Annotated in this window: 52 protein-coding genes, 1 other RNA gene and 3 pseudogenes (2 of these 56 only partly in view); 34 read left to right on the plus strand and 22 right to left on the minus strand. The window is 61.0% G+C overall.

The features are described from left to right. Window positions 1–192, minus strand: the 5' portion of a protein-coding gene (locus BZ163_RS21935; protein WP_128872554.1) for a hypothetical protein. The gene continues 105 nt to the left of window position 1, outside the view; 192 of the gene's 297 nt are visible here — the first part of the coding sequence; it begins with the start codon at window positions 190–192; the stop codon falls past the left edge of the window. A 125-nt stretch (window positions 193–317) separates the two neighbouring features. On the opposite strand from BZ163_RS21935, the gene BZ163_RS21940 reads away from it, so the two are divergent. Next, entirely contained in the window at window positions 318–977 is a 660-nt protein-coding gene (locus BZ163_RS21940; RefSeq protein ID WP_128872555.1) for a glutathione S-transferase family protein, read from the plus strand. A gap of 139 nt (window positions 978–1,116) precedes the next feature. On the opposite strand, the gene argH is transcribed toward BZ163_RS21940, so the two are convergent. Beyond that, a complete protein-coding gene (argH, locus tag BZ163_RS21945; protein WP_128872556.1) occupies window positions 1,117–2,511 on the minus strand; it encodes an argininosuccinate lyase in 1,395 nt (464 codons plus the stop codon). A gap of 344 nt (window positions 2,512–2,855) precedes the next feature. On the opposite strand from argH, the pseudogene BZ163_RS36545 reads away from it, so the two are divergent. The 8 genes and pseudogenes from BZ163_RS36545 to rsd all read left to right on the plus strand — a co-directional run. Next, window positions 2,856–2,972, plus strand: a pseudogene (locus BZ163_RS36545) (sensor histidine kinase); the annotation flags it as partial. Further along, the gene (locus BZ163_RS21950) at window positions 2,969–3,715 is read left to right on the plus strand and encodes a LytTR family DNA-binding domain-containing protein (protein WP_128872557.1); all 747 of its coding nucleotides are present in this window, start codon (window positions 2,969–2,971) and stop codon (window positions 3,713–3,715) included. The pseudogene BZ163_RS36545 and the gene BZ163_RS21950, both read left to right, overlap by 4 nt. 142 nt (window positions 3,716–3,857) lie before the next feature. Continuing rightward, the gene (gene hemC, locus BZ163_RS21955) at window positions 3,858–4,799 is read left to right on the plus strand and encodes a hydroxymethylbilane synthase (RefSeq protein ID WP_128872558.1); all 942 of its coding nucleotides are present in this window, start codon (window positions 3,858–3,860) and stop codon (window positions 4,797–4,799) included. Then, window positions 4,796–5,563: a uroporphyrinogen-III synthase gene (locus BZ163_RS21960; RefSeq protein WP_128872559.1), complete on the plus strand. Its 768-nt coding sequence runs from the start codon at window positions 4,796–4,798 to the stop codon at window positions 5,561–5,563. The genes hemC and BZ163_RS21960 overlap by 4 nt, the downstream gene beginning before the upstream one ends. Window positions 5,564–5,579: 16 nt before the next feature. Then, complete coding sequence (locus BZ163_RS21965; RefSeq protein ID WP_128872560.1) at window positions 5,580–6,722, plus strand: uroporphyrinogen-III C-methyltransferase; 1,143 nt, start codon at window positions 5,580–5,582, stop codon at window positions 6,720–6,722. Beyond that, window positions 6,719–7,957 (plus strand): heme biosynthesis protein HemY, encoded by a 1,239-nt coding sequence (locus BZ163_RS21970; protein ID WP_128872561.1) that lies wholly within the window; start codon window positions 6,719–6,721, stop codon window positions 7,955–7,957. Before BZ163_RS21965 ends, BZ163_RS21970 begins: the two co-directional genes overlap by 4 nt. A gap of 368 nt (window positions 7,958–8,325) precedes the next feature. Beyond that, window positions 8,326–8,877, plus strand: coding sequence for a disulfide bond formation protein B (locus BZ163_RS21975; protein WP_128872562.1), 552 nt, complete (start codon window positions 8,326–8,328; stop codon window positions 8,875–8,877). Window positions 8,878–9,055: 178 nt separating this feature from the next. After that, entirely contained in the window at window positions 9,056–9,514 is a 459-nt protein-coding gene (gene rsd / locus BZ163_RS21980) for a sigma D regulator (RefSeq protein WP_128872563.1), read from the plus strand. A gap of 74 nt (window positions 9,515–9,588) precedes the next feature. Here rsd and BZ163_RS21985 read toward each other — a convergent pair whose 3' ends face one another. Then, window positions 9,589–10,254 (minus strand): FKBP-type peptidyl-prolyl cis-trans isomerase, encoded by a 666-nt coding sequence (locus tag BZ163_RS21985; protein ID WP_128872564.1) that lies wholly within the window; start codon window positions 10,252–10,254, stop codon window positions 9,589–9,591. A gap of 192 nt (window positions 10,255–10,446) precedes the next feature. Here BZ163_RS21985 and BZ163_RS35200 point away from each other — a divergent pair. Continuing rightward, window positions 10,447–11,545: pseudogene (locus BZ163_RS35200) on the plus strand (AlgP family protein). Here BZ163_RS35200 and BZ163_RS21995 read toward each other — a convergent pair. Continuing rightward, window positions 11,542–12,006: a TIGR02444 family protein gene (locus tag BZ163_RS21995; RefSeq protein WP_128872565.1), complete on the minus strand. Its 465-nt coding sequence runs from the start codon at window positions 12,004–12,006 to the stop codon at window positions 11,542–11,544. The pseudogene BZ163_RS35200 and the gene BZ163_RS21995 overlap by 4 nt on opposite strands. A gap of 50 nt (window positions 12,007–12,056) precedes the next feature. Between BZ163_RS21995 and BZ163_RS22000 the strand changes: the two genes are divergently transcribed. The 5 genes from BZ163_RS22000 to BZ163_RS22020 all read left to right on the plus strand — a co-directional run bounded on the left by BZ163_RS22000 (window position 12,057) and on the right by BZ163_RS22020 (window position 18,194). Continuing rightward, window positions 12,057–13,967 (plus strand): ATP-binding cassette domain-containing protein, encoded by a 1,911-nt coding sequence (locus BZ163_RS22000; RefSeq protein ID WP_128872566.1) that lies wholly within the window; start codon window positions 12,057–12,059, stop codon window positions 13,965–13,967. Beyond that, window positions 13,967–14,548: a mechanosensitive ion channel family protein gene (locus BZ163_RS22005; protein ID WP_128872567.1), complete on the plus strand. Its 582-nt coding sequence runs from the start codon at window positions 13,967–13,969 to the stop codon at window positions 14,546–14,548. The genes BZ163_RS22000 and BZ163_RS22005 overlap by 1 nt, the downstream gene beginning before the upstream one ends. A 226-nt stretch (window positions 14,549–14,774) precedes the next feature. After that, the gene (locus BZ163_RS22010; protein ID WP_128872568.1) at window positions 14,775–15,407 is read left to right on the plus strand and encodes a LysE family transporter; all 633 of its coding nucleotides are present in this window, start codon (window positions 14,775–14,777) and stop codon (window positions 15,405–15,407) included. A gap of 258 nt (window positions 15,408–15,665) precedes the next feature. Continuing rightward, entirely contained in the window at window positions 15,666–17,564 is a 1,899-nt protein-coding gene (locus BZ163_RS22015; protein ID WP_128872569.1) for a cytochrome c/FTR1 family iron permease, read from the plus strand. Window positions 17,565–17,672: 108 nt separating this feature from the next. Then, window positions 17,673–18,194, plus strand: a complete 522-nt coding sequence (locus tag BZ163_RS22020; RefSeq protein WP_371916827.1) for a YaiI/YqxD family protein — start codon at window positions 17,673–17,675, stop codon at window positions 18,192–18,194. Between the two features lie 223 nt (window positions 18,195–18,417). Here the strand turns inward: BZ163_RS22020 and elbB are convergent, their stop codons facing one another. Beyond that, window positions 18,418–19,086 carry an isoprenoid biosynthesis glyoxalase ElbB gene (elbB, locus tag BZ163_RS22030; RefSeq protein WP_128872571.1) on the minus strand — a complete coding sequence of 223 codons (669 nt, stop codon included), beginning with the start codon at window positions 19,084–19,086 and terminating at the stop codon, window positions 18,418–18,420. Between the two features lie 115 nt (window positions 19,087–19,201). Between elbB and BZ163_RS22035 the strand changes: the two genes are divergently transcribed. Next, window positions 19,202–20,437, plus strand: a complete 1,236-nt coding sequence (locus BZ163_RS22035) for a sterol desaturase family protein (protein WP_128872572.1) — start codon at window positions 19,202–19,204, stop codon at window positions 20,435–20,437. Here the strand turns inward: BZ163_RS22035 and BZ163_RS22040 are convergent. After that, the gene (locus BZ163_RS22040; protein ID WP_128872573.1) at window positions 20,418–21,050 is read right to left on the minus strand and encodes a DedA family protein; all 633 of its coding nucleotides are present in this window, start codon (window positions 21,048–21,050) and stop codon (window positions 20,418–20,420) included. The genes BZ163_RS22035 and BZ163_RS22040 overlap by 20 nt on opposite strands. A gap of 206 nt (window positions 21,051–21,256) precedes the next feature. Here BZ163_RS22040 and hemB point away from each other — a divergent pair, with 206 nt between their 5' ends. Together hemB and ppk1 are read left to right on the plus strand one after the other, a co-directional pair. Beyond that, window positions 21,257–22,270 carry a porphobilinogen synthase gene (gene hemB / locus BZ163_RS22045; protein ID WP_128872574.1) on the plus strand — a complete coding sequence of 338 codons (1,014 nt, stop codon included), beginning with the start codon at window positions 21,257–21,259 and terminating at the stop codon, window positions 22,268–22,270. An 18-nt stretch (window positions 22,271–22,288) separates the two neighbouring features. Next, entirely contained in the window at window positions 22,289–24,511 is a 2,223-nt protein-coding gene (gene ppk1, locus BZ163_RS22050) for a polyphosphate kinase 1 (RefSeq protein ID WP_128872575.1), read from the plus strand. A gap of 168 nt (window positions 24,512–24,679) precedes the next feature. Here ppk1 and ppx read toward each other — a convergent pair whose 3' ends face one another. The 5 genes from ppx to BZ163_RS22075 all read right to left on the minus strand — a co-directional run bounded on the left by ppx (window position 24,680) and on the right by BZ163_RS22075 (window position 29,273). Further along, complete coding sequence (ppx, locus tag BZ163_RS22055; RefSeq protein WP_128872576.1) at window positions 24,680–26,182, minus strand: exopolyphosphatase; 1,503 nt, start codon at window positions 26,180–26,182, stop codon at window positions 24,680–24,682. A gap of 232 nt (window positions 26,183–26,414) precedes the next feature. Next, window positions 26,415–27,152, minus strand: a complete 738-nt coding sequence (locus BZ163_RS22060; protein ID WP_128872577.1) for an amino acid ABC transporter ATP-binding protein — start codon at window positions 27,150–27,152, stop codon at window positions 26,415–26,417. Then, a complete protein-coding gene (locus BZ163_RS22065; RefSeq protein ID WP_128872578.1) occupies window positions 27,139–27,789 on the minus strand; it encodes an amino acid ABC transporter permease in 651 nt (216 codons plus the stop codon). The genes BZ163_RS22060 and BZ163_RS22065 overlap by 14 nt, the downstream gene beginning before the upstream one ends. Next, window positions 27,786–28,466, minus strand: coding sequence for an amino acid ABC transporter permease (locus BZ163_RS22070; protein WP_128872579.1), 681 nt, complete (start codon window positions 28,464–28,466; stop codon window positions 27,786–27,788). Before BZ163_RS22070 ends, BZ163_RS22065 begins: the two co-directional genes overlap by 4 nt. A gap of 21 nt (window positions 28,467–28,487) precedes the next feature. Beyond that, on the minus strand, window positions 28,488–29,273 hold the full coding sequence (locus tag BZ163_RS22075; protein WP_128872580.1) for a transporter substrate-binding domain-containing protein: 786 nt from the start codon (window positions 29,271–29,273) through the stop codon (window positions 28,488–28,490). Window positions 29,274–29,528: 255 nt separating this feature from the next. Here BZ163_RS22075 and BZ163_RS22080 point away from each other — a divergent pair, with 255 nt between their 5' ends. The 5 genes from BZ163_RS22080 to BZ163_RS22100 all read left to right on the plus strand — a co-directional run bounded on the left by BZ163_RS22080 (window position 29,529) and on the right by BZ163_RS22100 (window position 34,771). After that, on the plus strand, window positions 29,529–30,236 hold the full coding sequence (locus BZ163_RS22080; protein WP_128872581.1) for a FadR/GntR family transcriptional regulator: 708 nt from the start codon (window positions 29,529–29,531) through the stop codon (window positions 30,234–30,236). Window positions 30,237–30,359: 123 nt separating this feature from the next. Beyond that, window positions 30,360–30,689: a thioredoxin TrxA gene (trxA, locus tag BZ163_RS22085; protein WP_007899382.1), complete on the plus strand. Its 330-nt coding sequence runs from the start codon at window positions 30,360–30,362 to the stop codon at window positions 30,687–30,689. 248 nt (window positions 30,690–30,937) lie between these two features. Next, window positions 30,938–32,197, plus strand: a complete 1,260-nt coding sequence (gene rho / locus BZ163_RS22090; protein WP_007942421.1) for a transcription termination factor Rho — start codon at window positions 30,938–30,940, stop codon at window positions 32,195–32,197. 139 nt (window positions 32,198–32,336) lie between these two features. Further along, window positions 32,337–33,803 (plus strand): 4-hydroxy-3-polyprenylbenzoate decarboxylase, encoded by a 1,467-nt coding sequence (ubiD, locus tag BZ163_RS22095; RefSeq protein WP_128872582.1) that lies wholly within the window; start codon window positions 32,337–32,339, stop codon window positions 33,801–33,803. After that, entirely contained in the window at window positions 33,803–34,771 is a 969-nt protein-coding gene (locus tag BZ163_RS22100) for a CDP-6-deoxy-delta-3,4-glucoseen reductase (protein ID WP_128872583.1), read from the plus strand. The genes ubiD and BZ163_RS22100 overlap by 1 nt, the downstream gene beginning before the upstream one ends. Window positions 34,772–34,785: 14 nt before the next feature. Here BZ163_RS22100 and BZ163_RS22105 read toward each other — a convergent pair whose 3' ends face one another. Further along, window positions 34,786–35,268 (minus strand): sn-glycerol-3-phosphate transporter, encoded by a 483-nt coding sequence (locus BZ163_RS22105; RefSeq protein ID WP_128872584.1) that lies wholly within the window; start codon window positions 35,266–35,268, stop codon window positions 34,786–34,788. Window positions 35,269–35,607: 339 nt separating this feature from the next. On the opposite strand from BZ163_RS22105, the gene BZ163_RS22110 reads away from it, so the two are divergent. Then, window positions 35,608–36,276 (plus strand): gamma-glutamylcyclotransferase, encoded by a 669-nt coding sequence (locus BZ163_RS22110; RefSeq protein ID WP_128872585.1) that lies wholly within the window; start codon window positions 35,608–35,610, stop codon window positions 36,274–36,276. Here BZ163_RS22110 and glpT read toward each other — a convergent pair. Then, complete coding sequence (gene glpT, locus BZ163_RS22115; protein WP_128872586.1) at window positions 36,252–37,601, minus strand: glycerol-3-phosphate transporter; 1,350 nt, start codon at window positions 37,599–37,601, stop codon at window positions 36,252–36,254. The two genes, BZ163_RS22110 and glpT, sit on opposite strands and share 25 nt — an antisense overlap. A 323-nt stretch (window positions 37,602–37,924) precedes the next feature. Between glpT and BZ163_RS22120 the strand changes: the two genes are divergently transcribed. Beyond that, entirely contained in the window at window positions 37,925–38,539 is a 615-nt protein-coding gene (locus tag BZ163_RS22120; protein ID WP_128872587.1) for an energy transducer TonB, read from the plus strand. Window positions 38,540–38,601: 62 nt separating this feature from the next. Here the strand turns inward: BZ163_RS22120 and BZ163_RS22125 are convergent, their stop codons facing one another. After that, a complete protein-coding gene (locus tag BZ163_RS22125) occupies window positions 38,602–39,579 on the minus strand; it encodes an NADPH:quinone oxidoreductase family protein (RefSeq protein WP_128872588.1) in 978 nt (325 codons plus the stop codon). 150 nt (window positions 39,580–39,729) lie between these two features. Between BZ163_RS22125 and BZ163_RS22130 the strand changes: the two genes are divergently transcribed. Continuing rightward, window positions 39,730–40,137: a flagellar basal body-associated protein FliL gene (locus BZ163_RS22130; protein ID WP_128872589.1), complete on the plus strand. Its 408-nt coding sequence runs from the start codon at window positions 39,730–39,732 to the stop codon at window positions 40,135–40,137. 38 nt (window positions 40,138–40,175) lie between these two features. Here the strand turns inward: BZ163_RS22130 and BZ163_RS22135 are convergent, their stop codons facing one another. From BZ163_RS22135 to BZ163_RS22150, 4 genes are all read right to left on the minus strand, one after another. Then, window positions 40,176–41,294, minus strand: a complete 1,119-nt coding sequence (locus BZ163_RS22135; protein ID WP_128872590.1) for an ABC transporter permease — start codon at window positions 41,292–41,294, stop codon at window positions 40,176–40,178. Then, on the minus strand, window positions 41,294–44,017 hold the full coding sequence (gene rbbA, locus BZ163_RS22140) for a ribosome-associated ATPase/putative transporter RbbA (protein WP_128872591.1): 2,724 nt from the start codon (window positions 44,015–44,017) through the stop codon (window positions 41,294–41,296). Before rbbA ends, BZ163_RS22135 begins: the two co-directional genes overlap by 1 nt. Next, window positions 44,014–44,979: an HlyD family secretion protein gene (locus tag BZ163_RS22145; RefSeq protein ID WP_128872592.1), complete on the minus strand. Its 966-nt coding sequence runs from the start codon at window positions 44,977–44,979 to the stop codon at window positions 44,014–44,016. The genes rbbA and BZ163_RS22145 overlap by 4 nt, the downstream gene beginning before the upstream one ends. A gap of 129 nt (window positions 44,980–45,108) precedes the next feature. Continuing rightward, window positions 45,109–45,558, minus strand: a complete 450-nt coding sequence (locus tag BZ163_RS22150; protein WP_128872593.1) for an EVE domain-containing protein — start codon at window positions 45,556–45,558, stop codon at window positions 45,109–45,111. Window positions 45,559–45,752: 194 nt separating this feature from the next. Between BZ163_RS22150 and BZ163_RS34925 the strand changes: the two genes are divergently transcribed. Next, window positions 45,753–45,917 carry a hypothetical protein gene (locus BZ163_RS34925; RefSeq protein ID WP_168187393.1) on the plus strand — a complete coding sequence of 55 codons (165 nt, stop codon included), beginning with the start codon at window positions 45,753–45,755 and terminating at the stop codon, window positions 45,915–45,917. A gap of 35 nt (window positions 45,918–45,952) precedes the next feature. Here BZ163_RS34925 and BZ163_RS22155 read toward each other — a convergent pair whose 3' ends face one another. The 4 genes from BZ163_RS22155 to BZ163_RS22170 all read right to left on the minus strand — a co-directional run bounded on the left by BZ163_RS22155 (window position 45,953) and on the right by BZ163_RS22170 (window position 47,377). Further along, on the minus strand, window positions 45,953–46,558 hold the full coding sequence (locus BZ163_RS22155; RefSeq protein ID WP_128872594.1) for a 5-formyltetrahydrofolate cyclo-ligase: 606 nt from the start codon (window positions 46,556–46,558) through the stop codon (window positions 45,953–45,955). Window positions 46,559–46,644: 86 nt separating this feature from the next. Then, a non-coding RNA gene (gene ssrS / locus BZ163_RS22160) (6S RNA) lies at window positions 46,645–46,823 on the minus strand. 30 nt (window positions 46,824–46,853) lie between these two features. Further along, the gene (locus tag BZ163_RS22165; protein ID WP_007942435.1) at window positions 46,854–47,171 is read right to left on the minus strand and encodes a cell division protein ZapA; all 318 of its coding nucleotides are present in this window, start codon (window positions 47,169–47,171) and stop codon (window positions 46,854–46,856) included. Next, complete coding sequence (locus tag BZ163_RS22170; protein WP_128872595.1) at window positions 47,168–47,377, minus strand: TIGR02449 family protein; 210 nt, start codon at window positions 47,375–47,377, stop codon at window positions 47,168–47,170. The genes BZ163_RS22165 and BZ163_RS22170 overlap by 4 nt, the downstream gene beginning before the upstream one ends. Window positions 47,378–47,586: 209 nt before the next feature. On the opposite strand from BZ163_RS22170, the gene BZ163_RS22180 reads away from it, so the two are divergent. From BZ163_RS22180 to BZ163_RS22210, 7 genes and pseudogenes are all read left to right on the plus strand, one after another. Beyond that, the gene (locus BZ163_RS22180) at window positions 47,587–48,144 is read left to right on the plus strand and encodes a YecA family protein (protein WP_128872597.1); all 558 of its coding nucleotides are present in this window, start codon (window positions 47,587–47,589) and stop codon (window positions 48,142–48,144) included. Between the two features lie 27 nt (window positions 48,145–48,171). Beyond that, entirely contained in the window at window positions 48,172–49,506 is a 1,335-nt protein-coding gene (gene pepP / locus BZ163_RS22185; RefSeq protein ID WP_128872598.1) for a Xaa-Pro aminopeptidase, read from the plus strand. Then, window positions 49,503–50,690, plus strand: a complete 1,188-nt coding sequence (gene ubiH, locus BZ163_RS22190) for a 2-octaprenyl-6-methoxyphenyl hydroxylase (RefSeq protein ID WP_128872599.1) — start codon at window positions 49,503–49,505, stop codon at window positions 50,688–50,690. Before pepP ends, ubiH begins: the two co-directional genes overlap by 4 nt. Before the next feature lies 1 nt (window position 50,691). Next, window positions 50,692–50,790, plus strand: a pseudogene (locus tag BZ163_RS35205) (tetrameric acyl-CoA thioesterase); the annotation flags it as partial. Window positions 50,791–50,799: 9 nt separating this feature from the next. Next, entirely contained in the window at window positions 50,800–52,017 is a 1,218-nt protein-coding gene (locus BZ163_RS22200) for a 2-octaprenyl-3-methyl-6-methoxy-1,4-benzoquinol hydroxylase (RefSeq protein ID WP_168187394.1), read from the plus strand. 156 nt (window positions 52,018–52,173) lie between these two features. Then, entirely contained in the window at window positions 52,174–53,232 is a 1,059-nt protein-coding gene (locus tag BZ163_RS22205) for an extracellular solute-binding protein (RefSeq protein WP_256579087.1), read from the plus strand. An 86-nt stretch (window positions 53,233–53,318) separates the two neighbouring features. Next, on the plus strand, window positions 53,319–54,817 hold the 5' portion of the coding sequence (locus BZ163_RS22210) for an iron ABC transporter permease (RefSeq protein ID WP_128872601.1). It continues 118 nt past the right edge of the window; only the first 1,499 of its 1,617 coding nucleotides appear in the window; it begins with the start codon at window positions 53,319–53,321; its stop codon lies beyond the right edge, outside the window.

The raw sequence follows: 54,817 nt of genomic DNA on the forward strand, positions 1-54,817 counted from the left end.
CAGGACATGGGCCATCAGGTTGAGGATTTCATCACGCTCGTAACCCACCAGGGTCAGCTTGTTGAAGGTCGCCTTGGCCGCTGGCGGATTGTCGCTTTCGATCTGGTTTTCGATAGCTTCGATCAGGGTGTTTTCGGCGAACTCTTCGTCGTCGATATCGTCTTGGTTATTGTCGGGGTTTTGCTCGCTCATGGCAGGCTCCTCAAGGAAAGACCGCCAGTTTACCTGCATTCAGCGCTGTGATGCTGCTGGCGAGAAGCGCCCAGGCGTTCTATAACTGGCGCTGCCAACCCCTTGCACGGCCTGGAGGCTATGTGATGCTCAAGCTTTATGGATTTTGTGTCAGCAACTACTACAACATGGTCAAGCTGGCGCTGCTGGAGAAGGGACTGCCGTTTGAAGAAGTACTGTTTTTCCCGAGGCCGAGCGCTGAAGCGTTAGCCATCAGCCCGCGCGGGAAGGTGCCGGTGCTGGGCGTGGAACAGGGTTTCGTCAACGAAACCAGTGTGATTCTCGAGTACATCGAGCAACGCCACAAAGGCACGCCATTGCTGCCAGGCGATCCTTTTGAACGGGCGCAGGTACTGGCGCTGGCCAAGGAAATCGAGCTGTACATCGAGTTGCCGGGTCGCGCCTGTTATCCCGAAGCGTTTTTTGGCATGTCGGTGCCGGACGCGATCAAGGACAAGACCAAAGCTGAACTGCTGCTGGGATTTGCGTCCCTGGGCAGGCACGGCAAGTTCGCCCCTTACGTGGCAGGTGACAGCCTGAGCATTGCGGATTTGTATTTCCTGTACAGCGTGCCGCTGGCCTGTGCGGTGGGGAAGAAGCTATTCGATATCGATCTGCTGGCTGAGATGCCGGCGGCCAGGGCATTGCTGGAGCGGCTGGAGCAGAATCCGAACGTGCAGCGGATCGCGGCGGACAAGGATGCGGCGATGCCGGCGTTTATGGCGATGGTTGCGGCCAGGAAGTAGGGTTTTGTAGCGGTTTCAAAAATGCCTTCGCGAGCAAGCCCGCTCCCACAGGAGATCTTCGGTGAACAAAGAATTTGTGCACGATAGAGATCCAATGTGGGAGCGGGCTTGCTCGCGAAGCTTTTAGCGGTTTAGCGGTTTAGCGGCTAGCGAGCAATTGCTGGCCGCGTACCACAGCCTTCTTGACCTGCGCCGGCGCAGTCCCGCCGATATGGTCACGGGCGTTCACCGAGCCTTCCAGGGTCAGCACGGCGAACACGTCCTGATCGATCTGGTCACTGAACTTGCGCAGCTCTTCCAGGCTCATTTCCGCCAGGTCCTTGCCGCTTTCAACGCCGTACTTCACCGCATGGCCAACAATTTCGTGGCAGTCACGGAACGGCAGGCCACGACGCACCAGGTAGTCGGCCAGGTCGGTGGCGGTGGAGAACCCGCGCAGGGCCGCTTCACGCATCATCGCGTGCTTGGGTTTGATCGCCGGGATCATGTCGGCAAAGGCCCGCAGCGAATCGCGCAGCGTGTCGGCGGCGTCGAACAGCGGTTCCTTGTCTTCCTGGTTGTCCTTGTTGTAGGCCAGAGGCTGGCCTTTCATCAGGGTCAGCAGGCCCATCAGCGCGCCGAACACGCGGCCGGTCTTGCCGCGCACCAGCTCGGGTACGTCCGGGTTTTTCTTTTGCGGCATGATCGAGCTGCCGGTGCAGAAACGATCCGGCAGATCGATGAACTGGAACTGGGCGCTGGTCCACAGCACCAGTTCTTCGGAGAACCGCGACAAATGCATCATCGCGATGCTCGCCGCCGAGCAGAACTCGATAGCGAAGTCACGATCGGACACGTTGTCCAGCGAGTTGCCGCCCACGGCGTCGAAGCCCAGCAGTTGCGCGGTATATTCGCGATCGATCGGGTAGGTCGTGCCGGCCAGCGCAGCGCTGCCCAATGGCATGCGGTTGGTGCGCTTGCGGCAGTCGACCAGGCGCTCGTAGTCACGGCTGAGCATTTCGAACCAGGCCAGCATGTGGTGCCCGAAGGTCACCGGCTGCGCGGTTTGCAGGTGAGTGAAACCGGGCATGATGCTCCCGGCTTCACGCTCGGCCTGTTCCAGCAAACCTTGTTGCAGGCGGGTGATTTCGGCGAGGATCAGGTCGATCTCGTCACGCAGCCACAGGCGGATGTCGGTGGCGACCTGGTCGTTGCGGCTGCGGCCGGTGTGCAGCTTTTTACCGGTCACGCCGATGCGGTCGGTCAGGCGCGCCTCGATGTTCATGTGCACGTCTTCGAGGTCGATGCGCCAGTCGAACTGGCCGGCCTCGATTTCACCCTGGATGGTCTTCAGGCCATCGGTGATGCTGTCGCGCTCGGCATCGGTCAGCACGCCGACCTTCGCCAGCATGGTGGCATGGGCGATCGAACCCATGATGTCGTGGCGATACAGGCGCTGGTCGAAGGTGACGGAGGCGGTGAAGCGGGCGACGAAGGCGTCGACGGGTTCACTGAAGCGGCCGCCCCAGGACTGATTGGTCTTGTCAGTGCTCATGAATTCGCTCGTATCGGCTGAAGAAAGATGGCGTTGAAAGCTGTCGCGGATAATAACAGGGTTGCCAATCCTGTCGCTGACACTGGTCGACAGGTTTTTCTTGGAGCGTCAGCCCATACTTGAGGCAAGCCACAGGCAAATTGCGCAACGATATTTTTCAATTGAGCAATATCGTCCCGCCAACCGTCTACAGTTGGACAGTAGGATCAGCGCACTTCCGGGCGCTGCAGCTGCCTATAAAAAGAGGGGTGTTCATATTGTGTATCAGAAAACCCTGTGGCGATGCCTCGCCAGTGCGGGCCCGGGCCGCCAAACGCACGCCAGATAAAAATTTAGCCGTCGGACCGGCGGCACTTTTTGGCCCTCGCGCTAGTCTTAGCGTGGATCGCGGTGACGGACGTCACTTCACCTGTCTACGCTATCCTTGTGCGAGACTCACGCAGGAATCCAGCGCAATATGAATGTCCTGATCGTTGATGACGAACCCCTGGCCCGCGAGCGCCTGAGCCGAATGGTCGGCGAACTCGAGGGATACAGTGTCCTGGAGCCCAGTGCCACGAACGGCGAAGAGGCGTTGGCACTGATCGACAGCCATAAACCGGATATCGTGTTGCTCGATATCCGCATGCCGGGCCTCGATGGCCTGCAAGTGGCTGCACGATTGTGCGAACGCGAAACCCCGCCAGCCGTGGTGTTTTGCACAGGGCCCGATGAATTTGCCGTGGAAGCCTTACAGGCAAGCGCCGTAGGCTATCTGGTGAAACCTGTGCGTACAGAACAGTTACATGAAGCGTTAAAAAAAGCCGAGCGCCCCAATCGCGTCCAGCTCGCCGCCCTGACCCGCCCGGCCGCCGAGAGTGGCAGCGGCCCTCGCAGCCATATCAGCGCCCGTACCCGCAAAGGTATCGAGCTGATCCCGTTGGGTCAGGTGGTCTACTTTATTGCCGATCATAAATACGTGACCTTGCGCCATGAAGGCGGCGAGGTGCTGCTGGATGAGCCACTCAAGGCCCTCGAAGATGAGTTCGGCGACCGTTTCGTGCGCATTCACCGCAATGCGCTGGTCGCCCGCGAGCGAATCGAGCGCCTGCAACGCACGCCCCTGGGACATTTTCAGCTGTTCCTCAAAGGCTTGAACGGTGACGCGCTGATCGTCAGCCGCCGCCATGTGGCGGGCGTTCGCAAAATGATGCAACAGCTTTAATTCGCCGGTTCCAGGCGAACTTCACACCCGATTGCCGGACATCCGGGGCCAGGGAGGGCAAGCATCACCTGATACAAGTCAAAGTGGATTTGGCTGAGCTGTTATTATCCGCCGTATCTATTCAGTACGGATTGATTGATCCATGTCCTCTCGCGAAATCCGCATCGCCACCCGCAAAAGCGCCCTTGCCCTGTGGCAGGCCGAATACGTCAAAGCCCGCCTGGAAGCGGCTCATCCCGGACTGCTCGTGACCTTGGTACCCATGGTCAGTCGTGGCGATAAACTGCTCGACTCGCCGTTGTCGAAAATCGGCGGCAAGGGCCTGTTCGTCAAGGAGCTGGAAACCGCGCTGCTGGAAAACGAAGCCGACATCGCAGTGCACTCCATGAAGGACGTCCCGATGGACTTCCCCGAAGGCCTCGGTCTGTTCTGCATCTGCGAACGCGAAGATCCGCGCGATGCATTCGTCTCCAATACTTACGCGAGCCTGGATGAACTGCCCCAAGGCAGCATCGTCGGCACCTCCAGCCTGCGCCGCCAGGCCCAGTTGCTGACCCGGCGCCCGGACCTGGAAATCCGCTTCCTGCGCGGCAACGTCAACACCCGGCTGGCCAAGCTCGATGCCGGCGAATACGACGCCATCATCCTGGCTGCCGCCGGCCTGATTCGTCTCGGCTTTGAAGAGCGCATCACCTCGGCCATCAGCGTCGACGACAGCCTGCCGGCCGGTGGCCAGGGCGCAGTGGGGATCGAATGCCGCAGCGTCGACAGCGACATCCACGCCCTGCTGGCGCCGCTTCACCATCCGGACACGGCCACCCGCGTCACCGCCGAACGTGCCCTCAACAAACACCTCAATGGCGGCTGCCAGGTGCCGATCGCCTGCTACGCCATCCTTGAAGGCGAGCAGCTCTGGTTGCGTGGCCTGGTGGGCGATCCGAGCGGTGCTCTGCTGCTCAGTGCCCAAGCCCGTGCGCCACGCAGTGATGCCGAAGCCTTGGGCGTGCAAGTGGCCGAAGACTTGCTGAGCCAGGGCGCCAACGACATCCTGAAAGCGGTCTACGGCGAGGCAGGTCACGAGTGACCGGCTGGCGCCTGTTGCTGACGCGTCCCTCGGACGAATCAGCGGCGCTAAGCGATGCTTTGGCGCAAGTGGGGATTTTCAGCAGCAGCTTGCCGCTTTTGGAGATCGAGGCGATTCCTGTCTCTGACACAATGCGTGAAGTGATCCAGGACCTGGAGCGCTATTGCGCGGTGATCGTGGTCAGCAAGCCGGCCGCCAGGATCGCTGTGGACCTGCTCGGCCAGTATGGGGCGCATCCCCCTGGCCTGCAGTGGTTCAGCGTGGGGGCGGCGACCGCGCAGATCTTCGAGGCGCACGGGGTGGACGTCAGCTTCCCGGTCGAGGGCGATGACAGCGAAGCCTTGCTTGAGCTTCCCCGGCTGCGCGAGGCTATCGCACGGACCGATCCGCGGGTGCTGATCATGCGCGGGGAGGGTGGGCGCGAACTGCTGGCTGAGCGTTTGCGCGAGCTAGGTGCTAGTGTCGAGTACCTGGAGTTGTACCGGCGAAAACTGCCGCACTATCCGCCGGCGACACTGCCGGAGCGGATTCGGGCGGAACGCTTGAACGGGCTGGTGGTCAGCAGTGGACAGGGTTTTGAGCACCTGCGGCAGTTGGCCGGCGATGCCTGGCCGCCGTTGGCGCGGTTGCCGTTGTTTGTTCCAAGCCCCAGGGTGGCCGAGCTGGCACGTGCCGCCGGGGCCGAAAAAGTTGTGGATTGTCGTGGCGCCAGTGCCGCGGCTTTGCTGACGGCGTTACGGGAGCATCCCGAACCCGTTTTCTAATGCAAAGGATGGATACGTGAGCGAAACAGCCTTGCCTAAAGATGATGTCCAGCCCGTGTTCGATGCACCGGTTGAAACGCCTCCACCTGCCCAAGAACAGCGCCGAGGCAACGGGCTGGCCATTGTCGCGCTGCTGCTGGGCGCCGCCGGTGTTGCCGTGGGGGGCTGGGGCGTCTGGCAGGTGCGTCACCTGCAAGCCAATAACCAGCAGCAACTGAATCAGGTGCAAGCGTTGAACGATCAGGCGCAGAGCCTGAAGCTCAATGAGCAACGCCTGACTGCGCGCCTCGAACAAATGCCCGCCGCCGACGAGCTTGAAGCCCGCAGTCGGCTGGTGGTCCAACTCCAGGGCGATCAGCAACGCCTGAACCAGCGACTGGAAACTGTCCTCGGCGCCAGCCGCAAGGATTGGCGCCTGGCCGAAGCCGAGCATTTGTTGCGTCTGGCCAGCCTGCGTCTTTCCGCGTTGCAGGACATCAGCAGCGCCCAGGCCCTGGTGCAGGGTGCCGATGAAATTCTGCGCGAACAGAACGATCCGGGTTCCTTTGCCGCACGCGAACAGGTTGCCAAAACGCTGGTGGCGTTGCGCAGCACTGAGCAACCGGACCGCACCGGGCTGTTCCTGCGCCTGGGAGCGCTGCGCGATCAGGTGATCAACCTCACGGAACTGGCGCCCGAGTACAAGGATCGTGGCGAATCCTTGCTGGGGCTGACCGCCGATGGCGACGGCGCCAGTCGCTGGGCGCAATGGTGGGATCAGATCTCGCGCTACATCCGCATCGATTTCAATGCCGACAAAAATGTTCGTCCGTTGCTGGCAGGGCAAAGCCTGAGTCAGGTGCGCCTGGCCCTGAGCCTGGCCCTGGAGCAGGCGCAGTGGGCCGCACTCAATGGCCAGGCCGCCGTCTACACCCAGGCGATGGTCGAGGCGCGGGATGTGCTCAAGGGCAACTTCAACCCGGACAACCCTCAGAGCAAAGTGATGCTTGAACAGGTGGCTGAGTTGAGCGTGCAGCCGGTGAGCGTGGTCACCCCGGATCTGACCGGTACGCTGAGCGCGGTCCAGGGTTATCTGGAGCGGCGTAACGTCAACGCCGAGGATTCGGTCAAGCCGATGGCCAAGCCCGCCGCGAGCACCGAGCCGGAGGCCACGCCATGAAACGCGTCTATGTGATCGTATTCCTGGTCATCGCCGCTGCCGCCGCCCTGGGGCTGGCGATTGCCGAGCATTCCGGCTACGTGCTGATCGCCTACAAAAGCTTTCGCTATGAATCGAGCCTGTGGGCGACCCTGGCCCTGGTCGCCGTGCTCTGGCTGGTCTTCTGGGGAATCAAGGCGTTGGTCGAACTGGTGATGACCTCCAGCGGCGTGGTCAATCCCTGGTCGCGGCGCAATCGCAGTCGTCGGGTGCAAGTGGCGATCGAGCACGGTCAGCTGGACCTGGCCGAGGGGCGCTGGGCCAGTGCGCAGCGTCATCTGCATCGGGCCGCCGAAGCCGAACGTCAGCCGCTGCTGTACTACCTCGGCGCAGCCCGCGCTGCGAACGAGCAAGGTCACTATGAGGAGTGCGACAAGCTGCTGGAGCGCGCCCTCGAACGACAGCCTCAGGCCGAGCTGGCCATCGCCTTGAGTCATGCTCAATTGCAGACCGATCGCGGCGACACCGACGGCGCCCTGGTGACCCTGGAAGCCATGCACGAGCGTCATCCGCATAACGTCCAGACCTTGCGCCAGTTGCAGCGCCTGCATCAACAGCGCGGCGACTGGTCGGCGGTGATTCGCCTGCTGCCGGAACTGCGCAAGGACAAAGTCCTGCCACCGGCCGAACTGGCCGAGCTGGAACGCCGGGCCTGGGGGCAGAACCTGTCGCTGGCCGCGCAGCGGGAAGAGGACGGCACGGTAGGCTTGCAATCGCTCAGCCGCGCCTGGCAGCAGCTCACGTCGGCGCAGCGTCAGGAGCCGCAACTGGTGCTCGCCTATGCCGAGCAACTGCGGCAACTGGGGGCCCAGGTCGAAGCCGAAGAGGTCCTGCGCACAGCGCTCAAGCGCAACTACGACAGTCATCTGGCGCGCCTGTACGGGTTGGTGCGCGGCAGTGATCCGGCACGTCAACTGCACACGGCGGAAAGCTGGCTCAAGGATCATGCGGCCGACCCGAGCCTGCTGCTGACCCTGGGGCGCCTGTGTCTGCAAAGCAGCTTGTGGGGCAAGGCCCGGGACTATCTGGAAAGCAGCCTGCGCGTGCAGCGCAACCCGGAAGCCTGCGCGGAACTGGCACGGTTACTGGCGCAACTGGGCGACACCCAGCGCAGCAATCAGCTGTTCCAGGAGGGCCTGGGCCTGTTGGACGAGCGCTTGCTGGCGGCGCCGTTGCCGGTACCGGTCCACGCTTGATATGTTCCGGGACCTGTAGGCGCTGGTTTGCCAGCGAAAAGGCCATCACCTCCAACATTGATGTCGCCTGACACGCCGTCTTCGCCAGCAAGCCGGCTCCTACCATCGTGCAGCGATGGCTGACAGAAAAGCTGTGGCGGGTGAACTCGCCACAGGCAAATTCGAATCGCAGAGTTCGCTTTTCATTGACGGATTTTTACCTTGGTCGTCTGTCGACGGAATAATCCTACAAAGAGCTACACCTGATCCTCTCGCTTCTGTCGGGATTTCCCTGCTCATCTGCTGAACTGTCCCTGCCGGCCTGCCTTGAAAGGCTAACGCGCTTTACTCTACCGTAACCGCCTGTCTCCACTAGTTACGGAAAAGCCATGTCTTTGGCCTACTCACGCTCCTTGTTTTTCATGGCTTTCATTGCAGGTGCCCTGGCCCTGGGTGTGTCCTATTACCTGGAATATGCAGTCAGCCTCCAGCCTTGCGGGTTGTGTTTGTTGCAACGGATTTGCCTGGCGCTGTTCACGGGGGTCTGCCTGATGGCGTCGGTGCATGGCCCCGGACGCTTCGGTACGTTCATGTATTGGCTGCTCGGGTTTTTCTGCAGCCTGGCAGGTACGGTCACCGCGTTGCGGCAGGTACTGTTGCAAAGCGATCCGGTGCATCAGCTGTCGAACTGCGTGCCCAATCTGGCAGACCTGTTCGCCACCACACCCTGGTTGTTCGTGGTGCGGCAGATGTTCGAAGGCACGGCCGAATGCGCGCATGTTTCCTGGACATTGTTCGACCTGAGCATTCCGGAGTGGAGCCTGCTGTTCTTCGTCGCGACGATGATCCTGGGTGTTTGCCAGCTGTTGCGGCTGGTCTGGGTCGCGTGTCAGCGACCGCTCAGCGGCGAGTCGTCGCACCGGGCATTGGTGGGTGATTAAACACTTGTATGAACTTTATCTCCTGCGTACCTTGAAGCCATTGTCGCGCGGGCATAATCTGGCCCGCACGTGTCATTGGAATTATGTTGCTCGAATGACGCTCTGCCTGGCCGATACTTGACCTTCAAGTATGCGACAGGTGTAGGGCAGCATGACCCACAAGGGAAGAGAGACCGCCATGCTCGAAAGTTGTCAGAATGCTCAGGAACGTTGGGGTGGAGTTCATCTGCTGATCGACCGCTGGTTGCAGGAGCGTCACGAACTGGTTCGGGCCTATGATGATCTCGGCGCCAAGCCTGAGGCTCTGGGCGAAAACCGCAAACCGCTGCAGGAGTTCTGCGGAGTGCTGGTCGACTATGTGTCTGCCGGGCATTTCGAGATCTACGAACAGCTGACGGGCGAAGCCAAGGCTTTCAACGACAAGCGCGGCCTGGAACTGGCCGAGACGATCTATCCGCGCATCGACGTCATCACCGAGAAACTGCTCGCGTTCAACGACCTGTGTGATGCGGGCCAATGCGTCGCAGAGACATTCAAGGAGCTGGGTGGCCTGTTGCACGAACGCTTCGAACTGGAAGATTGCCTGATCGAAGTGCTGCACACGGCTCACAAGGAAGAGGATCCGGTTCAGGCCTGAACCCTTCCCGTACAACCTGCCTGCAAGATGTGGAAAAACGGTGCGCTATGCGCGCCGTTTTTCGTTTGGGCGATTCAGCCCTTGGCGCCGCGCAATTCGACTTCGAACACCAGCGGCGTGAACGGCGCGATCAGGTCGCCAGCACCGTCGGCGCCATACGCTTGGGCCGATGGAATCACCAGTCGCCACTTGGCGCCGACCGGCATGTGTTGCAATGCCGTGCGCCATCCGCTGATCACGCTGTCGAGACTGAACCATTGCGGCTGACTGTTCTGATCGAACACTGAGCCGTCGGGAAGACGCCCGATATACAACACCTGGACCTTGCCGTTCGGGCCGGCTTTTGCGCCGGTGCCCGGAGCCAGTTCCGTCAGCAAGATGCCGTCTGCCAATTCGCGAACCCCGGGTCTGGCTTTTTCCTCGGCGAGAAAACGCTGCTCTTTTTCAAGGGCGACTTCGCTTTGCGCAATGGCCGGTCGTTCGGCAACCTGGGCTTCGTGCTCGGCAAGAATCTGTTCGATCTGCTCGTCTTTGAGTGCCAGGGGTTTGCCTTGATAGGCTTGCTGCAAACCTTCGACCAGCGCTTGAAGTTGCAGGTTGGGGACCTCCTGGCGCAAGCGTTCGCCAAGGCTTGCGCCCAGGCTGTAGGCGAGATCGCGGGCGTCGTTTTCCGTGGATTTATCCGCGGCCTGAGCCGTGGAAAAAAACACGCAAAGCGATAAAAAAAGGTAACGCGACATGGGCACTCTCCGACCTGAGATGCGGTGGATTATGCCAGTGTGAATGCACTTAACGGCGAACTGGTTTTGCGCAAGCGCAGAACATTTGCCATCCGTTGCAACACAGCGCTTTGGATACTGTCAACATGCCCTAGCGGCGGTAGCAGCAGAGGTCTAGTATGAGCCGCACCCACGTCAGCCAGGAGGTAAACCATGTCGGCCACCAAGAAGCCTGTAAATACCCCGTTGCACTTACTCCAACAACTCTCGGGCAGCCTGCTCGAGCATCTGGAAACCGCTTGTTCCCAAGCCTTGGCCGATGCTGAAAAACTGCTCGCCAAACTGGAAAAACAACGCGGCAAAGCACAGGAAAAACTGCACAAGTCCCGTACCAAATTGCAGGACGCTGCGTCGGCCGGCAAGGCCAAGGCACAGACCAAAGCCAAGGGCGCGGTGAAGGAACTCGAGGACCTGCTCGACGCCCTCAAGGATCGTCAATCCGACACCCGCAGCTACATCCTGCAACTCAAGCGCGATGCTCAAGAAAGCCTGAAACTGGCCCAGGGCGTCGGTCGTGTACAAGAGGCTGTCGGCAAGGCGTTGTCCCTGCGTTCGGCCAAGCCTGCCGCGGCACCTGCCAAGAAAGCCGCGGCCAAACCGGCTGCTGCAAAAGCACCGGCCAAGCCTGCTGCTGCTGCTCCTGTTAAAAAAACCGCCGCCAAGGCACCGGTGAAAGCCGCAGCAAAACCAGCTGCTAAACCTGCGGCGAAAAAAGCCGTGGCTGCCAGCGCTGCGAAACCAGCTGCCAGAACGGCCGCTGCCAAACCTGCCGCCAAGCCCGCTGCCGCGAAAACAACGGCCGCTAAACCTGCTGCAAAAACCGCTGCTGCGAAACCGGCCGTAGCCAAAACCGCCGCTGCAAAACCTGCGGCAAAAACGGCCGCTGCGAAACCAGCTGCCAAGTCCGCCGCAAAACCTGTCGCGGCTAAAACCGCTGCCAAGCCGGCTGCAAAACCAGCTGCCAAAACAGCTGCAGCCAAGCCAGCGACTGCCGCGAAACTGCCGCGGCAAACCGGCCGCTGCCAAGCCAGCAGCAAAACCTGCAGCCAAGCCGGCCGCGAAAAAACCGGTCGCCGCTACCAAGCCGACCCCTGCGCCCGCTGCCAAGCCAGTGACTCCAGCGCCGTCTGCGTCTGCTTCGGCTTCGGCTTCGGCTTCGCCTTCGCCTGCAGCAACCACCTCGACTACCACGCCTGCGCCAACGCCAGCCGCTTCGTCGAGCACCAGCACCACCCCAACCAGCGCTTCCTAAGTGCCGGTTGCCGCGACGCGCAGCTGATGCAGCGCGTCGCGGTCCAGGTGGGCGGCACCTGCCGTCACACCCTCCAGCCAGGCCGATGGATCGGTCGCCCCACACTGCGGCCAACTGTGCGCCACTCGCTCCAGTCGCCATAACAGCAGTCGCTCGGCTTCGAGCTCCAGGGCCTTCACCTGTTCGCGCAACGCATTCACTTCCATGTCCTTGGCCGCAGCGGATTTCCACTGCGTGCGCAATGCCCGTAGCGGTTGTACAACATCTGAATCCCACGGCTCGGCCACGTTGCGAAGCCACTGCAATCGTTGTTCGTTACAGGCGACTCCCCGCTGTCCCAACCACAGTCCACACAGCAGCAGGCACACATTGACGCCCGTCGCCTGCAATTGCAGGCACGCGGCTTCGACGCCGGGACGGGCGTAAGTGCCAAGGGAAAAACTCCACAGGTCAGAGGACATCGTGCTACTCGCGCCAGTTGCGAGCGAAGCTGGTAGACTCCGCCGCCATTATGATTCGACTTCAGAACCTGACTTTACAGCGTGGCCCGCAACGTCTGCTAGAAGACGCCGAGCTGACCCTGCACGCCGGCCACAAAGCCGGCCTCATCGGTGCCAACGGCGCCGGCAAATCGAGCCTGTTCGCCTTGCTCCTGGGTGACCTGCACCCGGACTCGGGTGATTGCTTCCTGCCGGCGGACTGGCGCATCGCCCACATGCGCCAGGAGATCGACACCCTCGATCGGATCGCGGTCGACTACGTGCTCGATGGTGACCTGCGCCTGCGCGAGGTGCAACGCGACCTCGCCGCCGCCGAAGCGGCCCATGACGGTGCCGCTCAGGCCCGCCTGCATGCCGAGCTCGACAGTGCCGACGGTTACACCGCCGATGCCCGGGCGCGCAAGCTGCTGGCCGGTTTGGGCTTCACCAACGATCAGATGGATCGACAGGTAGGAGATTTCTCCGGTGGCTGGAGGATGCGTCTGAACCTGGCGCAGGCTTTGATGTGCCCCTCGGACCTGTTGCTGCTCGACGAGCCGACCAACCACTTGGATCTCGACGCCATCATCTGGCTCGAAGAATGGCTGAAAAGCTATCCCGGCACCTTGATGCTGATTTCCCACGACCGCGACTTCCTCGATGCCGTGGTCGATCACGTGGCACACGTCGATCAACGCAAGATCACCCTGTACCGCGGTGGTTATACCGCGTTCGAACGCGCCCGCGCCGAGCGTCTGGCCCAGCAACAGCAAGCGTACGAGAAGCAGCAGGCGCAACGTGCGCACATGGAAAGCTACATCGCCCGCTTCAAGGCCCAGGCCACCAAGGCCCGTCAGGCCCAGAGCCGGATCAAGGCGCTGGAGCGGATGGAAGAGTTGTCCGCCGCCCACGTCGATTCGCCGTTCGACTTTGTCTTTCGCGAGTCGACGAAGATCTCCAGTCCGTTGATCGACCTGGCCGATGCCCGTTTGGGATATGGCGACAAAACCGTGCTGGAGAAGGTCCGGCTGCAACTGACCCCCGGCGCACGGATCGGCCTGCTCGGCCCCAACGGTGCCGGTAAATCGACCCTGATCAAAAACCTCTCCGGTGATCTCGAGCCTTTGTCCGGTCGACTGACCCGTGGCGAGAACACCGTGGTCGGTTACTTCGCCCAGCATCAGCTGGACTCGCTCGACTCCAAGGCCAGCCCGTTGCTGCACATGCAGCGCCTGGCGCCCACCGAGCGCGAACAGACCCTGCGTGACTTCCTCGGCGGTTTCGACTTCCGTGGCGCGCGGATCGACGAGCCGGTGCTGAATTTCTCCGGTGGCGAGAAGGCCCGCCTGGCCTTGGCGTTGATCGCCTGGGGCCGGCCGAACCTGTTGCTGCTCGACGAACCGACCAACCACCTGGACCTGGAGATGCGCCTGGCGCTGACCATGGCCCTGCAGGAATTCACCGGTGCGGTACTGGTGGTCTCCCACGATCGTCATCTGCTTAAAAGCACCACCGACAATTTCTATCTGGTGGCGGACGGCAAGGTCGAGGAGTTCGACGGCGACCTCGAAGACTATACCCGCTGGCTGGTGGAGTACCGTCAGCGCAATGCCCCGGTCAGTAATACCCCGGTCAATCCCGACAAGACCGACAAGAAAGCCCAGCGCCAGGCCGCAGCGGCGCTGCGTCAGCAACTGGCCCCGCACAAGCGCGAGGCTGACAAGCTCGAAGCCGAGCTGGGCAAGCTGCACGAGAAACTGGCGAAAATCGATGCCAGCCTTGGCGACAGCGACATTTATGAACCGGCACGCAAGAACGAATTGCGTGATCTGCTGGCCGAACAGGCCAGGCTGAAGGTGCGTGAAGCCGAGCTGGAAGAAGCCTGGATGGAAGCCCTGGAGTTGCTCGAAAGCATGCAGGCGGAGCTGGAGGCGTTGTCTTGATGGAGGCCTTCAAGCTGCCGCTGGCGGCGATGTGGATCGAGCCGCTCTGGCTCTTCGGGCAAATCCTCCTGATTTTGTTGGCGGGTTATATCGCCCAACGCTTCGTCGCCAAGTGCCTGACCCGCCTGAGCGAGCGCTATCCATTGCCGCCGCAGTTGCTGATGCCGCTGCGCGGTGGTCTGCGCTGGCTGATCATGGGCAGTGCGCTGATCTTCGTCCTGGAACGCCTCGGGGTGTCGGCCACGGTGCTCTGGACGGCGTTGTCCGGCTTTGTCGCGGTGGCGGCGGTGGCGTTCTTCGCCATGTGGAGCGTGCTCTCCAACCTGCTCTGCGCCATTCTGATCTATACCGTCGGACCGTTCCGTATCGGTGACGTGGTCGAGCTGGTGGACACCACCGACAAGCCCGGGGTCAAGGGACGGGTGGTGGCGATCAATCTGCTCTACACCACCTTGATCGAAGCCGAAGAGCTCGGCACCGGCAGCGCCATGGTGCAAGTGCCCAACAGCCTGTTCTTCCAGCGTTCGGTTCGGCGTTGGCGGGGCACGGATGTATTCTCGTCCGGTGGGTTTGAAAAGTAAGTCGTCTGTCGCCTGACGCACCGCCTTCGCGGGCAAGCCCGCTCCCACAGTTTGACCGAGTCGTTAATGAGCACGCGGTCACCTGTGGGAGCGTGCTTGCTCGCGAAGGGGCCCTACAGCTGCAATCGCTGGTCGGCAGTCGCAACATCCTGCAAAAAATCGATAGTCACCAACCCAAAGCCGCATTAGCTTAGACATCTGTCACGAGTCCGAGTCGAGGTGTGCAATGGAGCTTCAAACATGGCTGGCGTTTTTTGCCGCCTGCTGGGTGATCAGCCTGTCTCCCGGTGCCGGCGCCATTGCGTCGATGTCCAGCGGTCTGCAATACGGTTTCTGGCGCGGATACTGGAACGCCCTGGGCCTGCAATTGGGCCTGGCGGTGCAGATCGCGATTGTCGGCGCCGGTGTCGGCGCCATTCTCACCGCGTCGGCCACGGCCTTCTACGCGATCAAATGGTTCGGCGTGGCCTATCTGGTTTTCCTCGCGGTCAAGCAATGGCGAGCGCTGCCCAGCGACATGAGCGACGACGCGGCCGTGCGGCAGATCGGCAAGCCGATGGCCCTGGTATTCCGTGGTTTTCTGGTGAACATCAGCAACCCCAAGGCGCTGGTATTCATGCTGGCGGTGTTGCCGCAGTTCATCGACCCTCATGCGCCGCTGCTGGCGCAATACCTGATCATCGGTGTGACCATGGTCTTTGTGGACCTGATCGTGATGGCCGGTTACACCGGGCTGGCGTCCAAGGTGTTGCGGATGCTGCGCACGCCCAAACAGCAAAGACGCATGAACCGCACGTTTGCCGGCCTGTTCATTGGCGCGGCGGCGTTCATGGCGACGCTGCGTAAAGTCGCCGTCTGAATCAGTCGGCCACAAAAACCCGACCTCGATTAATACCCTGTAGGAGCGAGCTCGCTCGCGATGGCCGTCAACGGTAACGCGTTTTTTCTGAATGGACGCGTTGCCCTCAAGACCATCGCGAGCAAGCTCGCTCCCACAGGGTCGTTTTTGTTATTCGTTTATTTTTTGCAAGCGTCGCGATATCAGCGAACAAAGCTTGAGTGAATGGCATTCGAAGTGAACAATGTGTTACTTCTTATTTCCAACTGAGATTCATTCATGACTGCCCCGTCCCGTGTTCTGGCCTGGCTGGTGTTGCCGTTGTTTGCCTTGTGCAGTTTCAATCTGCTGGCCGACACCGTGGAAGGTGCGCCGCAAGCCCTGCATTTGCTCGATTACATTGGCGCCGACTATCCGCAAACCGTGCAAGCGGGCAAGGTCGTCGACGAGTCGGAATACCGCGAGCAGCTGGAATTCATCAAGGTGCTGCAAGGCTTGATCGTCGCGATGCCGGCCAAGCCGGAGAAGGCCGGGCTGGAGCAGGGCGTCGGTGCGCTGCGTAGCGCCATCGTGGCGCGTCAGGATGGCGCGGATGTTGCCCGTCAGGCACGGCAACTCGGGGCGAAGCTGGCAGTGGCCTATGAAGTCAGCCAGGCCCCTATCATCACCCCGGACCCGACTCGCGGAGCGCCGCTGTACGCCCAGCACTGTTCGGTCTGCCACGGCGACACCGGTGCCGGCGACGGCCCCGCGGGTGTCGGCCTGACACCGCCGCCGGCCAATCTGCGTGATGCGGCGCGCCTGGACCACCTGAGCCTCTACGCGATCTACAACACCTTGGGCCTGGGTGTGGAAGGCACCGACATGCCGGCCTTTGCCGATCAGCTGGACGATCGCCAGCGTTGGGACCTGGCGACTTACATCGCCGGTTTCAGTGCCGATCCGGCCGCCGCCAACAATGCACAGGCCTACAACATCGCGGATCTGGCACGTCAGACGCCGGCAGAAGTACAGGCCGTGGACGGCCCGCAAGCCGCGGCGACCTTCCGTGCCCAGCGCGCGCAACCGCCACAGGTCAAGCGCGGCCCGGCGCAATTGCTCGACTACACCGCCGAGACCCTGGACAAGAGCATCGCGGCTTATCGGGCCGGCGATCATGATCAGGCCTACGACCTGTCAGTGGCGGCGTACCTGGAAGGTTTCGAGCTGGTCGAAAGCTCCTTGGACAACGTCGACGCCAACGTGCGCAAAGACACTGAAAAATCCCTGATGGCTTACCGCCAATCGTTGCAGGATGGGCTGCCTGTGGCCCAGGCCCAGCTGCGCCTGGACACGGCCAAGGCCAAGTTGCAGGAAGCCGCCGGCCTGTTGGGCAGCGATGGTTTGAGCTGGTCCCTGAGTTACATCTCCGGCTTGCTGATCCTGCTGCGCGAAGGACTGGAAGCGATCCTGGTGCTGGCAGCGATCCTCGCGTTCCTGCGCAACACCGGCCAGCAATCGGCGGTGCGCAGCGTCAATGTCGGCTGGGGCCTGGCGTTGTTGGCCGGCCTCGGGACCTGGGCATTGGCGGCATACGTGATCGACGTCAGCGGCTCGCAACGCGAGTTGCTCGAAGGTGCGACGGCGCTGTTTGCCAGCGTCATGGTGCTCTGGCTCGGCGTGTGGATGCACGACCGTCGCCATGCAGCCGCCTGGCAGGATTACATCAAGAGCAGCCTGGTGGGCGGCGGCGGGCGTTTCGGGTTTGCGACCCTGGCGTTCTTCTCGGTGTATCGCGAACTGTTCGAAGTGATCCTGTTCTATGAAACCCTGTGGCTGCAGGCCGGCCCGGCAGGTCATGATGCGGTGCTGGCCGGTGGTGCGACGGCGCTGGTGTTGCTGGTCGGCCTGGCCTGGGTGATCCTGCGCGGCTCGGCAAAACTGCCGCTGTCGTTGTTCTTCAGCATCAACGCCGGGCTGCTGTGCGCGCTGTCGGTGGTGTTTGCCGGGCACGGCGTGAAGGCGTTGCAGGAAGCCGGGATCTTCGGCACGCGACCGGTGCCGTTCTTTGACTTCGACTGGCTGGGGATCCACGCGGATGCGTATTCGTTGAGTGCGCAGGTGGTGGCGATCCTGGCGATTATCGTGTTGTACAGTCGTAGCCGGATGGCTGAGAAGCGGCGGGTGCGGGTTTCTTAAGGGCATTCGCTGCGCTCATAATCGCGGGCAAGCCCGCTCCCACAGGTTTAGCGTTCGCCTTGTGGGAGCGTGGCTTGCCCGCGATGCTTTTTAAAAGAGGAAAACACAATGCGTGTCTGGATCGATGCCGACGCCTGCCCCCGGGCCGCCAAGGATCTGGTGGTGAAGTTCGCCCTCAAGCGCCAGTTCGAAGTGGTGCTGGTGGCCGGGCAGCCGCAGATCAAGCCGGGCCTGGCCCTGGTGAAGCTGATCGTGGTGCCCAGCGGTCCGGATGCGGCCGACGACTATCTGGTGGAGCACGCGGTTCCCGGTGAGCTGGTGATTTGCAGCGATGTGCCGCTGGCGGACCGGCTGGTGAAGAAGGGGGTTGCAGCGCTGGACCCGCGCGGCAAGGAGTTCGATGCACAGAACATGGGCGATCGACTCGCTGTGCGCAACCTGTTCACCGATTTGCGCGAGCAGGGGCAGATGAGCGGCGGCCCGGCGCCGTTCGGCGAACGCGAGAAACAGGCGTTTGCCAATGCGCTGGACCGGATCCTCACCCGGTTATCGCGGCCCCCTGTAGGAGCGAGCTTGCTCGCGAAAAACCCGAGACGACGCGGGGTGTCAGGCTTGCCGCATTATCGTTGACGACCATCGCGAGCAAGCTCGCTCCTACAGCGAAGAGGCCGTCACACTCAGCATCAATGTTGCCTGGGCACACCGCCTTCGCCAGCAAGCCGGCTCCTACAATCGTGCAATCGACACACCTCCCTGTAGGAGCTGGCTTGCCAGCGAAGAGGCCGTCACACTCAGCATCAATGTTGCCTGGCACACCGCCTTCGCCAGCAATCCGACCCCGACAAGAACCGTGTCAGGCGTCGTTTTCGTGTGTCAGTTCGAGCACGCGATCGACCAGTTTGTTGATGCCGGAGGCTGCTTCGCTGATGCTTTGCGCCAGCATGTACGCCGGCGTACTGACCAGCTTGCGGGCCTTGTCTTCAACGATTTCAGTCACCGCGCATTCCGCGTGTGTCGCCCCCATCTTGTTCATCGCGGCGGCCGTGTCGGCGTCATTACCGATGGTGCAGGTCACGCCCGGCCCATAGATTTTCGCTGCCAGCGCCGGCGAGATGCAGATCAGCCCGACCGGTTTGCCCGCTTCGGCAAAGGCTTCGGCCAGCGCCAGGACTTCCGGCTGCACGGTGCAGCCCGCGCCTTCGATGGCGAAGTTGGAGAGGTTCTTGGCCGCTCCGAACCCGCCGGGAACGATCAGCGCATCGAATTCTTCAACGTCCGCTTCGCGAATATCCTTGATGTGGCCCCGGGCGATTCGTGCCGACTCCACCAGCACATTGCGCGATTCGGGCATTTCTTCGCCGGTCAGGTGGTTGATCACATGCAACTGCGCAATATTCGGGGCGAAACACTGCACCTGGGCGCCACGCTGGTCCAGGCGCAGCAGGGTAATCACGCTCTCGTGGATCTCGGCGCCGTCGTATACGCCACAGCCGGAAAGGATCACTGCAATTTTTTTGCTCATGGGCTTTTCTCCAGATTCATGGCGTTAAATGTCCACTAATTTGTCACTCGTTGCCATAGGGATAATTCGCGACTACACATAGGATCTGTCCTCAAGACTCCGATCAGGGCGCGTCATGGATTTCATTCTGTATGCGGTGCCGTTTTTCTTTGTGCTGATCGCCCTCGAGCTGCTGGCCGACCGTTGGCGCGGGGTGAGCAATTACCGGGTGGCCGACGCGATCAACAGCATCAGCACCGGCGTGCTGTCGACCACCACGGGCTTGCTGACCAAGGGTGTCGGCCTGGTCACCTACGCATTTGCCCTCCAGCATCTGGCGCTGTTCGAGCTCGCGGCCGACCGCGTCTGGGTCTGGGTGTTTGCTTTCGTCCTCTACGACTTCTGCTACTACTGGCTGCACCGTCTGGGCCACGAGCGCAATATTCTCTGGGCGGCGCATTCGGTGCATCACCAGAGCGAGGACTACAACCTCTCCACCGCCCTGCGCCAGACCAGCACCGGCTTTCTCCTGAGCTGGATCTTTTACCTGCCCATGGCCGTGCTGGGTGTGCCGCTGCTGGTGTTCGTCAGCGTCGCCGCGTTGAACCTGCTGTATCAGTTCTGGGTGCATACCCGGCACATTCCCAAGCTCGGCTGGTTCGAGTGGTTCTTCGTCACACCGTCCAATCATCGGGCTCACCATGCACAGAATGCTCTCTACATGGATCGCAACTACGGCGGGGTGTTCATTATTTGGGACCGTCTATTTGGCTCGTTCCAGGAAGAGGACGACGACGAACCGGTGATTTTCGGCGTGACCACGCCGCTGGCGAGCTGGAATCCGTTGTGGGCTAACGTGCAGTTCTACGTGCAATTATGGGATGACGCACGGCGAGCCGGGAGTGGGTGGGACAAGTTGCGGATCTGGTTCATGCGCACCGGTTGGCGGCCGGCGGATGTGGCGGCGAAATACCCGATGAACAAACCGGACCTGAGTCAGTTCCGCAAGTTCGAGGTGCCGCTGGACGGGCGTCAGCAGCTGTACGTGGCGGTGCAGTTTTGCGTCTACATCGCGCTGGGCAGCTACTTGATGAACCTTGCGCAGCATCTGCCGACCGCCGCCCTGGTGCTCGGCTGGAGTGCCGTGGCGCTGGGGTTGTTCGTGTTGGGGGTGGCCCTGGAGAATCGCCCGTGGGCTTTGAAGCTGGAGCTGCTGCGACTGGCATCGAACCTGCCGCTGGCATGGCTGGCGCCAGCGGTCGGGCTGTGGCCGGCCAGTGCGGTGGGCTGGGTCGGGCTGCTCAGTTACAGCCTGCTCAGCCTCATCGGTCTCTACTGTTGCCGAAACCGCTTCACTCGACTGGCGTCTTAGGACCGTCGATTTTGGCCTGTTCGGCTTTCAAGGCTTGCTCGTCGGCGTAAATCTTTCGCGCCAGACGGGCGTTCTTGAAGCGCCGCCGCAGCCACAGGCAAAAGCCTATGACCAGCAGGGCGCCGAGCACCCACAGCTCGTACTTCTTGACGCTGCCGAGCATGCCTTCGAGTACTGCGCCGAAGTGATAGGCCGCGGCAGCCAGCGCGGCCGCCCAGATCGCGGCACCGATCCCGTTCAGCAGCAGATAACGTCCCGGCGGATAGCCCGACAGGCCGATCGCCACCGGCATCACCGTGCGCAGCCCATAAACAAAGCGGAAACTCAGGACCCAGATGTCCGGGTGCCTGCGGATATGTTCCAGCGCCCGGTCGCCCATCAACTGCCAGCGCGGTTTGCGCGCGAGCAACTTGCGGCCGTGCTTGCGCCCCAGGAAATACCACAGCTGATCGCCGGCATAGCTGCCGAGGAACGCCACGATCATCACCACTTTGAGGTCCATGTATCCGCGGAACGCGAGGAAGCCTGCGAGCACCAGAATGGTTTCGCCTTCGAAAAACGTGCCGAGAAAGAGGGCGAAGTAGCCGAATTCCTGAAGAAATTGTTGGAGCATTGTCTGGATGCTGGCGAAATGAACGCGCAGCCTAACCCTTCGTGCACATTCATGAAAGTGTCCAAATGTGTCTCGACGTGAACATTTCCTACAAGGAGAATGGAATGCGACTACCTGTCACAGGCTGCACATAACTGTAATACGACGGTCATAATGGTCGCTTATAACTGTCACGCTCGCCTCCCGCGCGGGCTCAGGAGTCTGCCGTGAGCTTTACCCCCGCCAACCGTTTGTTCCCTGCAACCCGTTTGCGACGCAACCGTCGTGATGATTTTTCGCGTCGACTGGTCCGTGAAAACGTTCTGACCGTCGACGACCTGATCTTGCCTGTGTTCGTGCTGGACGGTGAGAACCGTCGCGAAGCGGTGGCCTCGATGCCGGGCGTCGAGCGCCTGACCATCGACCTGTTGCTGGAAGAAGCGGCCAAGTGGGTCGAGTTGGGCATCCCTGCAGTGGCCCTGTTCCCGGTGACGCCACCTGAACTCAAATCCCTGGACGCCGCCGAAGCCTGGAACCCCGAAGGCATTGCCCAGCGCGCCACCCGCGCGTTGCGTGCGCAGTTCCCTGAGCTGGGGGTAATCACCGACGTTGCCCTGGACCCGTTCACCACCCACGGTCAGGACGGTATTCTCGACGAACAAGGCTACGTGCAGAACGACATCACGGTTGACGCACTGGTCAGGCAGGCCCTGTCCCACGCCGCAGCCGGCGCTCAGGTGGTCGCCCCGTCGGACATGATGGACGGTCGCATCCAGGCGATCCGCGAAGCCCTCGAACTGGCCGATCACGTCAATGTGCGGATCATGGCCTACTCGGCGAAGTACGCCAGCGCCTATTACGGCCCGTTCCGCGATGCCGTGGGTTCGGCGCTGAACCTGGGCAAGGCCAACAAGGCCTCCTATCAGATGGACCCGGCCAACAGCAACGAAGCCCTGCATGAGGTCGCGGCGGACTTGTCAGAAGGCGCGGACATGGTCATGGTCAAGCCAGGCATGCCGTATCTGGACATCCTCTATCGGGTCAAAGAAGAATTCAAAGTGCCGACTTTTGTTTATCAAGTCAGCGGCGAATACGCCATGCACATGGCAGCGATCCAGAATGGCTGGTTGAGCGAAGGGGTTATCCTCGAATCCCTGACCGCTTTTAAACGTGCAGGCGCTGATGGCATCCTGAGTTACTTTGCCGTCCGTGCCGCTCAATTGTTACGAGAGCAACAATAGCCCTCCCAGGAACATTCCATGACTACCGAAGGACTCACTGAAGTCGCCGTAAAAGAGGCTCAACCTGTGGTGGAGCAAATCGACGAAACCCCGCCGGAACTGGAGCCAGCTCCCGCCGCGGTGGTGGCCGAGCCTGCTGCGGCGACGCCGGCGATTGCCATTCCCGGCCTGGATGACAGCAGCCTGTACATTCATCGCGAGCTATCGCAACTGCAGTTCAACATCCGCGTGCTGGAACAGGCGCTGGATGTGTCCTACCCGTTGCTGGAGCGGTTGAAATTTCTGCTGATCTTCTCCAGCAACCTGGACGAGTTCTTCGAGATCCGTGTGGCCGGGCTGAAGAAGCAGATCACCTTCGCCCGTGAGCAGGCCGGCGCGGATGGCCTGCAACCGCATCAGGCCCTGGCCCGCATCAGCGAGTTGGTACACGGTCACGTCGACCGCCAGTACGCGATCCTCAACGACATTCTGTTGCCGGAACTGGAAAAGCATCAGGTCCGCTTCATCCGCCGGCGTCACTGGACCACCAAGATCAAGACCTGGGTTCGCCGTTTTTTCCGCGACGAGATCGCCCCGATCATCACCCCGATCGGCCTCGACCCGACCCACCCGTTCCCGTTGCTGGTGAACAAGAGCCTGAACTTCATTGTCGAGCTCGAAGGCATCGACGCCTTCGGTCGCGATTCCGGTCTGGCGATCATCCCGGCACCGCGCCTGCTGCCGCGGGTCATCAAGGTGCCGGAAGAAGTCGGCGGCCCTGGCGACAACTATGTATTCCTGTCGTCGATGATCCATGCCCACGCCGATGACCTGTTCCAGGGCATGAAGGTCAAGGGCTGCTACCAGTTCCGCCTGACCCGCAACGCCGACCTTTCCGTCGACACCGAAGATGTGGAAGACCTGGCTCGCGCCCTGCGCGGCGAGTTGTTCTCCCGTCGCTACGGTGACGCGGTGCGTCTGGAAGTCGCCGACACCTGCCCTAAACATCTGTCCGACTACCTGCTCAAGCAGTTCAACCTGCACGAGACCGAGCTGTATCAGGTCAACGGTCCGGTCAACCTGACCCGCCTGTTCAGCATTACCGGCCTGGACAGCCAGCGCGAGCTGCAATACCTGCCGTTCACGCCGCAGATCCCGAAGCTGCTGCAGAACAGCGAGAACATCTTCAGCGTGATCAGCAAGCAGGACATCCTGCTGCTGCACCCGTTCGAGTCGTTCACCCCGGTGGTCGACCTGCTGCGCCAGGCGGCCAAGGACCCGCACGTCCTGGCGGTGCGCCAGACCCTGTATCGCTCCGGCGCCAACTCGGAAATCGTCGATGCACTGGTCGATGCCGCGCGTAACGGCAAGGAAGTCACTGCGGTGATCGAATTGCGCGCGCGGTTCGATGAAGAGTCCAACCTGCAGCTCGCCAGCCGCCTGCAAGCGGCCGGTGCCGTGGTGATCTATGGCGTGGTCGGTTTCAAGACCCACGCCAAGATGATGCTGATTCTGCGGCGTGAAGCCGGCGAAATTGTCCGTTACGCTCACTTGGGTACCGGCAACTACCACGCGGCCAACGCCCGTCTGTACACCGACTACAGCCTGCTGACCTCCGACGATGCCTTGTGCGAAGACGTTGGCAAACTGTTCAGCCAGCTGATCGGCATGGGTAAGACCCTGCGCATGAAGAAGCTGCTGCACGCGCCGTTCACGCTGAAGAAGGGCATGCTCGACATGATTGCCCGCGAAACTCAGTTCGCCCTCGACGGCAAACCGGCGCACATCATCGCCAAGTTCAACTCGCTGACCGATCCGAAGATCATTCGCGCGCTGTACAAGGCCAGTCAGTCCGGGGTGCGTATCGACCTGGTGGTGCGCGGCATGTGCTGCCTGCGGCCGGGCATCGCCGGGGTTTCGCACAACATCCACGTGCGCTCGATCATCGGGCGCTTCCTGGAACACACCCGGGTCTTCTACTTCCTGAACGGCGGGGAGGAACAGATGTTCCTGTCCAGTGCCGACTGGATGGAGCGCAACCTCGACAAGCGCGTCGAGACTTGCTTCCCGGTGGAGGGCAAGAAGCTGATCATGCGGGTCAAGAAGGAGTTGGAGCTGTATCTGACCGACAACACCCATAGCTGGAGCCTGCAGGCGGACGGTCGCTATATCCGCAACACACCGACCGGCAACCAGAACCCGCGCAGTGCCCAGGCGACGCTGCTGGAGCGTTTGGGCAGCCCGATTCTGGCCGTTCGTTAACGCATAAAACCTGTGGGAGCGGGCTTGCTCGCGAAGAGGGCGTGTCAGTCGCCATTAATGTCACCTGACACACCGCCTTCGCGAGCAAGCCCGCTCCCACAAGGAGATTGCGTCGTCTGCTGAATCGCGGACACAAAAAAGGCCTTCCGAAGAAGGCCTTTTTCAGTTTCAGCGCACGTTAAGCACAAAGCCGACCCGGGTCAGCCATTCCGCTTCCAGACCAAAGTCGGCCTGGGTCAACTGGTTTTCGTCCAGCCAGTTTTCCGGGAACAGCACATCCAGGCTGTCGCCATTGGCCTGCAGTACGACCTGAGGCATTTGCTGGGTGCCGCGGATGTGATGGAACAGGATCGCAAAGCGCAGCAGCACGCACAGGCGAATCAGCTTGATGCCTTCATCGCCGAACTCGGCAAACTTGTCCCGGGGAATATTGCGTCGGTGACCGCGCACCAGCAGTGCGAGCATCAACTGGTCTTCGCGGGAGAAGCCCGCCAGGTCCGAATGCTCGATCAGGTAGGCGCCATGCTTGTGGTAGTGATAGTGAGCGATGTCCAGGCCCACTTCATGAACCTTGGCGGCCCAGCCCAGCAGTTCGCGCCAGATGCCGTCATCCAGGTCCCAATCCTCGGCCACCTGATCGAACGCGTGCAACGCCTTGCGTTCGACCCGCGCCGCTTGTTCCAGATCGACGTGATAACGCTCCATCAGCGAGCTGAGGGTGCGCTCGCGGACGTCTTCGTGGTGATGACGACCCATCAGGTCATACAGCACGCCTTCGCGCAGGGCGCCATCGCAGTGGTCCATGCGTTGCAGTTCCAGGGCATCGAAGATGGCTTCGAGAATCGCCAGGCCGGCCGGGAAGATCGCCCGGCGGTCCGGCTTGATGCCTTCGAAGTCGATCTTTTCGACGTCGCCGAGCTTGAACAGTTTGCGCTTGAGCCAGGCCAGGCCTTCGGCGTTCACTTCGCCCGTGCCATGCCCGCCGGCCTTCAGTGCCAGGCCGATGGCCCGGATGGTGCCCGAGGAGCCGATGGCTTCATCCCAGGTCAGGCGGTGCAGGGCGTGTTCGATGCTCATGATCTCCAGCCGCGCTGCCGTGTACGCCTGGGCATAGCGGGCCGGGGTGATCTTGCCGTCCTTGAAATAGCGCTGGGTAAAGCTGACGCAGCCCATCTGCAGGCTTTCGCGCAGCAACGGCTCGAAGCGCTGGCCAATGATGAATTCGGTACTGCCACCGCCAATGTCGGCCACCAGGCGCTTGCCCGGCGTGTCGGCGAGGGTGTGGGACACGCCGAGGTAGATCAGGCGCGCTTCTTCACGGCCGGAGATGACTTCCACCGGGTGGCCAAGGATTTCTTCAGCGCGGCGGATGAATTCGACGCGGTTGCGGGCTTCACGCAAGGCGTTGGTCCCGACGATTCGCACGGCGCCTGGCGGCATGCCATTGATCAGTTGGGCAAAGCGCTTCAGGCAATCGAGCCCGCGTTGCATGGATTCTTCGCTGAGCTGGCGCTCTTCATCGATGCCAGCGGCCAGCTGAACCTTCTCCCCGAGGCGTTCGAGAATACGGATTTCGCTGTTCTGGGCCTTGGCCACGACCATGTGAAAGCTGTTGGAGCCCAGGTCGATTGCGGCGATCAGGGACAGATTCTTGGCTTGAGATTGCGGCATGGTCAGGGGGTCTCGGTCGATAACCCTGACATCGTGACACGATCAAACGCTGCCGCCAACGCGTAGAGCCGCCGAAGGCTGCGATCTTTTGGCGCGGGGTACTTGCGGCGCGGCTGATGGCCCCTTCGCGAGCAAGCCCGCTCCCACATTCGCCGCATTCCTACTCAAATACTCGGTTAAATCTGGGAGCGGGCTTGCTCGCGAAGGCGGCCTCGCAGGCGCTGAAGAACTTTCAGCCCGTCATTTCAACGGTCCCAATGAAATTCGCCAGCTCCGCCGTCTGCGGATTGGCAAACAACGCCTTCGGATCCCCCACCTCATGCACCTTGCCCTTATGCATGAACACCAACTTATCCCCAACCTCCCGGGCAAAACGCATTTCATGGGTAACCATGATCAAGGTCATGCCTTGCGCCGCCAGCTGCCGCACCACGCTCAGCACTTCATTGACCAGTTCCGGGTCCAGCGCCGAAGTAATCTCATCACAAAGCAACACCTTCGGTGACATCGCCAAAGCCCGGGCAATCGCCACCCGTTGTTGCTGCCCACCGGACAGCCGGTCCGGAAACGCATCGAATTTTTCCCCCAGGCCAACCCGTTCCAGCATCTCCCTGGCCAGTTCAGCGGCCCTGGCTTTTGGCACCTTCTGCACCACCTGCGGTGCAAGCATGACGTTTTCGCCCACGGTCAGGTGCGGGAACAAGTTGAACTGCTGGAACACCATCCCGACTTTCTGCCGCAGGCTGCGCAGGTCGGCGCGGGCGGCGTCGAGGTATTCACCGTCGACTTCGATCACGCCGTCGTTGATCGACTCCAGGCCATTCAAGGTGCGCAGCAAGGTGGATTTACCCGAGCCGCTGCGGCCGATGATCGCCACCACCTGGCCTTCCTCGACGCTCAGGTCGATGCCTTTGAGCACATGGTGGTCGCCGTAATATTTATGCAGGGCGGAAATTCTAAGCAGAGGCATGCAGTCTCCTTTCCAGGTAGCGCGCACTGAGGGACAAGGGGTAACAGAGCAGGAAATAGCCGAGGGCCACCAGGCCGTAGACCATGAACGGCTCGAAGGTCGCGTTGGCGAGCATGCCGCCGGTCTTGGTCAGTTCGGTGAAACCGATGATCGAGGTGACGGCGGTGCCTTTGACCACTTGCACCGAGAAGCCGACGGTCGGCGCCACGGCGATGCGCAGGGCTTGCGGCAGGATCACGTAGCGCAGTTGCTCCAGCGGATTGAGTGCCAGGCTTGAAGAAGCTTCCCACTGGCCGTGGGGAATCGACTCGACACAACCGCGCCAGATCTCGGCCAAGTAGGCGCTGGTGAACAGCGTCAGGGCGATCGCCGCTGCCATCCATGGTGAAATCTCCACCCCGGCCAGCGCGACGCCGAAGAACACCAGGAACAGCTGCATCAACAGCGGCGTGCCCTGGAACAGTTCGATGTAAGTGCGGGCGAAACTGCTCGGCAGGGACTTTTTTGAAATGCGCATGACCATGATCAGCAAGCCGATCAGCCCGCCGCCGATGAACGCCACCAGCGACAACGCCAGCGTCCATTGCAGGCCGGTGAGCAGGTTGCGCAGGATGTCCCAGAAGGTGAAGTCGCTCATTGGCTGCTCCTTGTGCTGCTTCTTGAGATAAACCGGCGGCCAATCCAGTTCAGCAACTGGCGGATCAATAAAGCCATGCACAGGTAGAGCAGCGTGGTCAGGGCATAGGTTTCAAAGGCGCGGAAGTTGCGCGACTGAATGAAGTTGGCGGCGAAGCTCAGTTCTTCGGTGGCGATCTGCGAGCAGACCGCCGAACCCAGCATGACGATGATGATCTGGCTGCTCAGGGCCGGCCACACCTTGCCCAGCGCGGGCAGCAGGACCACGTGCCGGAAGGCTTCGAAGCGGCTCATCGCCAAGGCAGCGGCGGCTTCCAGCTGACCGCGAGGAATCGCCTGGATGCCGGCGCGGATGATCTCGGTCGAATAGGCCCCGAGGTTGATCACCATCGCCAGCACAGCGGCCTGCCATTCGGAAATCTGCACACCCAGGGACGGCAGGCCGAAGAAGATGAAAAACAACTGCACCAGAAACGGCGTGTTGCGGATCAACTCGACATAAACGCCGAAAATCGTGGAGAACGGGCGAATATTCCACGCCCGCACCAGGGCTCCGACAATACCCAGGCCGACCCCGAGCACCGCGCCGATAGCTGTCAGTTCAAGGGTGAACAGCGCACCGCGCAGCAGCAGGTCGGTGTTTTGCACCACAGGAATGAAGTCGAACTGATAGGACATATCAAGTCTCTCCTGCGGCGATCAGAGATCGGCCGGCAGCGGCTCTTTGAGCCAGGTTTGGGCGTTTTTCTCCAGCGAACCGTCGGTCCTGGCGGTGGCGAGGATCTGGTTGACCTTGCCCAGCAGCGCCGGCTCGTTCTTGTTGACGCCGACGTAGACCGGCGAATCCTTGAGTTTCACTTTCAGCGCCGGCACGCGTTTCGGGTTGCGTTCACTGATCGCCACCATCACCACGTTGCCGCTGGCGATCAGGTCGACTTGCCCGGCGAGGTAGGCCGCGATGGTCGAGTTGTTGTCTTCGAAGCGCTTGATGGTCACGCCTTCGGGCGCGACTTTGCTCAGCTCGATGTCTTCGATGGCGCCACGGGTGACGCTGATGGTCTTGCCCTTGAGGTCGTCCAGGCCCTTGATATCGGCATCCGGCGGGCCGAAGACGGCGAGGTAGAAGGGGGCGTAGGCGTTGGAGAAGTCGATGACCTTCTCGCGCTCGGGGTTTTTGCCCAGGCTGGAAATCACCAGGTCGACCTTGCCGGTGGTCAGGAACGGAATGCGGTTGGTGCTGTTGACCGGGGTCAGCTCGAGTGTGACCTTGAGTTGGTCGGCCAGCAGCCTGGCGGTGTCGACATCGAGGCCGCGTGGCTTCATGTCCGGGCCGACCGAGCCGAACGGCGGGAAGTCCTGGGGCACGGCCACCTTGAGGACACCGCGCTTGACCACATCCTCCAGACCGTCGGCGTGGGCGGGCGCCTGGCTCAGCATCAGGCTGGCAAACAGAGCGGCGAGGAGGGCGCTGTAACGCTGGGTCATGGCAAATCTCCGAATCGGCGGGAAGTGATTTCTGCGATTCGACAGAGCACGGGGCGTGCCAAGAGTGGACTCAAGGGGTGCCAGGCCGCGGTTTTACTGGGCTTGCTCGGTCTTACTGGTCTGAACAGTTGTGGCGTCTTCCGCACCCTCCTGGCGCATTGGTGAAAGGCGGCGAACCCCCATGGGGCACGACTTGCCGGGCGTCGCGAATAGCTTTACAACTAACCGCTCATTCGCCTGGTTCGTCTGAAAACCATGAACTCGATCTCCCAAGCCGTACCTGAAGTGGCGCTGCAAGCCATCCGCAAACTGATCGCCGAACAAGGTTTCGGACCGGGGGACGCGTTGCCCTCGCAACGGGACCTGGCGCTGCAATTGGGGGTCAGTCGGGCGTCGCTGCGCGAGGCATTGTCGTCCTTGAGTGCCCTGGGAGTGATCAGCATCCAGCCGGGCAAAGGTGTGTTCGTGCAGTCACCGGTGGATTTGCCGCGAGGCGACGCGGCGCTGAGTTGGCCATTTGCGGCGCAAGCCTCGCCGCTGGATATATTCCAGTTGCGCTATGCCCTGGAAGGCTTTGCGGCCGGCTTGGCGGCGGTGACCCTGAGCACTCACGAGCTCGATGCCCTGGACGATAATGTCGCCGCCATGCGCATCGACCTGAAGGCCGGCGATTTCGAGGCAGCGGCGCGGCTGGATTTCGAATTTCACCGGCGCATCCTGCTGGCCAGCGGCAATCACGCGATGCTGAGCATCCTGACCGCCAGCGCCGAGATCTTCCTGGAAAGCCAAAAGCTACCGTTCATCCGGGCCGAACGGGCCATGGAAACCTGGCAGGAGCACCGTAAAATCCTCCGCGCACTGGCCCGGCGGGCGTCCGGCGCCGCGCAGAAGGCCATGCAAGAGCATGTGCGAAACGCGGCCCTGCGCACTGGAATTGCCTTCGTCGCTCCCGCCACCTCGTGACTTGAGCTATACCCAAACTCATGGACCACCATAGCGAGACTCAATCAACTGCGGCTTCCTGAACAGGGGAAGGGCAGCTATGATGGGCCACGTTTTTTTATTGCTTACAACCCGGAGACATCCATGAGCAGCGATCTTATCAAGCACGTCACCGACGCTAACTTCGAAGAAGAAGTACTGAAGGCTGCTGGCCCTGTGCTTGTTGACTACTGGGCTGAGTGGTGCGGCCCTTGCAAAATGATCGCCCCGGTACTGGACGAGATCGCTGGCACCTACGCTGGCAAGCTGACCGTTGCCAAACTGAACATCGACGAAAACCAGGAAACCCCGGCCAAGCATGGCGTGCGCGGGATCCCGACACTGATGCTGTTCAAGAACGGCAACGTCGAAGCGACCAAGGTCGGCGCACTGTCGAAGTCGCAACTGGCGGCTTTCCTCGACGCCAACATCTAAGCGTCGTCGTAAAGTGTCCGAAAAAAGGCCCCGCACTTCGCGGGGCTTTTTCGTTATAGAGGGCTAGACGCTCCGAAACTCAGGTGGTACATTCGGCCCCGCACTGGTTTCTCCATTGCCCCCTGCTAGCCGTCGCCGACGCACTCCTTTTCGAATTAGTACGCGATCCTGTCGCCTTCTCTGCGGCGCGGCCTCATTAAGCCAAAAGCTTAATTTCCCCCCTCCATAAATGATTACGTCATTCCTATATGAATCTGACTGAACTCAAGCAAAAGCCGATTACCGAACTGCTCGAATTGGCCGAACAGATGGGCATAGAAAATATGGCCCGTTCGCGCAAGCAGGACGTGATTTTCTCCCTGCTCAAAAAGCACGCGAAAAGCGGCGAGGAAATCTCCGGTGATGGCGTGCTGGAGATTCTCCAGGACGGCTTCGGCTTCCTGCGCTCCGCTGACGCTTCCTATCTCGCCGGCCCAGACGATATCTACGTCTCGCCGAGCCAGATCCGTCGCTTCAACTTGCGCACCGGTGACACCATCGTTGGCAAGATCCGCCCTCCAAAGGAAGGCGAGCGTTATTTCGCACTGCTCAAGGTCGATACGATCAACTACGATCGTCCCGAGAACGCGAAAAACAAGATTCTCTTCGAGAACCTGACCCCGCTGTTCCCGACCGTGCGCATGAAGATGGAAGCCGGCAACGGTTCCACCGAAGACCTGACCGGTCGTGTCATCGACCTGTGCGCCCCGATCGGCAAAGGCCAGCGCGGTCTGATCGTTGCACCGCCGAAAGCCGGTAAGACCATCATGCTGCAGAACATCGCGGCGAACATCGCACGTAACAATCCTGAAGTTCATCTGATCGTATTGCTGATCGACGAACGTCCGGAAGAAGTGACCGAAATGCAGCGCACCGTGCGCGGCGAAGTGGTTGCCTCGACGTTCGACGAGCCGCCAACCCGCCACGTGCAGGTTGCCGAAATGGTGATCGAGAAGGCCAAGCGCCTGGTCGAACACAAGAAAGACGTGGTGATCCTGCTCGACTCCATCACCCGTCTGGCTCGCGCCTACAACACCGTGATCCCGAGCTCCGGCAAAGTGCTCACCGGTGGTGTCGATGCCCACGCCCTGGAGAAACCGAAACGTTTCTTCGGTGCCGCGCGGAACATCGAAGAAGGCGGTTCGCTGACCATCATCGCCACCGCGCTGGTTGAAACCGGCTCGAAGATGGACGAAGTGATCTACGAAGAATTCAAAGGCACGGGTAACATGGAACTGCCGCTGGATCGTCGTATCGCTGAAAAACGTGTGTTCCCTGCGATCAACATCAACCGTTCCGGCACCCGCCGCGAAGAGTTGCTGACGGCCGACGACGAGTTGCAACGCATGTGGATCCTGCGCAAGCTGTTGCACCCGATGGACGAAATCGCCGCCATCGAGTTCCTGGTCGACAAGTTGAAAACGACCAAGACCAACGATGAGTTCTTCCTGTCGATGAAACGCAAGTAAGTCGAACGGGCCAAGAAGCCGGGGAAACCCGGCTTTTTGCTATCTGATTTTTGATCAATCGCCAGTTCGTGGTTCTGAATAGAGGGGTTCGGCGCTAAACTGCCACCCCCGAACGGCACGGCCAACACGAGGCTCACGCATGCAGTATCGCGACTTGCGCGACTTTATCAGCGGTCTGGAAAAGCGCGGCGAACTCAAGCGCATCCAGGTTCCGGTGTCCCCAGTGCTCGAAATGACCGAGGTCTGCGACCGCACCTTGCGTGCCAAAGGTCCGGCCCTGCTTTTCGAAAAGCCCACGGGCTATGACATCCCGGTGCTCGGCAACCTGTTCGGCACCCCCGAGCGCGTGGCGCTGGGCATGGGCGCGGAGGCGGTCAGCGAGTTGCGCGAGATCGGCAAGTTGCTGGCGTTCCTCAAGGAACCCGAGCCACCAAAAGGCCTGAAGGATGCGTGGTCCAAGCTGCCGATCTTCCGCAAGGTCATCGCCATGGCGCCGAAAGTCGTCAAGGACGCTATCTGCCAGGAAGTGGTCATCGAAGGCGACGACGTCGACCTGGCGATGCTGCCGGTGCAGACCTGCTGGCCTGGCGATGTCGGCCCGCTGATCACCTGGGGCCTGACCGTCACCAAAGGTCCGAACAAGGATCGGCAGAACCTGGGCATTTACCGGCAGCAAGTGATCGGCCGCAACAAGGTCATCATGCGCTGGCTCAGTCACCGTGGCGGTGCGCTGGATTACCGCGAGTGGTGCGAGAAGCATCCGGGCCAGCCGTTTCCGGTATCCGTGGCCCTGGGTGCCGACCCGGCGACCATTCTCGGTGCCGTGACGCCGGTGCCGGACAGCCTCTCCGAATACGCCTTTGCCGGGCTGCTGCGCGGCAATCGCACCGAGCTGGTGAAGTGCCGTGGCAATGACCTGCAAGTGCCGGCCACTGCCGAGATCATCCTCGAAGGTGTGATCCATCCGGGCGAAATGGCCGACGAAGGTCCCTACGGCGACCACACCGGTTACTACAACGAAGTCGACAGCTTCCCGGTGTTCACCGTCGAGCGCATCACGCACCGGATCAAGCCGATTTACCACAGCACCTACACCGGCCGTCCGCCGGATGAGCCGGCGATCCTCGGCGTGGCGTTGAATGAAGTGTTCGTGCCGATCCTGCAGAAGCAGTTCCCGGAGATCACCGACTTCTATCTGCCGCCCGAAGGCTGCTCGTACCGCATGGCCATCGTGACGATGAAGAAGTCGTATCCCGGCCATGCCAAGCGGGTAATGCTCGGAGTCTGGTCGTTTTTGCGACAGTTCATGTACACCAAGTTCGTTATCGTCACGGATGACGACATCAATGCTCGGGACTGGAACGACGTGATCTGGGCCATCACCACGCGCATGGACCCCAAGCGCGACACGGTGATGATCGACAACACGCCGATCGACTACCTCGACTTCGCCTCGCCGGTGTCCGGCCTGGGCTCGAAAATGGGCCTGGATGCCACGCATAAATGGCCGGGCGAAACCACCCGCGAGTGGGGCCGGGTGATCGTCAAGGACGAGGCCGTGACCCAGCGGATCGATGCCATCTGGAATCAGTTAGGAATAGATTGATGCGTGTAACCTTGCAGCCTTCCGGAGCAGTGCTTGAGATTCTGCCCGGCGAGCGGATTCTCGATGGCGCGCGGCGCCTGGGCTATGAATGCCCGCAAAGCTGTCGCAACGGCAATTGCCACGTGTGTGCCGCACTGCTGGTCGAAGGGCGGGTCGAACAGACCGGCAGTGTGCGCGATCATGGCGAGTTCTACACTTGCATAGCAGAGCCGCTGGAAGACTGCATCGTGCTGTGGGATGGCGTGCTCGCGCTGGGAGAATTGCCGGTGCGCAGCTTGTCGTGTCAGGTCATTGAATGCAGGGACGTCGGCGGCGATACCTTTCGCGTGCGTCTGCGGGCACCGGCCGGCAAACCGCCGCGCTATCACGCCGGCCAGTACCTGATGATCGAGCGCGAGAATGGCGAGAAATCGGCGTTCTCCCTGGCCTCGGCCCCCCATGGCGGGCGCGATCTGGAAATTCACGTATTGGCCCGCGAAAGCAGTGCGCTGAGCCTGATCGACCAACTGCAGCGCAATTCGATGGTGCGGATCGAGATGCCGTTCGGCGATACCCATCTGGCGGAATTGCCGGAGGGGCCGCTGGTGCTGATCGCCGCGGGTACCGGCATGGGGCAGATTCATAGCCTGATCGAACATTGCCGGGCCGCGGGTTTCAAGCACCCGGTGCATCTGTATTGGGGCGTGCGTCGTCCTGAAGATTTTTATGCCATCGAACATTGGGACGAATGGCTGCAACTGCCCAATCTGTTCCTGCATCAAGTCGTCAGCGATCAATGCGGCTGGCAGGGGCGCTGCGGCATGTTGCATGAAGCCGTGTGCGAAGACTTTGCAGATCTCAAATCCCTGCATGTGTACGCCAGCGGCTCTCCGGCGATGGTCTACGGCACGCTGGACGCCCTGGTCGAAGCAGGAATGGATGCCCACCAGATGCGCGCCGATGTGTTCGCTTACGCGCCACGTTCCTGAATGCCCCGGGCTGCCTAAAAGCGCAGCCCGGTGGTTATCATCGCGGCATTGGTGCCCAGCAGTACGACCTCGGCACCGATCGGCCCGTAATGCACCCCTACGGATGGAATGATCACCGGCGCTATCCCCAAGTGATTGAGTGGTACTTTTTTCCGATGTTCGCCTTTGTAGCCTTGGAGTAACCCGCCGGAGAGTTTCAGGTAAACCGGATAGTCGGAACGCTGATAACGCTTGCCCGCATACGCATAATACGAGCGCTGGCGGTACGAATTGCGAAACGTTGTCGCGCCAAATATCGCCCCAGAGGCCAGGTTGCGTTCCAGACCCAGCAGATTCTGTTGGTTATTGTGCTCAGGGGACGGCGAATAGTGCCGTGTATGCATACTGGTCTGCGCATACCAGAAGCCCTTGTCTGCGGTTTGTGTGGCGGTATCCAGAGCCAATGCGTGACTGGTCTGGATCAGCAAGAACAGGCCGTACATCCATGAATGCTTCATTCTGACTCCCGGGAGGCGGCTAAGCGAGCGCCTCGGTGGAAGCTGTTATACGTGGGCGGTCCCGTCGCTAACCAGATGATTAATCTGGCAACTCGGTAGGAAATTTCTTGTAAATTTGAAGTACAGATGCCTGCCGAAAGCTTATCCTTATTTCATTCTGATATTTAAAATATTCCTTAAATGGGATTAGGCTATATGGATGAAGGCTGATTAATCGATTGAAGCGATATTCGAAGATATACAACCCTTAGTACTTTTTGTTTTAGATTTACTGCTATAACTTCTAATAGGTCGAAGTTTTTACATTTTGTAACTCCGTGAGGACGAACACCTGATCCCATGAGCGCTATTGAAACTGCATTGTTGAATTCGCCTTATCCGCCGCGGCTCGATCTGGGACCGCAGCTTACGCACGAACAATTGCTCACCTCGATGCAGTCGACCATGGCGCGCCATAAAGGCGGGCCGGTCTGGCTGTTCGCTTATGGTTCGCTGATCTGGCGACCTGAGTGCCCGGCGGTGGAGCGAGTGCGCGGCCGGGTGCATGGCTATCATCGCGGTTTATATCTGTGGTCCCACGAACATCGCGGCACGCCGGAAGTGCCGGGCCTGGTGTTCGGCCTGGATCGCGGCGGTTCTTGCAGCGGCTTCGCCTATCGTCTGCCCGAAGATCAACTCGAGGCTTCGCTGTATTCCCTTTGGCAGCGCGAGATGCCGTTCCCGTCCTATCGCCCGCACTGGCTCAACTGCCGTCTTGAAGATGGCAGCCAGGTTCAGGCGCTGGGATTCGTACTGGAGCGGCACCTGCCCAGCTATGCCGGCAACTTGCCGGATCATGTGCTGAGCCATGTGTTCGAAAACGCTTGCGGGCGCTACGGCACAACCCGCGATTATGTCGAGCAGACCGCCAGCGCCCTGCGTAGCCACGCCATGCCAGACCGGAATCTGGAGGCGCGGCTCAAGCGCTGCAAATCAGCGGCCGATCAGGCGAGTGCTTCGCGGCTCTGACTGGCGACTTGTTTGTGCCACAGGGTCGGGGCGAGGAAGGCCATCGCCAGCAGGCACGCGCCGATCAGCAAGACGAAACCGCCGTCCCAGCCGAAGTGGTCCACGGTGTAGCCCATGGCTGCACTGGCCGCGACCGAACCCCCCAGATAACCAAACAGCCCGGTAAAGCCCGCCGCAGTACCGGCGGCTTTCTTCGGTGCGAGTTCCAGCGCTTGCAGGCCGATCAACATCACCGGGCCGTAGATCAGAAAGCCGATTGAAACCAGGGCGATCATGTCGACGGTCGGGTTGCCCGCCGGGTTGAGCCAGTACACCAGGGTCGCCACGGTGACCAGCGCCATGAACACCATACCGGTCAGGCCACGGTTGCCGCGGAAGATCTTGTCCGACATCCAGCCGCACAGCAGCGTGCCTGGAATACCCGCCCACTCGTAGAAAAAATACGCCCACGAGGTTTTATCCACGGTGAAGCCTTTCGCTTCCTTGAGGTAGGTCGGTGCCCAGTCCAGTACGCCGTAGCGCAACAGGTAGACGAAGACGTTAGCCAAGGCGATGTACCAGAGCATTTTGTTGCGCAGCACGTATTTGACGAAGATTTCCTTGGCGCTGAATTCTTCTTCGTGGCTGGCGTCGTAGCCTTCCGGGTAGTCGTTCTTGTACTTCTCGATCGGCGGCAGGCCCACCGATTGCGGGGTGTCACGCATGGTCACGAAGGCAAACACCGCCACCGCCATGGCGACCGCCGCCGGCACGTAAAACGCCGCGCGCCAGTCATTGAACAGGCCCATGCCGAGCAGGAACAACGGACCGATCAGGCCACCGCCAACGTTATGCGCCACGTTCCATAACGACACTACGCCACCGCGTTCCTTCTGCGACCACCAGTGCACCATCGTCCGCCCGCTCGGCGGCCAGCCCATGCCTTGGGCCCAGCCGTTGATGAAGAGCAGGATGAACATGATGGTCACGCTGGACGTCGCCCAGGGCGCAAAGCCGAAAATGAACATCACCCCGGCCGATACCAGCAGGCCGAAGGGCAGGAAGAAACGCGGATTGGAGCGGTCGGACACGATGCCCATCAAGAATTTGGACAGGCCGTAGGCGATGGCAATCGCCGACAACGCCAGGCCCAGCTCACCACGGGTATAGCCCTCCTCGATCAGGTAGGGCATGGCCAGGGAGAAGTTTTTGCGCAGCAGGTAATAACCGGCGTAGCCGATAAAAATCCCGGCGAAGATCTGCCAGCGAAGGCGACGGTAGGTGTTGTCTATTTTTTCTTCAGGCAATGGAGCCTGATGTGCGGCAGGACGAAAGAAAGCAAACATTCAAAAGCTCCAGATTTCTTGTTTTGACTGCGGATGCGAATGTTACAGTTTCGTTACCGAAAATAGCACCGCTTCTCAGTGGTCAAACAGCGGAAATTATGGCGGCCGCATGTTCTCTTACGAACATGTCGCTCAGACGTAAGTGAAGGACGTTGTAGGAAGGATTACCACTTCCATCCTTTGCGCCTCATCTGTCCGGATGAGTACTGGTTTTTGGGAAGCGTCCTTCGTTCAAAGGAGAGGTTGCGACGTTCTGTTTCAGGTCGCTGCTGCGTAAGCTTTGCAAGGGAGTTTTAGTGATTCGATCATGGAGGGGAGGGGTTATGCGGTGGTTTGCGTTTGTGCTGTTGCTGGGTTTATCGGCAGATATCAGGGCAGGGGAGTTCTTTCTGATACCGGAAAACAACCCCAAGCCGATTTATCCTCCAGCGCTTCTGAGGGCTGGCATAACCGGCAATGTCCGAGTCGAGTTCATCGCCAATGCCGATGGTTCGGTGAGCAAGGTGAGAATCCTGGAAAGCGATCATCCTGACCTGGCCGAAGCGAGCAGGGTTGCGATAGAGCAGTGGCGGTTCAGGCCTTGGACGGTTGATAAAGACAAGCCTGCGAAGCAGGAAATTATCGCTCCACTGGTATTCCGCCTGGATCTCGATTCGCCGATCCACGCCAACCAGTGGCTCAAGAAATTGAAATGTCGCGACGTCAACGAGCAACTGCTCAATGTACCGGAGTCTGCGTGGGTGGATGCCGCGCCGTTTCATTACACCCGGGCGTATCTGTCAAACGTGTTTCACGTTACCCAATTGCCGAAGGAACAGCGCCTGGAATGGATCGCCAAGCTAAATAAGCGTGTGCCAAACATTGTTAGAAGTTGCCGCAGCGGCCCGGTGCTTAAATACATGAGTTTGCTGCCGGAGGAGATTCGGCAACTGTTGTAGCGTCCGGCTCGTCATGAGGCGGTCTGGATAATTCATTCGAGGTCCAGACCGCTCCACGGGGTTCAGCGAACCTGTACCACCACCTTGCCAACCGCCTTGCGCTGACCCAGATCATTGATCGCCTGCGCCGCATTGCCCAATGGATACACCTGCGACACTAGCGGCTTCAGCTTGCCCTCGGCAAACCAGCCAAACAATTGCTGGAAGTTTGCCGCGTTGTCCTGAGGCTGGCGCTGGGCAAACGAGCCCCAGAACACGCCGACCACGGCTGCACCTTTGAGCAGCGCCAGGTTAACCGGCAGTTCCGGAATGCGGCCGCTGGCGAAACCGACCACCAGCAGGCGCCCGTTCCAGGCGATGGCGCGGATGGCCTGGTCGAACAGGTCGCCGCCGACCGGATCGTAGATCACGTCGGCGCCCTGGCCGTCGGTCAGGCGCTTGATTTCGTCCTTGAGGCTGGTTTCGCTGTAGTTGATCAACTCGTCGGCGCCGGCCGCCTTGGCCACGGCGAGTTTTTCCGCGCTGCTGGCGGCAGCGATCACCCGGGCGCCCATGGCTTTGCCGATTTCCACCGCTGCCAGGCCGACTCCGCCGGAAGCGCCGAGCACCAGCAGGGTTTCACCCGGCTGCAGATGGCCCCGTTGCTTGAGCGCGTGCATCGAGGTGCCATAAGTCATGCTGAAGGCGGCGGCGGTGTTGAAGTCCATGGACGGCGGGATCGGCATTGCGTTATAGCCCGGCACCGCCACTTCTTCGGCAAAGCTGCCCCAGCCGGTCAGGGCCATGACCCGGTCGCCGACCTTCAGGTGGCTGACTTTTTCGCCCACCGCACGGATCACGCCCGCCGCTTCGCCACCGGGGGAAAAGGGGAAGGGCGGCTTGAACTGGTATTTGCCCTCGATGATCAGCGTGTCGGGGAAATTCACCCCCGCGGCGTGCACTTCCAGCAGGATTTCATTCTTCTTCGCGACAGGGCTGGCGACGTCTTCCAGCACCAGCGATTCGGCAGGGCCGAAGGCTTTGCACAGCACGGCTTTCATCAGGGCTATTCCTTTGGGAGTGATGGCCGATAAGTGTAGGTGTGTGAATTGAAGGGTCAACGAGCATGCCCCGCCCTTATAGGCCGCTATAAGCTTGTGCTGGCGCGGCGGGTCGATATGCTAGGCCGCAAACCGGATAAGGAGCGAAGTGTGAAAGCGTGGATCATGTTGTTGCTGGCCCTGTCTCTACCCGTGGCAGCGGTGGCCGAAGAAGCCAAGGAAGGTGAAGCGCCGAAGGTCAATTACATCACCTTGAGCCCGCCGTTCGTGGGTAACTATGGGCTGGACGGTACGCCGAAGCTCAAGGTCTACAAGGCTGATGTGGCGTTGCGGGTGACCGGGGACGAGGCGACCAAGCTGGTGAAGGCCAATGAACCGCTGATTCGTAATCAGTTGGTGGGGTTGTTTGCGCAGCAGAGCACCGAGGCGATGAACAATGTCGAGGCCAAGGAGAAGCTGCGTCAGGAGGCCCTGAAGCAGACCCGACAAGTGATGAGCGATGAGACCGGCAAGCCGGTGGTCGAGGATTTGTTGTTCAACAACCTCATCATTCAGTAAGTTTTTCGCTGTTCCGGCGAAGGGGGCGACGCGGTCTGTCAGGACGCCAGGCTCTTGCGAAACCGCATCAGCGCAATGGTAAAAAACAGCAGGCCGATGGTGCTCAATGCCAGCAAATCCGGCCACACCACACTGATGCCGGCGTCGCGAAACAGTATCGCGGCGCTGAGGCTGACGAAGTGAGTCGATGGCGAGCACTGCATCACCCATTGCAGCCATTGCGGCATGCTGTCGAGTGGCGTACTGCCGCCTGATAGCAGCAACATCGGGATAATCACCGGAATCGCCAACAGGCCGAACTGCGGTGTCGAGCGGGCGAGGGTCGCGAGGAATATTCCCAGCGCCGTGCTGGCGAACAGATAAACCGCTGTCACCAGCAAAAATAAGGTCATGGAGCCGGCCAGCGGCACGCCGAGCGCGCCTTTGACTATCACTTCCAGCGACACCCAGGTGCAGAGCACCACCACCAGCATATTGCTCCAGATTTTTGCCAGCATGATCTCCAGCGCCGTCAGCGGCAGCACCAGCAAATGGTCGAGGGTGCCGTGTTCGCGCTCACGCAGCAGCGCTGTGCCGGTCAGGATGATGGCGAGGATGGTGATGTTGTTGACGATCTGAATCACCGCCAGGAACCAGCCACCCTCCAGGTTGATATTGAACAGCGCTCGCGTCGTCAGCAGCGCGGGGGGCTTGCTCGCCGCATCGTCCTGGCCGCTGTAGGTCAGCAGCTCGCGCTGGAAAATCCGTCCGATGTAACCCGCGCCCATGAAGGCCTGGCTCATGGCCGTGGCGTCGACGTTGACCTGCACCGCCGGTTGGCGGCCGGCCAACAGATCCGCCTGAAAATTTGCCGGAACATTGATCACGAAGGTGTATCGCCCGCTGTCCAGCACTTCGTCCATTTGTTCATAGGGCAGCGACACCGGCGGCTGGAATTCCGGTGGTTGCAGGGCTTGGGCCAGTTGTCGTGACAGGTGGCTGTGATCTTCATCGACCATGGCCACACTGGCGTTGTGCACGCCGATCACGGAGCCCGCGGCCGGCATGTAGATCGCCACGGTAAAGGCGTAGAACAGGAACAGCAGCAACACGCTGTCGTGTCGCAGGCTCGTGAGTTCCTTGAGGCCAAGGCGCAGGATGTGCGCAAGCTTGTGCATCAGACCTCCTGCTTTTTCAGCATGGCCAGGCTAAGCCCGGTGAACGCGAGAAAGAATCCGAACAGTGCCAGGCATTGCGGCCACAACTGCCGGATATCCAGCGCCTTGGTAAAGGTGCCGACGGCGATGTCGAGGAAGTAGCCCGCCGGAAACAGCATCCCCATGACTGCGGCCGCGCCATCAAGGGACGAGCGCGGCACAATCAAGCCGGAAAACTGAATGGTCGGCAGACTGGTGATGATCATGGTACCGAGGATGGCGGCAATCTGGGTTCGGGTGAATGCTGAAATCAACAGACCCATGCTGGTGGTCGCCAGCACGTAGAGCAGCCCGCCGAAGGCCAGGGTCAGTGCGCTGCCCTTGAAGGGCACGCCGAACAGCCAGCGATTCATGGCCGTCAGGACGGCGAGGTTGATCAGGCTGACGGCCAGATACGGCACCTGTTTACCTAACAGGAACTCCAGGCGGGTCAGCGGTGTAGCGTAGAAGTTGGTGATCGAGCCTAACTCCTTCTCCCGCACGATGCCCAGGGCAGTCAGCATGGCCGGGATGAACGCCAGGATCAGCGCCATCACCCCGGGACCGATGGCGTTGACGCTGATGACGTCCTGGTTGTAGCGGAAGCGGGTTTCCAGTTTGGCCGATGCTTGCCGGTTCAGCGCCGGGCTGGACTGCTCGGCCAATTGCTCCAGGTTGGCCAGGTGGACCGCTTCCACATAGTTGCGGCTGGTTTCGGCGCGAAACGGCATGCCGCCATCGAGCCAGGCCGCCACCGTGGGTTGGCGGCCGGCGAACAGGTCTCGGCCGAATCCAGGCGGGACCTCCAGCGCCAGTTTGATTTCCGAGCGTTGTAATCGTCGATGCAACTGCGCCGCATCACTTATGGAGGGTTGCTCATCGAAGTAACGGGAGCCGCGGAAGGCTTCCAGATAAGCGCGGCTTTGCGGGGTCTGGTCCTGGTCGTAAACCGCGAAGGCGAGTTTTTCCACATCCAGGGAAATGCCGTAGCCGAAGATCACCATCATGAGAATCGCCCCGAGCAGGGCGAAGGCCATGCGCACTTTATCGCGCAGCAGCTCCTTGCTTTCACGACTCGCCAGTGCCCGCAGTCGTCCAAAACTGAAGCCGTGATCTTTCATCGGTGTGATCGGTACGAGCGTCGCGTCGACGGACGCTGGCGACGGCGCCGTTGCGATCGGGCCCTGGGCCTGTTCCAGACAGGTGACGAACGCCGCCTCCAGTGTCTGGCCCTTGAACTGCTGTTGCAGGGCTGCCGGGGTGTCGCAGGCCAATACCTTGCCGGCGTGCATCAATGAGATGCGGTCGCAGCGCTGGGCTTCGTTCATGAAATGGGTGGACAGGAAAATCGTCACGCCCTGTTCGCGGGACAGTTCGATCAGCAGCCGCCAGAAATCGTCTCGGGCCGCCGGGTCGACACCGGAAGTCGGTTCGTCAAGGATCAGCACTTCCGGGCGATGCAGCACCGCCACCGCCAGGGACAAGCGTTGGCGCAGGCCAAGCGGCAACGCACCGGACGGCTGATGAGCAACGCTGCCCAGGTTGAAACGCTGGATCAGCTCGTCGATGCGCTGAGCGCTGTCGGCCTTGGGCAAATCGAACAGTCGCGCGTGCAAGTCCAGGTTCTGCCGGACGCTGAGTTCGCCATACAAAGAGAAACTCTGGGACATGAAACCAACGCGTTTGCGGGTGGCCAGATCCTTGGCGTTCACCGGATTGCCCAGCAACGTGGCACGGCCTTCGCTGGCCGGAATAAGCCCGGTGAGCACTTTCATGGTGGTGGTTTTGCCGCAGCCGTTGGAGCCCAGAAACCCGAAGATTTCGCCGCGGCCGATGGCGAAGCTGACCTTGTCCACAGCCGTGAAATCGCCGAAGCGCAGGGTCAGGTCATGGGCTTCGATGGCGATGTCGGTTGTGGCATTGGTTCGAGGAGGGATCAGTAGCGGCTGGTTGTCATGACCGGTGTCGCCCTGAAAGTGGGTGAAGGCTTCATCAAGTTTGCCACCAGGAGTAACCGTCTCCAGTTCGCGGGTCAAACCGGCGGCGATCAGCTTGCCGTCATCGAGCATCAGGCAGTGTTCGAACTGCTCGGCCTCTTCCATGTACGCGGTGGCGACCAGTAGCGTCAGTTGCGGGCGTTGGCGCCGAACGTCATCAATCAACTCCCAGAAGCGCCGCCGGGACAATGGATCGACGCCAGTGGTCGGTTCATCGAGGATCAATAGGTCCGGTTCATGGATCAGCGCACAACAGAGGCCGAGCTTCTGTTTCATCCCGCCCGATAGCTTGCCGGCTGGGCGCTCGGCAAACCGCAGTAGATCAGTGGCAAGCAACAGGCTCTGCATGCGCTGATCGCACTCCGCCCCCGACAGCCCGAACAGTGTGGCGAAGAAGTGAATGTTCTCGCGGATCGAGAGATCAGGGTACAGGTTGCCGCCCAGGCCTTGAGGCATGAACGCGATACGCGAGTAGAGGCTGTTGCGGTGGCGCCGGTCCTGGATCGAGCCACCGAGCACTTCCAGTTGGCCGTCTTGTAATGTCTTCACGCCGGCGATCAATCCCAGCAGGCTGGATTTACCGGCGCCATCCGGACCAATCAACCCGCACCGGGTACCGGCGGGCAGGCTGAATGTGATGTCGGTCAGCGCCTGCTGTTGACCATAACGGTGCTGAAGGCGGGTGGCATGCAGTGCCAGGCCGGTCATTGAAGATTGGCCGGCCAGTCAATAGGAGCGGTGCGCACATAACCATTACCGGGCATCCCCGGTTTGGCCTGGGGCACGGCGCTGGGTTGGGTCAGGTGCAGCTTGACCCGAAACACCAGTTTCTGACGCTCGTCACGGGTCTCGACTTCTTTGGGCGTGAACTGCGATTTGGCCGCCACGAAGCTGATTTTTGCCGGCAACGGCTGACCGGGGAGGGCGTCCACCAAGATCCGCGCTTCATCGCCGACCGCCAGGCGTCCGGCCACGGATGCCGCAAGATAGAGGTTCATGTATTGGTCGTTCGGGTCAATCAGCAGCAGTACCCGCCCACCGGCGCCCAGCACTTCACCGGGTTCGGCCATGCGAAGCTGAATCACTCCGTCGATGGGGGCCCGAAGGCTGCTGTCGTCAATTTCGCTGGTTAACTGAGCGACTTCTGCCTGCGCTGCGCCAATGCCTGCTCCGACCGCGGACACTTGAGCGCGGGCCGCGGCGACGGCCGCGTTGCCAGTGTCGAAGCGCGACTGCTGCTGGTCGATGATCTGGCCACTGGCGAAACCGCGCTTGAACAGTTCCTGGGAGCGTTTGAGCTCTTGATGGGCAAGCAGTTGCTCACTCTGGCGCAGTTGCACATTGGCCTGGGCGGCGGAGAGGTTTTCCCGGGCGCGTATTACTTCGGCTTCAGCCTGCCTGCGCTGGGCTTCAAGGGTGCGGGTGTCCATGCGGGCCAGCAGTTGACCTTTGGTTACTTTGTCGCCTTCGTCCACCAGTACTTCAGCCAGCCGGCCGGGTGTCTTGCTGGCGATCTGCACTTCAGTGGCTTCAAGCCGACCATTGCCGACATACAACCCTTCGGGCAGTCGGTTAAGCGTCGACTTCCAGTAACCGAATCCCCCGGCGGCCAGGAGCAAAGCCCCCAGTAAAAAAGCGAAGAAAAGCGAAGAACGGCTGTGCGTCGACATGTAGGCATCCTGCATCTGTAGCGCCGTAGTCTGACAGGCACGCGCCTGAGCGACTTGATGTCCGTCAACTGAGGGTCAAACCTGACCGATCGGTGAAGTAAGCCAGAGTGACGGGCGGTCCTGCCTTATTTAGCGCAGACCAAGCACCGCCGTCCATTGCTCAGCGGTGACGGGCATCACTGACAGTCGCGAGCCTTTCTGCACCAGTGGCATCTCGGCCAGCGCCGTCTGCTGCTTCAGATAATCCAGCTTCAACACCTTGGAAAACGTCTCCACATGCGCAACATCAATCGCGCTCCAGGCGTTTTTCTCTGCCGTGGCCTTCGGATCGAAGTAATGACTCTCCGGCTCCAGCGCCGTCGGGTCCGGGTACGCGGCTTCGACAATCTTGCCGATTCCGGCAATGCCCGGTTCGGGGCAGCTGGAGTGGTAAAAGAAAAACTCGTCGCCCACCGCCATGGCCCGCAGGAAATTACGTGCCTGGTAGTTGCGAACCCCGTCCCAGCGCGCTTTGCCGAGCTTCTCCAGATCCTTGATCGAGAGTTCGTCGGGCTCGGATTTCATCAGCCAATAGGCCATGGTTTTGCTCCTTGCGAGGTAAGTGGGCAAGTTGTCCGGCAATTTTATGACAAACCGACGGTCGGTTGACGCCAGCGTTTGCGTGTCGGTTCACGTTGTCGCAGAATGCCGCCCTTCTTAGCTAGACGCTGCTGCACGGCCTACAACGGATACCGCTGCTGTCATCGTGTTGATGTGCCTTTGGGAGGCAATCGATGAAACGCAAACCGGATTTACTATGGATTTTGGTGATTTTGTTCGGCCTCGGCGTGGTGACCACCGGCTATGCCCAAAGCCTGTGGAACAATGCTCCTGATGCACCGATCGAGATCGCGCAGCAACAGCAACTGCAACAACAGTCGTCAGCCTTCAAGCGCTGAAGCTGTCCTGCCGACGCCGCTGATCGCAGTGGCGTCTAGCCTGCGTAATACCAGGCCTTGTCCGTAACCGTTCCCTGTAACGGCACATCCCAGCTGGCCTGAGCCAACCGTTCCACCTTCTGACATTCATGGGCCAGGCCCAATAACGTCGGCTTGCGCCAGTTTTTGCGTCGCGCCAGGTACGCCAGGCTGCGATCGTAGAAGCCGCCGCCCATGCCCAGGCGTCCGCCGACATCGTCAAACCCGACCAATGGCAGCAGCACCAGGTCCAGCGCCCAGACTTTGCGTTGTCGGGCGAGGTTATGCCGGGGTTCGAGAATGCGGAAACGATTGGGTTTGAGCTTTTCGCCAGGGCGAACTCGCTGGAACACCATTTTGGTGCGCGGCCAGGCACTGAGCACTGGCAGATAAGTGGCCTTGCCTCGGCGTTGCGCGGCACGCAGCAGCACCCGCGGATCGATTTCACCGTCGGTAGGCAGGTACAGCGAGATGTGTCTGGCGCGCCGGAACAAAGGCTGTTGGGCCAGTTGCTTGTACAGCCCGCGAGCAGCCTGGCGCTGTTGACCGGGGGTCAATGCGCGGCGGGCCTTGCGCAGCATGCGTCGAAGTTGCGGGCGGGGCAGCAGCGCAGGTTCGGTCATGTATTCCGGCTTCGGCAGGGCGAGTACGTAAAGCGTACCCGTAAAAAAGCCGATGCCGGTATTTGAACCGGCATCGGGCTGGAATCAGGCTCCCCGGATGAACCGCTGCTGACTTAGCCCTTGAACCCGAAAGTTCAAGGTGGAAGATGCAGTAGGCTTTAAGGCTTTCCGTCTAGCGGACATGCACACCAGCCCAACGTGCAACCTCCAGGGTAGTGCGAATCGGCTCAGGGACGTGGTCAACTGGCAAGCACCCCAGGGAGTGATGCGAGTATACCTCAAGCGGTGAGACGAATCAGCCCTTGGTGACATCCGGATCGGTGGCGAGCACCAGATCGACACGATCCAGCAGGTCGCGAACCTGCTCCCGGGTCGAGCCGCTGGCCTGCACATCCGGTCGTTCTTCCTTGTGCAGGAGATCGTGGGTGATGTTCAGCGCGGCCATCACGGCGATGCGATCGGCGCCGATGACTTTGCCGCTGCTGCGGATTTCGCGCATCTTGCCGTCCAGGTAGCGGGCGGCGCTCACCAGGTTGCTGCGCTCTTCCTGGGGGCAAATGATCGAATATTCTTTATCGAGGATTTGCACGGTAACGCTATTGCTTGAACTCATGAGTCTTGCTCCAGGGCCTTGAGGCGCGAAATCATCGATTCGACCTTACGCCGGGCGATTTCATTTTTTTCAATGAGGTGCGCGCGTTCCTCGCGCCAGGTCTTTTCCTGAGCTAATAGGAGTCCGTTTTGACTCTTTAGTTGCTCGACTCGGCTAATTAGCAGCTCGAGCCTGGCCATCAGCGCTTGCAGGTCGTTGTCTTCCATTGTCTTCACTGTCTGATGGGTGTGGGGCTTGCAGAAGCGAGCTTGCTCCGGGCGGCGATCCGACGATGAGTCCGAAAACGCCGCGGGGTGTCAGGTACCCAGCGTTATCGTTGGCGACCTTCGCGAGCAAGCTCGCTCCTACAGGGGTAGTCGATGTAGGATACAAGGCCTTCATTCTAGACATAGCGCCGTCTGGCGCCTAGCTGCCCATGCCCATTCAGAATTCTCCGTACCAAGCCTTCGCCACACTGCTGTCAACCAGCGGCCATCCTGCCTCGCCTGCCGAATTGCATGGCCTGCTGCTCGGCCGCAGTTGCGGCGGTGCCGGGTTCGAAGCCGACAGCTGGTTGGCCGATGCCGCCGAGTTGCTCGAAGGCGAACCGCAAGACAACGTTCGCAATGCCCTGATCGGCCTGCAAGAGATGGTCAAGGGCGAGCTGACCAGCGACGACATGACCGTTGTCCTGCTGCTGCCGTCCGACGACGCCCCGCTCACCGAGCGTGCGGCCGCACTGGGCCAATGGTGCCAGGGCTTCCTGACCGGCTTCGGTCTGACCTATCGCGACAACGCCCTGAGCCCTGAAGCCACCGAAGTGCTGCAGGATCTGGCGGCCATCGCCCAGGTGCAAGACGCCCTGGAAGAGTCCGACGACGGCGAGAGCGATTACATGGAAGTCATGGAATACCTGCGCGTCGCGCCGCTGCTGCTGTTCACCGAGACCAAAAAGCCGGACGCACCGGCTGCTGCCAAACCGTCGTTGCACTAATCGCGAGCCAGGAATAGCCATCTGCCCATGATTCATATCCCGAAATCGGAATACAGCCGTCGCCGCAAGGCCCTGATGGCGCAGATGGTACCCAACAGCATCGCCATCCTGCCCGCCGCCGCGGTAGCCATCCGCAACCGCGACGTCGAGCACGTCTACCGTCAGGACAGCGATTTCCAGTACCTCAGCGGTTTCCCCGAGCCGCAGGCCGTCATTGTGCTGATGCCCGGTCGCGAACATGGCGAATACGTATTGTTCTGCCGTGAGCGCAATGCCGAACGAGAGTTGTGGGACGGCCTGCGTGCCGGCCAGGAAGGCGCGATCCGCGACTTCGGCGCCGACGACGCCTTTCCCATCACCGACATCGACGACATTCTGCCGGGCCTGATCGAAGGGCGCGACCGGGTGTATTCGGCCATGGGCAGCAACCCGGAATTCGATCGGCACCTGATGGACTGGATCAACGTGATCCGCTCTAAAGCGCACCTCGGTGCCCAGCCGCCGAACGAATTCATTGCCCTGGATCATCTGCTGCACGACATGCGCCTGTATAAATCGGCGGCAGAAGTGAAGGTGATGCGCGAGGCCGCTCGAATTTCCGCCCAGGCCCACATCCGCGCGATGCAGGCCAGCCGGGCCGGGCTACATGAGTTCAGCCTCGAAGCCGAGCTCGATTACGAGTTCCGCAAGGGCGGGGCGAAAATGCCGGCCTACGGTTCGATCGTCGCCTCGGGGCGCAACAGTTGCATCCTGCATTACCAGCAGAATGATGCGGTGCTCAAGGACGGTGACCTGGTGCTGATCGATGCCGGCTGCGAGATCGATTGCTACGCCAGCGACATCACCCGCACCTGGCCGGTCAATGGCAAGTATTCACCCGAGCAGAAGGCGATCTACGAGTTGGTGCTGGCGGCTCAGGAAGCCGCCTTTGCCGAGATCGCCCCGGACAAACACTGGAACCAGGCTCACGAAGCCACGGTGCGGGTAATTACCGCCGGGCTGGTGAAGCTGGGCCTGTTGCAAGGTGACGTCGATGAATTGATCGCCGGCGAAGCCCATAAGGCGTTTTACATGCACCGCGCCGGTCACTGGTTGGGCATGGATGTGCACGACGTCGGCGAGTACAAGGTCGGCGGCGAATGGCGCGTGCTGGAAGTCGGCATGGCGCTGACCGTGGAACCGGGCATCTACATTGCCCCGGACAACCAGAACGTAGCGAAAAAATGGCGCGGCATTGGCGTGCGCATCGAGGACGATGTAGTGGTCACCAAAACCGGCTGTGAAATCCTGACCCATGGCGTGCCGAAAACGGTCGCCGAGATCGAGGCCTTGATGGCCGCCGCGCGGACACACGCGGCATGAGTCGAGTCAATCTGGCAATCATCGGTGGCGGCCTGGTCGGCGCCAGCCTGGCGTTGGCCTTGCAGGCCGGGGCCAAGGCCCGTGGCTGGAAGATCGTGCTGATCGAACCCTTCGCTCCGGGCGACACCTACCAGCCGAGCTACGATGCGCGTTCTTCGGCGCTGTCGTACGGCGCTCGGCAGATTTATCAACGGCTGGGCGCGTGGCAGGAAATTTCCCGTCGGGCCGAGCCGATCAAGCAGATCCACGTCTCCGACCGTGGACGTTTCTCCACCGCGCGCCTGTCGGCGATGGAAGAGGGCGTACCGGCGCTGGGCTATGTGGTGGAAAACGCCTGGCTCGGCCAATGCCTCTGGCAAGGCCTGGACAAGGACGTGATCAGCTGGCGGTGTCCGGCGGAGGTCACGCGCATGGAGCCGTTGACCGATGGCTATCGCCTGGTCCTCAACGATGAAACCACCCTGGAATGCGACCTTGCGGTGCTCGCTGATGGCGGCCGTTCCGGTCTGCGCGAGCAATTGGGCATCGGCATCAAGACCCGTCCCTACAACCAGAGCGCGTTGATCGCCAACGTCACGCCGAGTGAAGCGCACAACGGCACGGCCTTCGAGCGCTTCACCGATGAGGGGCCGATGGCGTTGTTGCCATTGCCGGACAACCGCTGCGCGTTGATCTGGACCCGTCTGGGCATGGACGCGCAACGGCTGGCGGCGCTTGATGAGCGAAGTTTCCTCAGCGAGTTGCAGGGTGTGTTCGGTTATCGTCTCGGGACCTTGAAGCAGGTCGGGGTACGGCATCTGTATCCGCTGTCTTTGATCGAGGCCGAAGAGCAGGTGCGTCCGCATCTGGCGATTCTGGGCAATGCCGCTCACAGCCTGCACCCGATCGCAGGGCAAGGTTTCAATTTGTCCCTGCGCGATGCCCAGGCATTGGCCGATGCGCTGCTGGGCAGCGAAAACCCGCCCGGCGACTTCGCCACCCTGCAAGCCTACCGCGAACGCCAGCGTCTGGATCAGAGCCTGACCGTGGGCTTCTCCGATCAGGTCACCCGCCTGTTCGGCAGCACCCAGCCGCTGGTTTCCCTGGGCCGCAATATCGGCCTGCTCGGTCTCGATCTGCTGCCACCGGCCAAGCGCTGGTTCGCGCGGCAGGCCATGGGGCTGGGTACGCGCCCCGATGTTTAAGCAGTTGCAACTCGATATTCACGACGGCTGCGGCACTCTGGTGGCGCGGGCCGAGAAAACCCTTTACGTGCGGCTCAAGCCGCAAGCGAGACAGGCTTAAAGCATGGAAATGCGCGCAGATCTGCTGATTGTCGGGGCCGGAATGGTCGGCAGCGCCCTGGCGCTGGCGTTGCAGGACAGCGGGCTGGAAGTCTTGCTGCTGGATGGCAGCCCGATGACCGTCAAACCCTTTGACGCACAGGCTCCGTTCGAGCCGCGGGTGAGTGCGCTGTCGATCGCCAGCCAGCGGATTCTCGATCGCCTGGGCGTCTGGGATGGCATCGTCGATCGGCGCAGCAGTCCCTACACCGATATGCATGTCTGGGACGGCAGCGGTACCGGACAGATCCATTTCTCGGCGACCAGCGTGCATGCCGAGGTACTCGGGCATATCGTCGAGAACCGCGTGGTGCAGGATGCCTTGCTCGACCGTTTGCACGACTGCGATCTGGGGATGCTGGCCAATGCGCGTCTGGAGCAGATGCGCCGCTCCGGCGACGACTGGCTGCTGACCCTGGCCGATGGCCGCACCTTGCGCGCGCCGTTGGTCATTGCCGCCGATGGTGCCAACTCGGCAGTGCGGCGCCTGGCCGGCGTGGCGACCCGTGAGTGGGATTACCTGCACCACGCGATCGTGACCAGCGTGCGCAGCACCGAACCTCATCGAATGACCGCCTGGCAGCGTTTCACCGATGACGGTCCATTGGCCTTTCTGCCGCTGGAGCGTGACGGCCGGCAGGACTGGTGTTCGATCGTCTGGTCGACCACGCCGAGCGAAGCAGAACGCCTGATGGCGCTGGACGACGCCGGTTTCTGCAAGGAACTGGAGCGCGCCTTCGAAGGTCGGCTGGGTACCGTGCTCAGCGCCGATCCGCGCCTGTGCGTGCCGCTGCGTCAGCGCCATGCCAAGCGCTACGTGGCTGAAGGCCTGGCGTTGATCGGCGATGCGGCTCACACCATTCATCCTTTGGCCGGGCAGGGGGTGAACCTCGGTTTCCTCGATGCCGCCGTGCTGGCCGAGGTGCTGTTGCAGGCGGCTGGCCGTGGCGAGCGATTGGCGGATGTGAAAGTGCTCAGTCGTTACGAGCGTCGGCGCATGCCGCATAACCTGGCGTTGATGGCGGCGATGGAAGGCTTTGAACGGTTATTCCAGGCTGACCCGCTGCCGGTGCGCTGGTTGCGTAATGCCGGGTTGAAAATGGTTGATCAGATGCCGGAGGCCAAGGCGTTGTTTGTGCGTGAGGCATTGGGGTTGATTGGGGATCTGCCGGCGCTGGCCAAGGCCTGACATCTTAATCGATGCTGATGGCCCCTTCGCGGGCACATCCACCACACATTCCAAACTGTGCAACATCTGGTAACTCCTCTACCAACTGTTCGATTGAGAAGGCAAATGTGTGTCCTTATCATTTAGACTCATTTTTTCAATCGAGAGATCGCGCCCATGTTGGCACCCAAGCGTCTACTGACCGCACTGGCCCTGACCCTGATCGGCAGCACCCTTGCCCAGGCCGCCGACGAGGTGGTGGTCTACTCCTCGCGAATCGATGAGCTGATCAAGCCGGTATTCGATGCGTACACCGCAAAAACCGGCGTGCAGGTGAAGTTCATCACCGACAAGGAAGCGCCGCTGATGCAGCGGATCAAGGCCGAGGGCGAGAACGCCACCGCCGACCTGCTGCTGACCGTCGATGCCGGCAACCTGTGGCAGGCCGAGCAGATGGGCATCCTGCAACCCTTCACCTCGAAAACCATCGACGCCAACATCCCGCTGCAGTATCGCTCCTCCGCCCATGCCTGGACCGGCCTGAGCCTGCGGGCGCGGACCATCGCCTACTCCACCGATCGCGTGAAGCCCGGCGAGCTGACCACCTACGAAGGCCTGGCCGACAAGAATTGGGAAGGTCGCCTGTGCCTGCGCACGGCGAAGAAGGTCTACAACCAGTCCCTGACCGCCACCATGATCGAAGTCCACGGTGCCGAAAAAACCGAGAAGATCCTCAAGGGCTGGGTCAACAACCTGTCCACCGACGTGTTCTCCGATGACGTTGCGGTGCTGGAAGCGATCAACGCGGGCCAGTGTGACGTCGGCATCGTCAACACCTACTACTACGGCCGCCTGCACAAGCAGAAGCCTGACCTGGCGGTGAAGCTGTTCTGGCCAAACCAGGGCGACCGTGGCGTGCACGTCAACCTGTCGGGCATCGGCCTGACCAAACATGCTCCGCACCCGGAAGCGGCCAAGGCCCTGGTCGAGTGGATGACCACGCCTGAAGCGCAGAAGATCTTCGCCGACGTGAACCAGGAATTCCCGGCCAATCCTGCCGTGCAACCCTCCGCTGAAGTGGCGAGCTGGGGCAAGTTCGTCGCCGATACCTTGCCGGTGGAAATTGCCGGCAAGCGTCAGGCTGAAGCGATTCGCATGATGGATCGGGCAGCTGGAACTGAGTTTTTAACGTTAAAGATCAAAAGATCGCAGCCTTCGGCAGCTCCTACAGGGTGAACACCCTCCCAATGTAGGAGCCGCCGGAGGCTGCGATCTTTTTGCGTTTTCCCTACACTTCACGATTTCCTTGCGAGAGACCTTCCTTGGCCCACCCCGCCCAACGCCGCTGGTATCCCCTGGTCTTCGCCATCGCTGCGCTGGTCCTGCTGCCCCTCAGCGTCTTGCTGTTGTCATGGCAAACCATCGACCAACAGATCTGGTCCCACCTCTGGGATACCCAGATGTCGCGCCTGCTCGGCAACACCCTGACATTGGTCCTCGGCGTCGGTGTCGGCGTAACGGTCCTGGGTGTGAGCCTGGCCTGGCTCACCAGCCTCTGCGAATTCCCCGGGCGGCGATGGCTGGACTGGGCCTTGATGCTGCCGTTCGCGATTCCCGCTTATGTGTTGGCATTCGTTTTTGTGGGTTTGCTGGATTTTGCAGGCCCGGTGCAAACCCTGCTGCGCGAATGGTTCGGCAGTGGCATCAGATGGCCGCGAGTGCGCTCCACCGGCGGAGTGATTGTGGTGCTGGTGCTGGTTTTCTATCCCTATGTGTACCTGTTGGCGCGGACCGCGTTCCTGGCCCAGGGCAAAGGCTTGATGGAAGCGGCACGGGTCCTGGGGCAATCGCCGTGGCAGGCGTTCTGGCGGGTGGCCTTGCCGATGGCGCGCCCAGCCATCGGTGCGGGCGTGGCATTGGCGCTGATGGAAACCCTGGCCGATTTCGGCGCCGTGTCGGTGTTCAACTTCGACACGTTCACCACCGCCATCTACAAAACCTGGTACGGCTTCTTCAGCCTCTCGACTGCCGCGCAACTGGCCAGCCTGCTGTTGCTGGTGGTGATGGTCGTGTTGTACGGCGAGCGTCGCGCCCGCGGGGCGAATCGGGCGAGTAACGAGCGACCTCGGGTCAAGGCGTTGTATCACCTGCATGGCTTCAAAGCGCTGGCCGCCATGAGTTGGTGCGGCCTGGTCTTCGCCTGTGCCTTCGTGATTCCGATGCTGCAACTGGTGGTGTGGTTCTGGCAGCGCGGGCGCTTCGATCTGGATGAGCGTTACGCCGGGCTGATCGTCCATACCTTGTACCTGGGTGGCATGGCGGCGCTGATCACCGTCGGTGTCGCCCTGGTGCTGGCGTTTGCCCGCCGGCTGGCACCGACCCGCGCGATACGTTCCGGTGTCAGCCTGGCCAACCTCGGCTACGCCTTGCCCGGTTCGGTGCTGGCCGTGTCGATCATGCTGGCGTTCAGTTACCTGGATCGCGAGCTGGTGATCCCGTTTTCGAACTGGCTCGGTGGCGCCGGTAAACCCTTGCTGCTTGGCAGTCTGTCGGCCTTATTGCTGGCCTATCTGGTGCGGTTCATCGCCGTCGCCTACGGGCCGCTGGAAAGCAGCCTGGCGCGAATACGGCCATCTTTGCCCGAAGCGGCACGCAGCCTTGGCGTGAGCGGGCCACGACTGTTTTTCAAAGTGTATCTACCGTTATTGCTGCCTGGCACCTTGAGCGCCGCGTTGCTGGTGTTCGTCGACGTGCTCAAGGAAATGCCTGCGACCCTGCTGATGCGCCCGTTTGGCTGGGACACGCTGGCGGTGCGCATCTT

The organism is Pseudomonas sp. VI4.1, assembly GCF_002029345.1.
GTDB lineage: Bacteria > Pseudomonadota > Gammaproteobacteria > Pseudomonadales > Pseudomonadaceae > Aquipseudomonas.

What these genes read in the sequence shown, in the direction of transcription:
- BZ163_RS21940 (WP_128872555.1), top strand. Translation starts at nt 318, where the DNA reads ATGCTCAAGCTTTATGGATTTTGTGTCAGCAACTACTACAACATGGTC.
- argH (WP_128872556.1), bottom strand. Translation starts at nt 2,511, where the DNA reads ATGAGCACTGACAAGACCAATCAGTCCTGGGGCGGCCGCTTCAGTGAA.
- BZ163_RS21950 (WP_128872557.1), top strand. Translation starts at nt 2,969, where the DNA reads ATGAATGTCCTGATCGTTGATGACGAACCCCTGGCCCGCGAGCGCCTG.
- hemC (WP_128872558.1), top strand. Translation starts at nt 3,858, where the DNA reads ATGTCCTCTCGCGAAATCCGCATCGCCACCCGCAAAAGCGCCCTTGCC.
- BZ163_RS21970 (WP_128872561.1), top strand. Translation starts at nt 6,719, where the DNA reads ATGAAACGCGTCTATGTGATCGTATTCCTGGTCATCGCCGCTGCCGCC.
- BZ163_RS21975 (WP_128872562.1), top strand. Translation starts at nt 8,326, where the DNA reads ATGTCTTTGGCCTACTCACGCTCCTTGTTTTTCATGGCTTTCATTGCA.
- rsd (WP_128872563.1), top strand. Translation starts at nt 9,056, where the DNA reads ATGCTCGAAAGTTGTCAGAATGCTCAGGAACGTTGGGGTGGAGTTCAT.
- BZ163_RS21985 (WP_128872564.1), bottom strand. Translation starts at nt 10,254, where the DNA reads ATGTCGCGTTACCTTTTTTTATCGCTTTGCGTGTTTTTTTCCACGGCT.
- BZ163_RS21995 (WP_128872565.1), bottom strand. Translation starts at nt 12,006, where the DNA reads ATGTCCTCTGACCTGTGGAGTTTTTCCCTTGGCACTTACGCCCGTCCC.
- BZ163_RS22000 (WP_128872566.1), top strand. Translation starts at nt 12,057, where the DNA reads ATGATTCGACTTCAGAACCTGACTTTACAGCGTGGCCCGCAACGTCTG.
- BZ163_RS22005 (WP_128872567.1), top strand. Translation starts at nt 13,967, where the DNA reads ATGGAGGCCTTCAAGCTGCCGCTGGCGGCGATGTGGATCGAGCCGCTC.
- BZ163_RS22010 (WP_128872568.1), top strand. Translation starts at nt 14,775, where the DNA reads ATGGAGCTTCAAACATGGCTGGCGTTTTTTGCCGCCTGCTGGGTGATC.
- BZ163_RS22015 (WP_128872569.1), top strand. Translation starts at nt 15,666, where the DNA reads ATGACTGCCCCGTCCCGTGTTCTGGCCTGGCTGGTGTTGCCGTTGTTT.
- BZ163_RS22020 (WP_371916827.1), top strand. Translation starts at nt 17,673, where the DNA reads ATGCGTGTCTGGATCGATGCCGACGCCTGCCCCCGGGCCGCCAAGGAT.
- elbB (WP_128872571.1), bottom strand. Translation starts at nt 19,086, where the DNA reads ATGAGCAAAAAAATTGCAGTGATCCTTTCCGGCTGTGGCGTATACGAC.
- BZ163_RS22035 (WP_128872572.1), top strand. Translation starts at nt 19,202, where the DNA reads ATGGATTTCATTCTGTATGCGGTGCCGTTTTTCTTTGTGCTGATCGCC.
- BZ163_RS22040 (WP_128872573.1), bottom strand. Translation starts at nt 21,050, where the DNA reads ATGCTCCAACAATTTCTTCAGGAATTCGGCTACTTCGCCCTCTTTCTC.
- ppk1 (WP_128872575.1), top strand. Translation starts at nt 22,289, where the DNA reads ATGACTACCGAAGGACTCACTGAAGTCGCCGTAAAAGAGGCTCAACCT.
- ppx (WP_128872576.1), bottom strand. Translation starts at nt 26,182, where the DNA reads ATGCCGCAATCTCAAGCCAAGAATCTGTCCCTGATCGCCGCAATCGAC.
- BZ163_RS22060 (WP_128872577.1), bottom strand. Translation starts at nt 27,152, where the DNA reads ATGCCTCTGCTTAGAATTTCCGCCCTGCATAAATATTACGGCGACCAC.
- BZ163_RS22065 (WP_128872578.1), bottom strand. Translation starts at nt 27,789, where the DNA reads ATGAGCGACTTCACCTTCTGGGACATCCTGCGCAACCTGCTCACCGGC.
- BZ163_RS22070 (WP_128872579.1), bottom strand. Translation starts at nt 28,466, where the DNA reads ATGTCCTATCAGTTCGACTTCATTCCTGTGGTGCAAAACACCGACCTG.
- BZ163_RS22075 (WP_128872580.1), bottom strand. Translation starts at nt 29,273, where the DNA reads ATGACCCAGCGTTACAGCGCCCTCCTCGCCGCTCTGTTTGCCAGCCTG.
- BZ163_RS22080 (WP_128872581.1), top strand. Translation starts at nt 29,529, where the DNA reads ATGAACTCGATCTCCCAAGCCGTACCTGAAGTGGCGCTGCAAGCCATC.
- trxA (WP_007899382.1), top strand. Translation starts at nt 30,360, where the DNA reads ATGAGCAGCGATCTTATCAAGCACGTCACCGACGCTAACTTCGAAGAA.
- rho (WP_007942421.1), top strand. Translation starts at nt 30,938, where the DNA reads ATGAATCTGACTGAACTCAAGCAAAAGCCGATTACCGAACTGCTCGAA.
- ubiD (WP_128872582.1), top strand. Translation starts at nt 32,337, where the DNA reads ATGCAGTATCGCGACTTGCGCGACTTTATCAGCGGTCTGGAAAAGCGC.
- BZ163_RS22100 (WP_128872583.1), top strand. Translation starts at nt 33,803, where the DNA reads ATGCGTGTAACCTTGCAGCCTTCCGGAGCAGTGCTTGAGATTCTGCCC.
- BZ163_RS22105 (WP_128872584.1), bottom strand. Translation starts at nt 35,268, where the DNA reads ATGAAGCATTCATGGATGTACGGCCTGTTCTTGCTGATCCAGACCAGT.
- BZ163_RS22110 (WP_128872585.1), top strand. Translation starts at nt 35,608, where the DNA reads ATGAGCGCTATTGAAACTGCATTGTTGAATTCGCCTTATCCGCCGCGG.
- glpT (WP_128872586.1), bottom strand. Translation starts at nt 37,601, where the DNA reads ATGTTTGCTTTCTTTCGTCCTGCCGCACATCAGGCTCCATTGCCTGAA.
- BZ163_RS22120 (WP_128872587.1), top strand. Translation starts at nt 37,925, where the DNA reads ATGCGGTGGTTTGCGTTTGTGCTGTTGCTGGGTTTATCGGCAGATATC.
- BZ163_RS22125 (WP_128872588.1), bottom strand. Translation starts at nt 39,579, where the DNA reads ATGAAAGCCGTGCTGTGCAAAGCCTTCGGCCCTGCCGAATCGCTGGTG.
- BZ163_RS22135 (WP_128872590.1), bottom strand. Translation starts at nt 41,294, where the DNA reads ATGCACAAGCTTGCGCACATCCTGCGCCTTGGCCTCAAGGAACTCACG.
- rbbA (WP_128872591.1), bottom strand. Translation starts at nt 44,017, where the DNA reads ATGACCGGCCTGGCACTGCATGCCACCCGCCTTCAGCACCGTTATGGT.
- BZ163_RS22145 (WP_128872592.1), bottom strand. Translation starts at nt 44,979, where the DNA reads ATGTCGACGCACAGCCGTTCTTCGCTTTTCTTCGCTTTTTTACTGGGG.
- BZ163_RS22150 (WP_128872593.1), bottom strand. Translation starts at nt 45,558, where the DNA reads ATGGCCTATTGGCTGATGAAATCCGAGCCCGACGAACTCTCGATCAAG.
- BZ163_RS34925 (WP_168187393.1), top strand. Translation starts at nt 45,753, where the DNA reads ATGAAACGCAAACCGGATTTACTATGGATTTTGGTGATTTTGTTCGGC.
- BZ163_RS22155 (WP_128872594.1), bottom strand. Translation starts at nt 46,558, where the DNA reads ATGACCGAACCTGCGCTGCTGCCCCGCCCGCAACTTCGACGCATGCTG.
- BZ163_RS22165 (WP_007942435.1), bottom strand. Translation starts at nt 47,171, where the DNA reads ATGAGTTCAAGCAATAGCGTTACCGTGCAAATCCTCGATAAAGAATAT.
- BZ163_RS22170 (WP_128872595.1), bottom strand. Translation starts at nt 47,377, where the DNA reads ATGGAAGACAACGACCTGCAAGCGCTGATGGCCAGGCTCGAGCTGCTA.
- BZ163_RS22180 (WP_128872597.1), top strand. Translation starts at nt 47,587, where the DNA reads ATGCCCATTCAGAATTCTCCGTACCAAGCCTTCGCCACACTGCTGTCA.
- pepP (WP_128872598.1), top strand. Translation starts at nt 48,172, where the DNA reads ATGATTCATATCCCGAAATCGGAATACAGCCGTCGCCGCAAGGCCCTG.
- ubiH (WP_128872599.1), top strand. Translation starts at nt 49,503, where the DNA reads ATGAGTCGAGTCAATCTGGCAATCATCGGTGGCGGCCTGGTCGGCGCC.
- BZ163_RS22200 (WP_168187394.1), top strand. Translation starts at nt 50,800, where the DNA reads ATGCGCGCAGATCTGCTGATTGTCGGGGCCGGAATGGTCGGCAGCGCC.
- BZ163_RS22205 (WP_256579087.1), top strand. Translation starts at nt 52,174, where the DNA reads ATGTTGGCACCCAAGCGTCTACTGACCGCACTGGCCCTGACCCTGATC.